Source organism: Paracoccus broussonetiae, assembly GCF_031854425.1.
Lineage (GTDB): Bacteria > Pseudomonadota > Alphaproteobacteria > Rhodobacterales > Rhodobacteraceae > Paracoccus > Paracoccus broussonetiae.
In genome coordinates, this window is sequence record NZ_JAVRQI010000001.1 from 1 (window position 1) to 56,906 (window position 56,906).

Consider the following 56,906-nt stretch of genomic DNA (forward strand, 5'->3'; position numbering starts at 1 on the left):
CCAGACCGCCCGCATATCTCTTCAGATATCTCGCAATGTCAAAAAGCAGGGGATAAAAAACAAACCGAACCGCGCCATTTCCTTCGTGGCGCCGTCAAGCCATCTCTTCCCGAATTGTCCCAGATCAAGCAACACTTCCGAGCCGCTCAATTCCGTCCCGAGCCAGCGTCGCCGTCTCGGTGAAGGCGTATCTAGGGACTCCCAATCACCCTTGCAAGAAGAAAATCACCACAATGGAGAAGAAAATCATCAAACGTCTGATTTTCCGTCATTTTGCTGTCACGGGATACGGAGACAGATCTTGGCCCTGCGCGCGCCCTGCCCCACCCCCTCATGGAATCAAGGTGGCGCTCCGGCCCATGCCGCAGCCGGTCCGGTCAGAAATCGCGAGGAATCGCCGCCATAACCCTGACCGCACCGGTTGCAGAGAATCGCGACGCCTCCTTCGCGATCCGGAAATGAAAAACGCGGCCCCGAGGGACCGCGTTTTCCATAATTCGCAAAGTGCCGATCAGCGCTTCGAGAACTGGAACGAGCGACGGGCTTTCGCCTTGCCGTATTTCTTCCGTTCGACGACGCGCGAGTCGCGGGTCAGGAAGCCGGCAGCTTTCAGCGCGGCGCGCAGCGACGGCTCGTGCAACTGAAGGGCTTTCGAGATGCCGTGCTTGACCGCACCGGCCTGACCCGACAGACCACCACCGGCAACGGTGGCATAGACGTCGTACTGGCCGACAACGCCCGCGACCTCGAAGGGCTGGCGCAGGATCATCTGCAGCACCGGACGTGCGAAGTAAGCCGCGATGTCCTTGCCGTTGACGACAACCTTGCCCGAACCCGGTTTCACCCACACGCGGGCGACAGCGTCTTTACGCTTGCCGGTGGCATAGGCACGACCCAGCGCATCGCGCTGAGCTTCACGGACGGGGGCTTCGGCAACCGCCACGGTGGCGACCGATTTCAGGTCGTCGAGGGTCTTGATGTCTTCGGCCATGATCATGCGCTCCGGGTATTCTTGGCGTTCATGGACTTGACGTCCAGAACTTCGGGCTGCTGAGCCTCATGCGGGTGCTCGGCGCCGGCATAGACGCGCAGGTTGGTCATCTGCTGCTTGCCCAGCTTGTTGCGCGAGATCATGCGCTCAACAGCCTTGATCACGACGCGCTCGGGGTGGGCGCCTTCCAGGACCTGACGCGCGGTGCGGTGCTTGATGCCGCCCGGGTGGCCGGTGTGCCAGTAGTATTTCTTGGCATCGCGCTTGTCGCCGGTCATCTGCACCTTGTCGGCGTTGATGATGATGACGTTGTCGCCCATGTCCATGTGGGGGGTGAAGGTCGGCTTGTGCTTGCCACGCAGGCGCATGGCAACGATCGTTGCAAGACGGCCCAGAACGACGCCCTCGGCGTCGATCAGGATCCACTTCTTCTCGATCTCCGCCGGTTTCGCGGTATAGGTTTTCATGGTCGTCCCTTTGGGGGTGTAATTCGAGATGCGGGTGTATCGGCGAAACCGCGATCTGAATCAAGGGCGTTGAGCGCAATTTATTCGATTTAAATCAATGCGTTGCGAAATAGGTATTTATATACCGCAACACAAGCCCCGCTTTCACCGGCCTTTTGGCGGAATCGAGTAGGTCATTGAACATCGTGCCACCGGATCCGCGCCACCTTCCGACCGCACCAGGACTTCACCCACGGCAAGGGTTCGGCCCAGTTTCAGGATGCGGCATTCCGCCAGCAGGTCGCGCCCGGATGCAGGCTTGCGCATGAAGTCGATCGAGGCGTTGGTGGTCACGGCCAGCGCCACCTCTCCGATCCGGGCAAGGATGGCGAGATAGATGGTCACATCCGCAAGCGCGAAGATCGAGGGGCCGCTGACGGTGCCGCCGGGGCGGAGATGGGCGTCATCCACGACCAGGCGCGAGATCATCCTGTCCGCATCCGAGGCTTCGACCCTGATCTGCCCCGCCACCTGCGGGAAGGCACGCTCAAGGAAAGCGTTCAACTCTTCCGTGGTCATCGCCAATGTCATCGCACCCCCCGCCTGCCCGCGCAGGTTTGCCGCCCCCGCCCGGAAGGGCAAGGGCCAAGACGCGATCACCCGAGCATCGCGAGCCAGGGGAAGGTTTCCAGCAACCAGTAGGCAAAGACGGGAAAGGCGCCCGTCAGCAGGGCAAGCCCGACCACGACTAGAAGCACGCCCATGATACGCTCGATCAGGCGCAGATAGGGCTTCACGCGGTTCATCACCCCGATGGCCCGGTTGATGAAGATTGCCGACAGCAGGAAGGGAATGCCCAGACCCAGCGCATAGATGGCTAGAAGCGAGGCCCCCCTGCCCGCCTCGCCGCCCGTCGCGGCAAGGGACAGGATCATGCCAAGCTGCGGCCCGATGCAGGGCGTCCAGCCAAAGGCGAACGCGAGGCCAAGGATATAGGCCCCGAAGACGCTGCCGCCGCGATCTCCGGTCTCCAGCCGTGCTTCGCTGTCCAGGATGGGGATGCGGATGACATGCAGGAAGTGCAGGCCCAGAACGATGACCACCAGCCCCGCTCCGCGCGACAGCAGATCCTGCCATTGCAGGAACATGCGGCCAAAGGCGGATGCCGCCATCCCCATCAGAAGGAAGACGGTCGACAGGCCCAGGACGAAGAACAGCGCCGGGACAACCGCGCTGCGTTCGCCCGACTTCAGCCCGCCGACCCCCACCCCGGTCATGTAGGCCAGATAGGGCGGCACGATCGGCAGCACGCAAGGCGACAGAAAGGACAAGATCCCGGCCAGCAGCGCGACCATCGCGGCAGGCAGGAAGGCGGCATCTGCAAGTTCGATTCCCATCATGGCGGGCAGATTGCGCGATGAAAAAGGCGCGGGAAAGTCCCGCGCCCCTCAAACTTATGTCATGTCGTCAAAGACTCAGCCCAAAGACCACCAGCCGCGACGTTTGGGCCGGTTCTCGTCCCCGTTCCCGTTGGCGGGCACCGGTTCGGGCGCGGGCTCGCTTTTCGGCTGCGGGGCGGGTTCGACCGCGGTTTCCGCGACCGGTTCTGCATTCGGGGCAGGCTCGGCCTCGGGGGCCGGCTGCACGGTCGGTTCCGGAAGCTGCGCTTCCGCGGGGGCCGGCTCGGCCGAGGCCGGTTCGGCGGGCTGTGACGCGGCATCCGCGGCAGCTTCCGGGGATTCGACCGGCTCGGCCGCGGGAAGTTCAGCGACAGTCACGGCTTCGACCTGCTCGGCCTCAACCGCAACTTCGACGTCCTTGCGACGCGAACGGCGGCGCGAGGATTTCGGCTTTTCGGGCGCGGCCTCGGCAACGGGCTCGACGGCTGCGACCGCCTCGACGGGTGCGGGCACCTCTTCGGCGTCAGGGGCGGTGTCGCCTGCACCCTCGTCCCCTTCGGCCAGGTCGGCATCGTCCGCCTCGGCCAGATCACCAGCCTCGGCATTCGCACCTTCACCTTCGCCAGACTTGCCCCCGCGACGGCGACGACGGCGGCGACGGCGCGATTTGCTGCCGGCATCGCCATTGTCGCTGTCGGAAACGGCAACGTCGGCGACAGCCTCGGTTTCGGGCGCCTCGACCGCGACGTCGTCTTCCTCGATCTCGTCTTCGGCGAAGTCCTCGTCATCGATCTGCGCCATCAGGCTGGCATCGACCGAAACAACCGGCGACACCACTTCCGGCACGTTGCGGATGGCGGTCTTGAACTTCTCGATCGCGTAATCGGGCGAGATCAGGACCGGATCGGCCTCGACCCGCACCGACATGCCATAGCGCGTCTCGATCCCGGCGATATGTTCGCGTTTCGCATTCATCAGGAAGTTGGCGACCGCGACCGGCGCCTTGACCAGAACCTCGCGCGAGCGCTTGCGCGTGCCCTCTTCCTCGATCGCGCGCAGGATGGTCAGCGCAAGGCTGTCATCCGAACGGATCAGGCCGGTACCGTGGCAATGCGCGCAGGGCTGCGTGGTCGATTCCAGCATCCCCGGACGCAGGCGCTGGCGCGACATCTCCAGCAGGCCGAAGCCCGAGATGCGGCCGACCTGGATCCGCGCACGGTCGGTCTTCAGCTTGTCCTTGAAGCGCTTCTCGACGGCGGCGTTGTTCTTGCGCTCCTCCATGTCGATGAAGTCGATCACGATCAGGCCGGCAAGGTCGCGCAGGCGAAGCTGGCGGGCGATTTCCTCGGCCGCTTCCAGGTTCGTTTTCAGCGCGGTATCCTCGATCGAGCCTTCCTTGGTGGCCCGGCCCGAGTTGACGTCGATCGCGACCAGCGCCTCGGTCACGCCGATGACGATATAGCCGCCCGATTTCAGCTGGACGACCGGGTTGAACATGCCACCCAGATAGCTTTCGACTTGGAAACGCGCGAACAGCGGCATCTGGTCGGTATAGTGCTTCACGTTCTTGCCATGCGACGGCATGATCATCTTCATGAAGTCCTTGGCGGTGCGATAACCGCGGTCGCCTTCGACCAGAACTTCGTCGATCTCTTTCGAATAGATGTCGCGGATGGTCCGCTTGATGAGGTCGCCTTCCTCATAGACGGGCGCCGGGGCGATCGACTTGAAGGTCAGTTCGCGGATCTGCTCCCACAGGCGCATCAGGTATTCGTAATCGCGCCGGATCTCGGTCCGAGTGCGCTGGCTGCCCGCGGTGCGGATGATCAGGCCCGCGCCTTCCGGAACTTCCAGCTCGCTGGCGATTTCCTTCAGCTTCTTGCGGTCAGCGGCATTGGTGATCTTGCGGCTGATGCCGCCGCCGCGCGCCGTGTTCGGCATCAGCACGCAATAGCGGCCGGCCAGCGACAGATAGGTGGTCAGCGCCGCACCCTTGTTGCCGCGCTCTTCCTTGACGACCTGGACCAGCATGATCTGCCGGACCTTGATGACTTCCTGAATCTTGTAGCGGCGCGCGCGCGGCTTCTTCGGAACCTGGATCTCTTCGGCCACGTCCTCTTCGGCGACCGACTCGATGCCGTCTTCCTCGTGCTCGTCGTGCTGCTCGTGGTCGTCTGCGACATGTTCGGCGGCGCTTTCGGACGCACCGGATTCGGTCGTCTCGATCGGGCCTGCGCTGTCATCGCCCCCTTCTGCGGGGTCAACGATGGCCATGCCTGCGATGTCCTCGGACACGACGGCATCGCCCGCGTCGGCGGCGGCGGGCTTGGCACCCTTGCGACGGCGCGAGTTGCGTTTGGGCTTTTCGGCCTCTTCGTTCTCGGCAGCGGCAGCCTGCCGCTCTTCCTCGATCAGCGCCTTACGGTCGGCGGCGGGGATCTGGTAATAATCCGGGTGGATTTCGGCAAAGGCCAGGAAGCCGTGGCGGTTTCCACCGTAATCCACGAACGCGGCCTGAAGCGAGGGTTCGACCCGCGTTACCTTTGCCAGATAGATGTTGCCAGCAAGCTGCCGCTTGTTGACGGTCTCGAAGTCAAACTCCTCGACCTTGGTTCCATCGACCACGACAACCCGAGTTTCCTCGGCATGCGTGGCGTCGATCAGCATTTTCTTTGACATGTTTCCGACTTTCGGGCGGCCGGCTTGTACCGCGCAAGCGCGGTCCTGGCGGACGGCCGCACAATGAGAGATCGCGATACACCGTGCGAGCAGCAGCAATCGCGGCGCCCGGGACAAATCCCCGGCACCGTTCACGATCAAGCTGCGCTGCGCGATCCATCGCGTCTGTTTACCTTTCTTCGCCCCTTGCGCCGTCAAGGCGGTCGGGGCGGCGATCACGGATGCCCAGAGGCCCCTTGGGGCATGGGCGCGATTTTCCCGCGCGATTAGCCGACGGCGCAAAATGAGGCCGCAGGAGGCAGTCGCGCTGCGAAACTGTTGGGGACGAACAACCGAAGGTTGCGAAAGCGCCCCTTACCGCGAAGATAGCGGGGAAGGACGCGCCGTTACAATGGGTTTTTCACCTGAAACGGCGCGCATCCGCCCTGCTTACAGATAATCGCTGCGGCTCAGCCCGTATTTCGCCATCTTTTCGTTGAGCGTCCGGCGCGGCAGGCACAGTTCGTCCATGACCGCGGCGATGCTGCCCTTGTGGCGACGCATGGTGTTGTCGATCAGCATCTTCTCGAAGCTTTCGACGTATTCCTTCAGCGGCTTGCCTTCGGTCGTGGTGGCTTCCTGCGTATCTTCGCCATCGGCCATCAGCAGCGAGGCGATTGACCCCGAACCGCGGCGGTTCTGCAGGACCGCGCGCTCGGCCACGTTGATCAGCTGGCGAACATTGCCCGGCCAGGGCGCCTGCAGCAGCTGCGCGGCCTCCTGCGCGGTGACCTGCGGCGGCTCGCAGCCATATTCCTCGCTGAACTGTTCGGTCATGCGGGTGAACAGCGACAGGATGTCCTCACCGCGCGAACGCAGCGGCGGCAGGGTGATCTTCAGCGCGGTCAGGCGATAGAAAAGATCGGGCCTCAGCGAATCCTCGGCCCGGCGACCTTCGCCCCGTGCGTTGGAAATGGCGATGATGCGGGTTTCCGCGGGCACGCCCTGCTCGGCGATAAAGGCCAGAAGCCGCGCCTGCAGCGGATCGGACAGCGCCTCGATATCCTCAAGGCACAGCGTCCCGCCCCGGGCTTCCTCGACCGCGGGAAGACCGTTCTCGACCGGACCGAACAGCTTTGCCGCCAGCACCTCGTCATTATAGGCGGCGCAAGAGATCGGGACGAACTTCTTCGAGGCGCGCGGCCCGACGGCATGCAGCGCATGCGCGACCAGCGTCTTGCCGGTGCCGGTCTCGCCGTCGATCAGAACGTGGCCGTCAGCCTGCCCCAGATCAAGGATATCCTCGCGCAGGCGGTCCATGACCGGGCTTGCGCCGATAAGCTTGGACATGACCTGCTGACCCTCGCTCAGGTCGCGGCGCAGCGCGCGGTTGTCCAGCGTCATGCGGCGCGCCTGCGCGGCCTTCTTGACCAGCTCGGTCAGGCGTTCGGGGTTGAAGGGCTTCTCCATGAAGTCCATCGCACCGATGCGCATCGCCTCGACCGCCATGGGCACGTCGCCATGCCCGGTGATCATGATGACCGGCAGCCCGGAATCGATGCCCATCAGCCGCTTGAGGAAGGCCATCCCGTCGATGCCCGGCATCCGGATGTCCGAGATGATGATCCCGGGCCAGTCGGCCGCAATCACCTTCAGCGCGTCGTCGGCGCTGGGAAAGGTTTCAGCTTCGAAGCCGGAAAGTGCCAGCCATTGCCGGATCGACTCGCGCATATCCGGTTCATCGTCGACAACTGCAATCTTCATCGTGCGGCTCATGGGCGCATCACCTTTCTATTCATTCGGCGGCCATTTGCGACCGGCCCTTGTGGCCAGGTTCGTGCAATGGCAGCTCCAGTTCGAATACGGCCCCTCCACCTTCGGCGTTATGCGCCGTCAGGCGACCACCGAAGTCAGCCGCGATCCCAGAAGAGATCGCCAGCCCAAGGCCCGTCCCTTCGCCGGGCTTTTTGGTGGTAAAGAAGGGTTCGAAGAGTTTTTCCAGATCGGAAACGCCCGGACCGTTGTCGCGGACGGACAAGAATGCGTGAGACCCCGAACTGACGCTGATCGCAATCGTGGGGTCGCGGACGGCCTTGATGGCGTCGATCGCGTTGCGCAAAAGGTTGATGATCACCTGTTCAAGCCGGATGCGGTCGCACATCACCATGACCGGATAGCGCGGGATATGGCGCTGCAGTCGAATGGTGCGGTTGCGCAGTTGCGGCTCCATCATGACCAGTGCGCTGGACAGCGCCGCACGCAGATCGACCGGCTCGAACGCCTCGCCGCCCTTGCGGGCATAGGATTTCAGTTGCCGGGTGATCGCGCCCATCCGCTCGACAAGGTCATCGATGCGCTGGAAGCTGGACAGCGCCTCCTCGGCGCGGCCCCGTTGCAGCAGCACACGAGCCCCGGCCAGATAGGTCTTCATCGCTGCAAGCGGCTGGTTCAGCTCGTGACTGACGCCGGCCGACATCTCGCCAAGCGCGGCCAGCTTCGAGGATTGCTGCACCGTCTGCTCGGCCACGCGCAATTCCTTCTGCACCCGTTCGCGCTCGGCAATCTCGCGTGTCAGGCGCAGGTTCAGCGCCCGCAGATCCGCAGATTCACGCATATAGGCCGCGGATTCCACCCGCGCGCGCCGCGACAGCAGATAGAAGACGGCGGCCAGCAGAATGGCGAATGCCATGATGACCATGGCCAGGACCGCATTCACCCGTTCGCGCACCGAATCGTAGGTGGTAAAGGCGATCATCTTCCAGCCGCGGAAGGGGATCCGCGTCTCGGCCTGCATCACGGCCTTGCCCTGCACATAGGCATCGACGGGCGGAGAGGTCCAGTCGGCCGTGACCTGGAACGCGCGCGAGATTGCCGAGGGCGCCGAACGCACCGACAGCGCCTCGGGCAAGGTCAGCCCGCGCCAGCGCGGTTCGGTCGACAGGATGATCTGCCCCGAACTGTCCGTCACCGCGATCGCATCCGAAATTCCGGCCCAGGACCGCACAAGCCGCGTCAGGTCGGCCCCGACCACCACCACGCCCAAGGTCCGCCCCTCGGAGACCACGGCCCGGGAATAGGCGAATTCATAGGCCCCCTGCGGCGACGGGGAAACGGTAAAGACCGTGTCCTTCGAACGCAGGGATTCGACATAGAACGGCTCTTGTACGTAATTCGTGCCAAGCAGGTTCCGATCGGTCGACCCGACCGTCCGCCCCGAGGCGTCAAGCAGCCGGATCGAGGCCGCGCCGATCTCTTTCTGCGCCGAAATCAGCCGCGACGACGTGGTCGAGAAATCGTTCCCGGTGAGCGCCGAGATCAACGCCGGATCGCGCGCCAGAAGCAGCGGCACCACCGAGGTGCGCTGCAATTCCGACAGCAGGTTCCCGATATACAGCGCCGAACGCAACTCGGTCCGCACCCGCGTCGTTTCCGAGAAACGCGCCGTCAGCCAGCTGTTGGTGAACCAGATCGTCCCAACGGCAAGAACCATCAGCGCGGCGATGATGCCACGCAGACCCCACCGGCCGGACGCGCCTGTCCTGCCGGCCTCAGCCATTCCGGTTGAATCCCCGGGGGAAAGATCGTCGTCCTGCATGAACCTCCGGCCAACCCCGCTTGGGGGACAAGCCAATCTAATGCGCGAAACTCAGGCGCTCAAGTCACACCTTGGCCAGCTCTTGAACCAGCGCGGCAAAGAGCTTGGCACCATCGGTGCCGCCATGCGCCGGTTCGGCGGCGCGCTCGGGATGGGGCATCATGCCCAGAACCCGGCGATTCGAGGACAGCACCCCGGCGATATCCTCAACCGCGCCATTGATGCCGGGCGCATAGGTAAAGGCGACGCGATCCTCGGCCTTCAGGGCTGTTAGCCCCTCGGCGTCGATCTGGTAATTGCCATCATGATGGGCGACCGGAACCCGGATCACCTCGCCCGCGGCAAAGCCCGAGGTAAACGGGCTCGCAGCGGTGGCGACCTGCAGCGCAACCTCGCGGCAGACGAATTTCAGGCCGGAATTGCGCATCAGCGCGCCGGGCAACAGGCCCAGTTCCGTCAGAACCTGAAAACCGTTGCAAATCCCCAGCACATAGCCACCCTTCGCGCCATGCGCACGGATGGCATTGGCGATGGGCGAATGGGCCGCGATCGCGCCGCAGCGCAGGTAGTCACCGAATGAGAAACCACCCGGCACGGCGACCAGATCGGTGCCGGCCGGCAGCGCCTCGTCCTTGTGCCAGACCCGCGTCACATCGGCCCCCGCCTGCGCCAGCGCAACCGAAAGGTCGCGGTCGCAATTCGAACCGGGGAAAGTGATGACGGCAGCTTTCATGGCGGGCACTCCGGGTTTTGCTGCGCTTCCCTTACTGCAATGCGGCCGAACTGTTAAGCCGCCTTTGCGCAATCTCGCGCGCGCGTGTCCATTCACCGTTTTCCAAATACCCAAACCCGACGCCGCAACCCGCGGATCGGGTCGGGAAAAGAAAAAGGCCGGGGAAAACCCCGGCCTTAGCATCGCAGTGGCGGCGGATCAGCCCGCGAGCGCCTTGTTCAGGTACTCGTCGACCTTTTCCAGGTAGCCCATCGTGGTCAGCCATTTCTGGTCCGGACCGACCAGCAGCGCCAGGTCCTTGGTCATGTGGCCGTCCTCGACCGCCTGCACAGTGACTTTTTCCAGCGTCGTCGCGAAGTTCATCAGCGCTTCGTTGCTGTCCAGTTTCGCGCGGTGCTTCAAGCCGCCGGTCCAGGCAAAGATCGACGCGATCGAGTTGGTCGAGGTCTGGTTGCCCTTCTGGTGCTCGCGATAGTGGCGCGTCACGGTGCCGTGGGCGGCCTCGGCTTCGACGGTCTTCCCGTCGGGCGTCATCAGGACCGAGGTCATCAGCCCCAGCGAGCCGAAGCCCTGCGCGACGGTGTCCGACTGCACGTCGCCGTCATAGTTCTTGCAGGCCCAGACATAGCCGCCAGACCATTTCAGGTTCGAGGCCACCATGTCATCGATCAGGCGGTGTTCGTAATGAATGCCGGCCTTCTTGAACTGCTCTTCGAACTCTTCCTCATAAACCTTCTGGAACAGGTCCTTGAAGCGGCCGTCATAGGCTTTCAGGATGGTGTTCTTGGTCGACAGGTAAACCGGGAAGCCGCGCAGCAGGCCATAGTTCAGGGACGCGCGGGCGAAGTCGATGATCGACTCGTCGAGGTTGTACATCGCCATGGCAACGCCCGAGGACGGCGCCTGGAAGACTTCGTGCTCGATGGTCTCGCCATCTTCGCCGACGAACTTGATCGTCAGCTTGCCCTTGCCGGGGAAGCGGAAATCGGTCGCCTTGTACTGGTCGCCGAACGCGTGGCGGCCGACGATGACCGGCTTCGTCCAGTGCGGGACCAGACGCGGCACGTTCTTGCAGATGATCGGCTCGCGGAAGATCACGCCGCCAAGGATGTTGCGGATGGTGCCGTTCGGCGACTTCCACATCTTCTTCAGGCCGAATTCCTCGACGCGCTGCTCGTCGGGGGTGATGGTCGCGCATTTCACGCCGGCGCCATATTGCTTGATCGCGTTGGCGGCGTCGATGGTGATCTGGTCCTCGGTGCGGTCACGCTCCTCGATGCCCAGATCGTAATATTTCAGGTCGATGTCCAGATAGGGAAGGATCAGCTTCTGCTTGATGAAATCCCAGATGATCCGGGTCATCTCGTCGCCGTCGAGTTCGACGACAGGATTCTCTACCTTGATCTTCGACATGGGTGGTCCCTTTGGTTGGATTCGGCTGACCGCCCTATAGCGGCAAACCGGGGCAAAGGAAAGGCCGGTATACGTTTGCATACCAAAGCCCGGCGAAGTGCCGCGGCACCTTGGGCGGGCACCGCGGGCTGCCCGCTGCTAGCGGGTGAAATAGACGCGAGAGCTTTCGCTGAGCCAGTCCCAGATGGCGGGCGCGCCGCGCTGGATGCGCAGGCCCACGCGCTCGACCAGCTGGTCATAGGTGACATCGTATTCGATCCAGCTTCCCCCGCCCGAGCGGATATTCTGCATCACCGGCTGCGCACGGTCGAGCGACTTGGCAAAGACCGCGTCCGGGGTCTCGTTTGCCTCGAACTCGCTCCACAGCGCGCGCAATTCGCGTCCCTGTTCCACGGGCAACATCCCGAACAGGCGGTCGGCCGCGGCCTCTTCCGCCGCCATCTGCGCAGCGCCGTGATGGGCGGCGCCGTTCTGCGAATGCAGCGGCACGTCGCCGGTATCGATCTCGACCAGATCATGCAGGATCAGCATGCGGATGACGCGGCCGATATCCACATCCGCCCCGGCCAGAGGCGCCATGACCAGCGCATAAAGCGCCAGGTGCCAGCTGTGTTCGGCGCTGTTTTCACGGCGCGAGGCGTCGCAAAGCGTGCTGGCCCGATAGACGGATTTCAGACGGTCGGCCTCGGCCAGGAAAACCAGCGTCCCGGCCAGTTCGCCAGACACGGGTCGACGTTCGCGGATGGCGCGCGCAGCCTCCATTACCTCGGGCCATTCCTGCCACAGGCGTGCCGCGCGCCCCGCAGTCATGTTACCTTCGACGATCTCCAGATGATCCGACAAAGGCTTGGGCGCGGAAAGGACCTGGAACAACGGCTGGACGTGGTCCATGCGCTTGGCAAGACGCGCATCGGCGGTCTCGCCCGCCTCGAACTCGCGCCAAAGCCCCAGCAGCGCCGCGCCGTCGGGCAGAAGGCCGAACAGCCGTTCGGCGGCGGCCAGCTCGGCGGCCTCGACCGCCAGCGTGTCGTGCTGCAGGTGGATCGGGTGGTCGCCGCAGTCGATCTCGACCAGGTCATGCAGCAGGATCATCGCGATGGCGCGGTCGCTGCCGCCGAAAAGCAGCGCGTAAAGGGCGACATGCCAGCTGTGCTCGGCGCTGTTCTCGGGACGGGACAGGTCCATCAGCACATTCGCGCGATCGACGGATTTCAACCGGTCGGCTTCGTTCAGGAAACTGAAACGGGCGGTCAGATCGCTCATGCGCGGCTCCTTTGCGTTTCGCCCCGCTCCTATCGCGAAGCGCGGGCAGATGCCAGAAGCAATGGACCGGAAAGTCGGACAGCCGCGCACCCCGGACCCGCCGGGGCGCGCGTATCCGTCAGCGCGTGGTTTCCGTCAGGCGACGGCGGACATAGGTCTGCACCTTGTCGATCATCGGCTTCATGTGGACCTCGTCATCGCGGAAGAAGTGATCCGCGCCCTCGATCTCTTCATGGGTGATGGTGATGCCCTTCTGCTCGCGCAGCTTGCCCACCAGCGTATTGGTGTCCTTGGGCGGGGCCACGCGGTCGGCGGTCCCGTTGATGATCAGCCCCGAAGACGGGCACGGCGCAAGGAAGCTGAAGTCATACATGTTCGCCGGGGGTGCTACCGAGATGAAGCCGGTGATCTCGGGGCGCCGCATCAGCAGCTGCATTCCGATCCAGGCGCCGAAGCTGAAGCCCGCGACCCAGCAATGCTTGCTGTTGGGGTTCATCGCCTGCAGGTAATCCAGCGCCGAGGCGGCATCGGAAAGCTCGCCGATGCCTTGGTCGAATTCGCCCTGGCTGCGACCGACGCCGCGGAAGTTGAACCGCATGACGGTAAAGCCCATGCGATGGAACGCGTAATGCAGGTTGTAGACGACCCGGTTGTTCATCGTCCCGCCATATTGCGGATGCGGGTGCAGGATGATGGCGATGGGGGCGTCGGGGGCGGCTTGCGCGTGATAGCGCCCCTCAAGACGACCTTCGGGACCGGGGAAAATCAGTTCGGGCATGGGCTTCCTTTGAAACTCGGGTTTCTTGACCCTGTGGCGGCGCGGCTCTAGATCGTCAATCTGGGAAGCGCGCCCGGCATAGGCAAGACGCAATCAAAAGTCGGCAAAGCGGATTAGCCCAAGAGATCCCATTGCGTCAATGCAATGGCTATGGAGGTCAAGATGAAGCTGTCCACCAAAGGGCGCTATGCCATGGTCGCCCTGACCGATCTGGCGATCGCCAAGGGAGATGACCTGACGTCGCTGGCGGAGATCTCGAAACGCCAGGACATCTCGCTGCCCTATCTCGAGCAGCTGTTTGTCCGGCTGCGGCGCGCCGGGCTTGTCGAATCCGTGCGCGGTCCCGGTGGCGGCTATCGTCTGGCCAAGACACCCGAGACGATCCGCGTCGCCGACATCCTTGAAGCCGTGGACGAAACCGTCAGCGCCATGCATGTCGGCGCGGGCGCATCGGGCGGGATTTCTGGGTCGCGCGCACAGACGCTCTCGAACCGGCTGTGGGAAAGCCTGTCGGCCCATGTCTATGTCTTCCTGCACAACCACACGCTTGCGGACGTGGCGAAAAACCAGCTTCTGCCCTGCCCGGCCCTGCCGAAGATCCTGTCCATCGTCGACGACTGACGCGGCGCAACCTGTGCGGGCGGCGTCACTCGGCGGGCAGGTCCTCGAACAGCGTGCCGATGGCCACCGTCTTTGCGGGGACGTTCAGGTTCGGGTCCGAAGCGATCATCACCGGGACTTTCGCATCGGGCAGGACGTAAAGCACGCCCTTGTCGTCGATGCCGACGCGTGACTTGTGATAAAGCCCGATCGAGGGCACCAGCGCCACTCCCTCGAACCCCTTGGGCACCGTGAACTCCATGGTGACGCTGCCCTTTTTGCCTTCGGGCGCGTAATCGGGGATGCTGGCATAGATCCCTGTCGCCTGCCCCGACGGTTTCAGCAACTCACCCCAAAGCGTGTAGTGATACCCTTCGACGAGATTTTCATAGTCGACGGTCGCACGGATGATGCCGCCCTGTCCCGGAAGGGACTGGTCTCCGTCGGCGGCGTCCGCCGCGGCCACGGTCACGCGCTGGACCGCATGGACCTGGATGACGGTCGCCTCGCCCTTGGTATCGCGGATCTCGGCAAGCGATCTGGCACCGGCCATCGACGTGGCATCAACCTCGCCTTCGTACAGCGTCAGGTAGACGGCATAGTCGATATTGAACCGGGTTCGGTTCGGCGGGACCGGGAACTGAAAGCTGGTGCTGCCCTCGGCCGCCTCGGGCGTCAGCCCGGCGAAAGTGGGCTCTCCCACCGTCTCGCCCTTCGCGACGTCGAAAAGCTGCGCGGCCAGCGTGTAGCGCTGACCAGGCGTGAGCCCCTTGTAGATCACGTCATCCCGCGCGATCCCTCCGGTGCGCAGGAAGAAGCGGTTGTCGTCGGAATCCTCGACCACCTTGCTGCCAAGAACGATCCCCTCCTGCGCATTGACTGCCTGCAGGGGCACGCCCGCGATCACAACCGCGACGGTGAGCACGATAAGCACATTATGTCTGCGATCTGTCATACCCAAATCGCTAACGCCGGCGGCCTTTCCGATCAAGCATCGTGCAGCGCACTGGCGCCCCGCCGCCGGGAATACGCGGGCTGCCACAAATAACGGCAGTTCCGGCGGCCTGATTTCCGTGGAAGTCGCGCGACATCAGCGTCATCGCCACGTCACCGTTCCTTGCGAAATCCGCGGGGGAAGCCTAAATGAGCGCTTCTTCGATCCGCGCTTGCGAAGGGATACGCATCATGTCCGGTCTTCAGACCCCCTATTACCTGATCGACCTTGCCAAGCTGCGGGTCAACATGGAGCGTGTCCAGTATCTGCGTGAGCATTCGGGCGCGAAATGCCTGCTGGCGCTGAAATGCTTCGCCACCTGGTCGGCCTTTGATTTCATGCGACCGTTCATGGACGGGACCACCTCCTCCAGCCTGTTCGAACTGCGGCTGGGGCACGAGGAATTCGGCAAGGAAACCCACGCCTATTCCGTGGCCTGGGCCGATGGCGAGATCGACGAGGCGTTGGGCTACGCCGACAAGATCATCTTCAACAGCCTAGGCCAGCTTGACCGTTTCGGGGGCAAGGCCAAGGACCGCGGGATCAAGATGGGCCTGCGCCTGAACCCGCGCTTCTCGACCAGCGGCTTCGACCTTGCCGATCCGGCACGTCCCTTCTCGCGTCTTGGCGAATGGGATCTGCCGCGGCTGGAAAGCGCGCTGGACCGCATTTCCGGTGTGATGATTCACTATAATTGCGAGAATGGCGATTTCGACCTGTTCGACGCGCAGCTTTCCCGGATCGAGGCCGAGTTCGGCGGCTTCCTAGAGAAGCTCGACTGGGTCAGCCTTGGCGGCGGCATCCACTTCACCGGCGACGGCTATCCGCTGGACCGGCTGGCCGCGAGGCTAAAGGCGTTCCAGGCGAAATTCGGCGTCCAGCTGTTCCTGGAACCGGGCGAGGCCAGCATCACCCGCTCCTCCTCGCTTGAGGTCACGGTGCTGGACCTGATCCATAACGGCAAGGATGTCGCCATCGTCGACAGCTCGATCGAGGCCCATATGCTGGACCTGCTGATCTATCGTGAAACCGCGAAGCTGCCGCAGGAAGGCGAGCATCCCTATCAGGTGGCGGGCAAGACCTGCCTTGCCGGCGACATATTCGGCGAGGGCCGCTTTGCCGCGCCGCTGAAGGTCGGCGACCGCATCAGCATCGCGGATGCCGCGGGTTACACCATGGTCAAGAAGAACTGGTTCAACGGCGTGGCCATGCCCTCGATCGCGATCCGCGACGAAGACGGAACGATCCGCGAAGTCCGCCGGTTCACCTACGACGACTACAAATCCAGCCTGTCCTGAAAACAAGCCAGAGAGCCCCCGACGATATATTCCCTGCCAAGAAAAGGAGATCGAATTGGCCAAAAACGTGCTCATCATCGGCGCCGGCGGCGTCGCCCAGGTGGTCGCGCACAAGATGGCGCAGAATGCCAAGGAATTTGGAAGTCTGCACATCGCAAGCCGCACTGTCGCAAAGGCAGAGCAGATCATCACGAGCATTCGTGAAAAGGGCCATACGGTCGAATTTTCCACCCATCCGCTCGACGCGATGGACAGCAACGCCGTGGCCGCGCTGATCCGCAAGATCGACGCGAATATCGTCATCAACGTCGGCTCTTCCTTCGTGAACATGACTGTCCTGCAGGGCTGCATCGACACGGGCGCCGCCTATCTGGACACTGCCATCCACGAAGACCCGGCCAAGATCTGCGAGACACCGCCCTGGTACGGCAACTATGAATGGAAACGCCGTGAAGCCTGCGAAAAGGCCGGCGTCACCGCGATCCTGGGCGTCGGCTTCGATCCGGGCGTCGTCAACGCCTATGCCCGACTGGCCGAGGACGAATATTTCGACAAGGTCGACTCGATCGACATCGTCGACATCAACGCGGGCAGCCACGGCCGCTGGTTCGCCACGAACTTCGACCCCGAGATCAATTTCCGCGAATTCACCGGCACCGTATATGCCTGGCAGGGCGGCAAATGGACCGAGAACAAGATGTTCGAGGTCGGGCGCGAATGGGATCTTCCGGTCGTCGGCAAGCAGACCGCGTATCTGTCCGGCCATGACGAGGTGCACAGCCTGTCCGCGCGCTACAAGGACGCGGATGTCCGCTTCTGGATGGGCTTTGGCGCGCATTACATCAACGTCTTCACCGTCCTTCAGAACCTGGGCCTTCTCAGCGAAAAGCCGGTCAAGACCGCCGAGGGGCTGGAGGTCGTGCCGCTGAAGGTGGTCAAGGCGGTGCTGCCCGACCCCGCCAGCCTTGCCCCCGATTATCAGGGCAAGACCTGCATCGGCGATCTGGTCAAGGGCTCGCAGGACGGCAAGCCGGGCGAGGTCTTCATCTACAACGTGGCCGACCACAAACAGGCCTATGAGGAAGTCGGCAGCCAGGGCATCAGCTATACCGCGGGCGTCCCCCCGGTCGCGGCAGCGATCCTGGTCGCGCGCGGCACCTGGGACGTCAAGAAGATGGTCAATGTCGAGGATCTGCCCGCCCGCCCCTTCCTGGAGCTTCTGGGCGACCTGGGCCTGCCCACCCGCGTCATCGACGCGACTGGCGATCACCCGCTGTAACAGGCGCCGATCTCCACCCATGCCTTTGCCCCGCGGACAGGAACCTGCCCGCGGGGTTCGCGTTTCTTCCCGGCGCAGCGGACCGCCAAAAAGGGGAGCAACCGTGACACCGCCCGACCCATCGACCCATATGTTCCCCAGCCTGCCCCGCGATGCTGGCAAGGGTACGGCGCTTCCCAAGGTCGCGAACTGGGCCATCATCGGGATCTTCCTGATCCTCATGTTCTGGTTCGTGGCGCAGGCCCGCGACTTCCTGATGCCCGTCACGCTGGCCTTGTTGCTGTTCTTCGTCTTCGTCCCCTTCCGCCGGGTGATGGAGCGCTGGCGCATCGGACCGACCGTTACCGCCGCGATTGTCTCTCTGGGATTGGTGGTGTCGATCCTGGGGATCGGAATGATGATCTCGGGCCCGGTCAGCCGGCTGATCGACAACGCCCCCCAGATCGGCACGCGGCTAGAACAGAGGTTCACCGAGATCCGCCGCAACTTCGCCGGGCTTGAGCGCGCGGCGCGCAAGCTGGACGAACTGACCGGCGGCAAGAAGGCGACCGACGAACAGGACACGCCACCCGGCTCTGCCCCACGCCCCGCCGAAATCGTCGGCCCGGACGTGATGGGCACCGTCACCGGACGCGTGACCAGCGTGCCCACCCCCGGCACCCCGCAGCCGCCCGACCAGCATATCGAGGTGCAGGTGAACGCCCCGACCGAGTCCACCGCCCTTGGCAGCGTGATGGACCTGGGACCGGCAGTGATCGGACAGATCATCCTGACGCTGTTTCTGCTGTTCTTCATGCTCGCGTCCGGAGATCTGCTGTATCTGAAGATCGTGCAAAGCTTCGACCGGATGCGGGACAAGCGCGCGGCCTATCTGGCGCTGCGCGAGATCGAGGACAGGCTGGGCGCCTATCTTGGCGCAATCACGCTGATCAATGCCTGCCTGGGTATCGCGATCGGGCTTGCCATGTGGGCCTGGGGGATGCCTTCGCCGGTGCTGTTCGGGCTGGTCGGGTTCCTGCTGAACTTCATCCCCTATCTTGGTCCGGTCTTCGGCATCATCATCGCCGCGCTGGTCGGGGTCTTTGTCTTCGACGACCTGTTCACGCCCCTGATGGTGGCGTTGACCTATCTGGCGCTGACCTCGTTCGAGGGTCAGCTCATCACCCCCTATTTCGTCTCGCGCAAATTGCAGCTGAACACGGTCGTCGTGTTCCTGACCGTGGCGCTGTGGGCGTGGCTGTGGTCGGTGCTTGGCATGATCGTCGCGGTGCCCCTTCTGGTGGTGATGCGGGTGCTGGCCGACCATGTTCCGGGGCTGGAGAAGTTCGGGAATTTCCTGGCCGGCGAGGATCCCCCCGCGCTTGAGGATGAAGATGAGGAGGAGGCCCGCGAACTGGTCGAAACCGGCGGCGATACCGAGGACATGACCGAAGCCGCCAGGGCAACGCGCCACCTGTCACCCTGATGTCACCGGACCGTTGGACGGGCGATGCGGCAATGGCATGATGGCGACATGAACCATCGTCGATTCGCGTCACATGCCAGACTTTGCTGACCCCCCCGCCGCCGGCGCACGACCGGCCCCGCCACGGCCACGGCTGCAGATCGGCTTCGTGCTGTTGCCGCGCTTCACGCTGTCGGCTTTCGCGAATTTCATGGATGTGCTGCGCCTGGCCGCGGATGACGGCGACGGCTCACGCCCGATCCATTGCCGCTGGGCGGTGTTGTCGCCCGACATGGCCCCGATCCAGTCCTCATGCGGTGTCAGGATCGAACCGGACGAGCGATTGGGCGATCCGGCCCGCTTCGACTATATCGTGGTGGTCGGCGGATTGATCGAAAGTGGGGGCGGCCTGCCCCCCGGCCTTGCCCCTTTCCTGCAGCGCGCCGCCGCCCAGCGGATCGGCATCGCCGGGCTTTGCACCGGGGTCTTCGCTCTGGCGCGCCTTGGCCTGATGGATGGCTATCGTTGCTGCGTCAGCTGGTTCCATCACCAGGATTTCCTTGCCGAATTCGAACGGATGCGCCCGGTTTCGGACCAGATCTTCGTCGTCGACCGCGACCGCCTCAGCTGTTCGGGCGGGGTCAGTGCGGCGCATCTTGCGGCCTTTCTGGTCGACCGCCACCTGGGCCGCGCCGCCGCGCGCAAAAGCCTGTCGATCATGATGATCGACGAGCCGATGGCCGGAGACCGCCCCCAGCCCGGTCTGCCGTTGGAGCTGAATGCCCGCGATCCGCTGGTGCGCCGCGCCCTGCTGGCGATGCAGCAGAACCTGCATGCGCCGTTGCCCATCGCCCGCATCGCCCGCGATCTGGGCGTCGGTCGTCGCAAGCTTGAGCGGCATTTCAATGCCGACCTGGGCATCCCGCCCGCCGATGCCTCGGTCAGGATACGGCTGGCGCAGGCGCGGATGCTGCTGGCCCGAAGCGACCGGACAGTGACCCGCATCGCCGAGGAAACCGGCTTCTGCGACGCCTCGCACCTGATTCGCGTGTTCCGGGAAACCGAGGGCACGACCCCCGACCTGTGGCGTCAGGACCGTGCCCAATCCAGCCCGGACCACCAGCCCGACGAAGGCGCGGTTGCCTGATCCCCTGCGCGGGAAAAACGGGGCCGGAGCGAGGCGGAAGGTCCATGGTGACCCCGACAGGACTTGAACCTGTAACCTGCCCCTTAGGAGGGGGCTGCTCTATCCAGTTGAGCCACGGGGCCGCCGCTGTCCTTTTGCCCTGTGCGCCCGGAATTGGCAAGGTTGCCGCGCGGTTGCAAAAGCGATAACGGTAACATCATTGCGTCCCGGAACAGTCATGAACACGAAACGACCCCGCCGCCCCCTGACCCTGCGCGACGTGTCCGAAGCGTCGGGCGTCTCGGAAATGACTGTCAGCCGCGTCTTGCGCAACCGGGGCGATGTCTCGGCCGCGACGCGGGAGAAGGTTCTGACCGCCGCGCGAACTCTGGGATATGTCCCCAACAAGATCGCGGGCGGCCTGGCCAGCCAGCGCGTCAACCTGGTCGCGGTGATCATTCCCTCGCTGTCGAACATGGTCTTCCCCGACGTCCTGGGCGGCATCTCGGCAGAGTTGGAGGATACGGGGCTGCAACCGGTGGTCGGCGTCACCAATTACAGCCCCCCCCGTGAAGACGCGGTGCTCTATGACATGCTGTCCTGGCGGCCCTCGGGCGTGATCCTGGCCGGGCTGGAACACAGCGCCGTGGCCCGCGCCATGTTGGACAATGCCGGCCTGCCCGTGGTCGAGATCATGGATATCGACGGCGACGCCATCGATACCGCGGTCGGCATCTCACATCGCCGCGCCGGGGCCGAGATGGCCGCAGAGATCCTGCGCGCGGGTTATCGCCGCATCGGCTTCATCGGCACGCATATGCCCGAGGATCACCGCGCGCGCAAAAGACTGGCCGGGTTCGAGGAACGGCTGGCCCAAGACAATGTCTCGCTTTCCGCGCGTGAGTTTTACCAGGGCGGCTCGTCGTTGCAAAAGGGGCGCGAGCTGACCGAACGCATCCTCGCACGAGAACCCGAGCTGGATTTCCTGTACTACTCCAATGACATGATCGGCGCGGGCGGGCTGCTGTGGTGCCTTGAAAAGGGATATGACATCCCCGGCAAACTGGGCCTTGCGGGCTTCAACGGGGTCGACCTGCTGGACGGGCTTCCGCTGCGGCTGGCCACAACCGACGCGCGCCGCATCGATATCGGGCGTCGCGCCGCGCGCATCGTCGCCGGAAAAGAGACTGCGCCCGAAAACGGCGTCGTCGCGCTGACCCCGACCTTCAAGCCCGGCGATACGATCCGCAACGCCTGAACCGCAATGAAAACGGGCGCGCCGATGGCACGCCCGTCATGGTCCGGCACGGCAGGGGCGCTGCCGCTCAGTTGAAATCGGGATAGAAGATTCCGCCGGGCGACAGGGTGAAGATCTCGCACCCGTCGGCCGTCACGCCGATCGAATGTTCGAATTGCGCCGACAGCGACTTGTCGCGGGTCACGGCGGTCCAGTCATCGGCCAGGACCTTGGTTTCGGGACGACCAAGGTTCACCATCGGCTCGATGGTGAAGAACATCCCCTCTTCCAGGACGGGGCCTTTGCCCGGACGGCCGAAATGCAGGACGTTCGGCGGCGCATGGAAGACGCGGCCAAGGCCGTGACCGCAGAAATCACGCACGACCGACATGCGGTTCCCCTCGACATAGGACTGGATCGCCCAGCCGATGTCGCCGAACGTCGCGCCGGGGCGCACGGCTTCGATCCCCTTCATCAGGCTGTCATGCGTCACCTGGATCAGGCGGCGCGCCTTGACGCTGGGCTTGCCCGCCACATACATGCGCGAGCTGTCGCCGTACCAGCCGTCAAGGATGACGGTGACGTCGATGTTCAGGATATCGCCATCCGCCAGGATCTTGTCGCCGGGGATGCCGTGGCAGACGACATGGTTCACGCTGATGCAGCTTGCATGCTGGTATCCGCGATAGCCGATGGTGGCGCTGACCGCGCCCGTCTCCTCGACCCGGTTGCGAATGAAATCGTCCAGCGCGGCCGTGGTCCTGCCGGGTTCCACCAGCGGGCCGACCTCGTCCAGGATCAGTGCCGCAAGCCGACCGGCCGCGCGCATGCCCTCGAAATCCTGAGGCTCATGGATACGGATACCCTCACGGGTCTGGCGTGCGTCGTTCATCGGATCCTCATGCATGTTGATCCACAGATAGTCCCCTGCGCCCACTTGTTCCAGCCCCGCGGCCAGACCTATACAGTCTTTCTAGAAAATGAACGCCGCGAGGAGCGTCCCATGCAATCCGACAATCCCACCGCCGCCATCCTCGTGATCGGGGACGAGATCCTTTCGGGGCGCACGCGCGAAGGCAACGCCCACCACCTTGCCGGAGTGTTGTCCGCGACCGGCTTCGACCTGCGCGAGATCCGGGTCGTTGCCGATGACAATGACCAGATCGTCGCCGCGATCCGGGCCTTCGACAAAAGCCTGGGTGGGGCCTATGACCTTGTTTTCACCTCGGGCGGCATCGGTCCGACCCATGACGACATCACCGCGGATTCCGTCGCCGAAGCTCATGGCACCACGGTCGAGGTCAACCCACAGGCCCGCGCGATCCTGCAGGCGCGCTGCGACCGGATGGGAACCGAACTGACCCCGAACCGGCTGCGCATGGCGCGGGTGCCGGTGGGCGCGGTGCTGATCGACAACGCGGTTTCGGGTGCGCCGGGCTTTTCGATCGGCAATACCCATGTCATGGCCGGCGTCCCCGAGGTGTTTCGCGGCATGGTCGCATGGCTGGTGCCGCGCCTGTCCGGCGGCCGGCCGGTGCAGTCGGACACGGTCGAGGTGCGGCGCGGCGAAAGCGACGTGGCCGAAGAGTTGAAGGCCGTGGCCGAAGAATTCCCCGACCTTTCGCTTGGCTCCTATCCTTTCCAGGATGCGACCGGATGGGGCACCAGCCTGGTCGTGCGCGGCCTTGACGTGGCCCGCGTCGCCGAGGCCATGGCCACCCTGCGCCAAAGGCTGGACCTGTGACACCGGATCCGCAGCTGTCGCTGGCCTTCGAGACGACCTGGCCCGCCGCCGAGATCGTCGATACCGGGGCGATCCGCAGTGGCCGCGGCCTGGGTGCGGGCGGGCGCGTCAGTTCCAGCATCGCGCGGTCGCCTGACTGGACCGAGGCCGATCTGAGCGCGGCCGAGGCCCTGCATCGCGACTGGCAGCAGCGCCCGATGTTCCGCCTGCCCGACAGCGACCGGCGGCTGGGCGAGGCGCTGGCCGCGCGCGGCTATCGCGCCGAGTCGCCGACGGCGATCATGACCGCCGATTGCGCCGCGCTGGTGGCCGAGATCCCGGCGCTGACCATTTTCCCGATCTGGCCGCCACTGGCGATCCAGCGCGAACTTTGGGCCGCCGGGAATATCGGCCCTGCCCGCCAGGCCGTCATGGAGCGCGTGGCCGACCCCAAGATATCCATCCTTGCACGGCTGGACGACCGCGCGGCGGGCTCTGCCTTCGTCGCGGTCGAGGGGCCGGTGGCGATGGTCCACGCAATCGAGGTCGCGCCGCAGTTCCGTCGCCGGGGCGTGGGCGCATTCCTGGTCCGCGCGGCGGCGGAATGGGCCGCGCGACAGGGCGCCCCGCGCCTGGGGCTGGCGGTCAGCCGCAGCAATGCCGGCGCCCGCGCGCTTTACGACCGCATGGGGTTCAGCGAGATCGCTGGCTACAGCTATTGGGCGCGGGACTAGGGATCAGACGCCGGCGGCAAGCCGGCGCATCTCGCGCTTCAGCAGGTCCAGCTCGCTGCGCATCAGGTTGATCTCGGCACTCAGATCTTCGTCGATCGGCTCGCCCGCAACGATGCTGAAGCTGGCAAGATGCCGCGCGGCAGGTTGCAGGGCCTCGCCCGGCTCGCCCCCATCCTCCATCAGCAGGAAGGTCTGGACGCCGTCGGACAGGCGCTGCGCCGGGATCGCGGCGGCGACGCGCCAGGTGCCATCCTCTTGTGCGGTCACGCGGGCTTCGGCGACGCGGCTGCCCAGATGAACCAGCACCAGCCGGCCGGGCGGCGCGGACCGGGTCAGGATGCCCTGCCAGATGCCGCTTTTCAGGCCCAGCGTTTCGAAATCGTCCATCATGTCCCTCATCAGAAATCGGCCCGCGGATGGCGGGACAGGATCAGCTCGCGGATTTCGACCGCGCTCATGCCGGGGCTTTCGAAGATCAGGTCCAGCCAGATCTTTTCAAGCCGCTTCTCGTTCATCTCGGTATAGGCAAGGTCAAACTCGATGACCTGCTGGCTTTGCAGCCCGGCCTGCATCTCGTGCAGCGAATGCAGCAGCTCGTCGGTATTCGGGCCGTGGCCGATGTTCAGGCGGGCATAGACATTCAACGGGCGCTCAAGCACCAGCGACGCTTCAAGCCGCACGATATGGTTGCGCGTCAGCCCGTCCAGCGCCTCGGTCGGCAGATCGATCGAGATCGACAGGAAGCTGCCGGTAAAGCCGAAGACCTCAAGCCGCAGACCATAGGGCGACAGGTCCGTCGCGCGCGGATTGCGGATCTGTTCAAGGATCAGGGCCTGCGCCTCGCAATCGTGCCAGACGCCCGCGCGGTCGCCCAGCCGCGTCCCCGAGGGTGCGGCCGCGATCCCACGCGGGGTGATCTGGCCTGCCAGAAAACCCGGACGCCAGCGCCAGTCGGTACCGCCCGGCAAATGCAGCGCGGCCAGCGCCACCCGCGACACGGCCGACTTGCGGTCCCCCCGCATCAGGAAGCGGTTCAGGCTGGCGCGCAGGGCCAGTGCCTCGTCCGTCAGCCGCTTGATCCGGCCGGGTCCCATGAATTCGACGCTTTCGGCCATCTCGGCCCATTGACCGAATGCCCGCTCACGCGTTTTCCGTTCCAGCCACTTGCGCGCGCGCAACGCCATGCTTCCGCCTCGTAATTACTGATCCATATAAATATGCGTCTCGGCCTCGGCGCCCGGATGCGTGACCGCACCGTAGCGTGCCTTGCCGACAAGCTTCGAATATTTCCAAAGTGCCCCCGAAGCGTAATCGGTCGCGCGCGGGCCGGGCCAGCTCTTCCGGCGCGCCGCCAGTTCCTCATCGGAAAGGGCCACGGAAATCTCGCCCCTTGGGGCGTCGATGGTGACGATGTCGCCATCGCGCAAAAGCGCGATCGGGCCACCATGCGCCGCCTCGGGGCCGACATGGCCGACGCAGAACCCCCGCGTCGCGCCCGAGAAGCGGCCATCGGTAATCAGGGCTACCTTCTTGCCCATCCCCTGCCCCGACAGCGCCGCCGTGGTCGCCAGCATCTCGCGCATGCCGGGGCCGCCTGCCGGTCCCTCGTTGCGGATGACGATGACCTCGCCTTCGTGGTACTCGCGGCGGGTGACGGCGGCAAAGGCGTCCTCCTCGCATTCGAAGACGCGGGCGGGGCCGGTAAAGACCTGGGTCTCGGGCGGCATTCCGGCGACCTTCACGATGGCGCCGTCAGGGGCCAGGTTGCCCTTGAGCCCAACCACGCCGCCCGTTGCAGACAGGGGAGAGGTGACGGCGTGGATGACCTTGCCGTCGATCTCTCGGTCGACCAGGTCCAGTTCCTCACCAATGGTCCGGCCCGAAGCGGTGATGCAATCCTCGTGGATCAGGCAGGCGCGGCGCAATTCGCGCATGACGACGGGGACGCCGCCCGCGTCGTACAGATCCTTGGCGACGTAATCCCCGCCCGGTCGCAGGTTCACGAAATAGGGCGTCTCGCGGAAGATGTCGCAAACGTCGAACAGATCGAAAGATATCCCCGCCTCATGCGCGATGGCGGGAAGGTGCAGCCCGGCATTGGTCGACCCGCCGGTGCAGGCGACGACGCGGGCCGCATTCTCCAGCGACTTGCGCGTCACCACGTCGCGGGCGCGGATATTGCTTGCGATCAGCTCCATCACCGCCTCGCCCGAGGCAAGGCCGAACTGGTCGCGGGATTCATAGGGTGCGGGCGCGCCAGAGCTGTTCATCAGCGCAAGCCCGATCGCCTCGGACACGCAGGCCATGGTATTCGCAGTATACTGCCCGCCACAGGCCCCGGCCGAGGGACAGGCCACGCGTTCCAGGATGTCCAGCTCGGCATCGGACATCCGCCCGGCGGCGTGCTGGCCCACGGCCTCGAACACGTCCTGAACAACGACGTCGCGGCCGTTCAGGCGACCCGGCAGGATCGAGCCGCCATAGATGAACACCGAAGGCACGTTCAGCCGCACCATGGCCATCATCATGCCGGGCAGCGACTTGTCGCAGCCCGCCAGCCCGACCAGCGCGTCATAGCAATGCCCGCGCATGGTCAGTTCGACCGTGTCGGCAATGGCATCGCGCGAGGCAAGGGACGAACGCATCCCTTCGTGCCCCATGGCGATGCCGTCGGTCACGGTGATGGTCGTGAATTCGCGCGGACAGCCGCCCGCCTTCTTGACCCCCTGCTTGACCGATTGCGCCTGTCGCGCCAGCGCGATGTTGCAGGGCGCAGCCTCGTTCCAGCAGGTGGCGACGCCGACCCAAGGCGAATGGATCTCTTCCTCGGAAATGCCCATCGCATAGAAATACGACCGGTGCGGTGCCCGCGAGGGACCTTCGGTCACATGCCGGCTGGGAAGTCGCGATTTGTCGAAGCGAGAGTTTTTCACGGCTCTTTCCTCTGCCTGTCGCAAGGGATAGGCGCAGCATCCCCGCTGGGCAAGGGCTGTCGCCCCCGCAACTGCCCGCTCGGCAGGGTCACGCGCGTCATCGGCATTCAGCCGCCCGCAAGGTTGAGGCGCGCGGCCATGATCAGATCGTTCAGCGTGACGCCCCCTGCGGAATGGGTGGTCAGGGTGACGCTGGCATGGCCCCAGCCAAAGGCAATGTCGGGATGGTGGTTGGCGCATTCCGCCTGCCACGCCGCCAGCATGGCGATCTGGGCCGGGCCCTTGAAGGACTTGAAGCGCCATTCCCGCCGGATGGACTTGCCGTCCGGTGCCAGTTCCCAGCCAGGCAAGCTGGCCAGGTGGCGCCGAATCTCGTCCTCGGGCAGTGCGGGGGCGCCGTCCACGATCTTTTCTTGGGCAAGGCCGGTCATCGCTTCCTCCTCACAGGATCGGCGCGGCAAGCGCCAGCAGGTTGTTGCGCAACCGCCGCCACAGCGACCAGCTGCGGATTTCGCCGATGGTGATCGACTCGGACCGGGCGATGTAGCTGTCCTGACGTTCTTCCAGCTGGTCGATCAGATCGCGGTCCAGAAACAGCATGTTCATCTCATAGTTCAGTTCGAAACTGCGGCGGTCCATGTTCGCGCTGCCGATCATCGCCATGCGACCGTCGGCAAGAATGATCTTGGAATGCAGCAGGCCCGGCCGATACAGCATCAGTTTCACCCCGGCCGAGACGAGCCCATAGTAAAATCCTTCTGAGGTCGCCTGCACGACAAGGGAATCGTTGCGCAACGGCAGGATCATGGTCACGTCCACCCCACGCCGCGCGGCCGTCCGGATCGCGGAATCCAGCGAACTGTCGGGAACGTAATAGGGCGTCGTGATGACCAGCCGGTGACGCGCGGCATGGATCATCGTCGCCATGCAGTCCGAAAGCGACCCCTGCCGGTCGTCGGGGCCGGTCGCCACCACCTGAGCGATGTCTCCGCCCGCGATCGCCGGGGGCGCGGTCTTCAGCATCTCGCCCAGATCCTCGCCGGAATAGCTCATCCAGTCCTGCAGGAAGACCGCCTGCATCTGGCGCACGACCGGCCCCTCGATTTGCAGCAGGATGTCCGTCCAGGGCGCGAAGCGGGGCTTGATCGCAAAGGCGCGATCGGCGCAGTTCCGGCTTCCGGTGAAGCCCACCACCTGGTCGATCACCACGATCTTGCGGTGATTGCGCAGGTCCATGCGGCGGACGAGGCTGCCGATGATCGGCAGGCCCAGCGGCAGGGCGACCGCGCATTCCGCCCCCGCCGCGGCCATGCCACGCCAGCTGTCCGAAGCGCTGAACGCGCGCGAGCCGAAGGCGTCGATGATTGCGCGCACCTTGACCCCGCGCCGCGCCGCGCGCATCGCCGCCTGGGCCACCAGCCGTCCCGAGGGGTCGTCCAGCCAGATATAGAACAGCAGGTGGACATGATCCTGCGCCGCGTCGATCGCAGCGACCAGATCCTGGATGGCGGAGTCGTCCTCGGCCAGCAGGGTGGCGCGGTTGCCCGCCATCGCGCCGAACCCGGTCGTCGCCCGATTCGCGGCGATCAGCGGCGCGGCAAAATCCGGGGGCTCGCGGACCAACTCGCGACTCGGGCTCCACAGGCCGGACAGGCGACTGCGGATGTTCCCCACATGCTCGACATCGGCGCCATGCATCCGGATCTCGCCGAACAGGACATAGGCCAGGATGCCGACCAGCGGCACCAGCTCGATCACCAGGATCCAGGACAGTCTGACCGTGGGTTCCAACCGCGGACGCAGCAGCACGCGGACGGATACCGCCAGCGCAATCGCATAGTGAATGAACACAAACATCTCGGCCCACATGGTCGCCATGAAAGCCCGCCGCGGTTAGAATTGCAATTCCGGCGCCATTTGCCTAAGTGGACGGCTGAACGCAGCGCAAGGGGCCTTCTCGGATGAACTGGATCACCAACTATGTGCGTCCGCGCATCAATTCGCTGTTCTCGCGCCGGGAAGTGCCCGAGAATCTGTGGACGAAATGCCCGGAATGCGGAAACATGCTGTTTCACCGGGAACTGGCGGACAATCTGAACGTCTGCACCCATTGCGACCACCATCTGGTGATCACCCCGCGCGACCGCTTTGCCGCGCTGTTCGACGGCGGTGTCTTCGTCGAGGTGAAGGTGCCCGAACCCGTGGCCGACCCGCTGCAATTCCGCGACCAGAAGAAATATCCCGACCGGATGAAGGCCGCGCAGAAGTCCACCGGCGAAAAAGAGGCCATGCTGGTCGCCGAGGGCGAGATGGGCCGCACTCCCGTGGTGATGGCCGCGCAGGATTTCTCGTTCATGGCCGGCTCGATGGGCATGTATGTCGGCAACGCGATCATCGCCGCCGCCGAACGTGCCGTGAAGCTGAAACGCCCGCTGGTGCTGTTCTCGGCCGCGGGCGGGGCAAGGATGCAGGAAGGTATCCTGTCCTTGATGCAGATGCCGCGCACCACCGTCGCGGTCCAGATGCTGAAAGAGGCGAAACTTCCCTATATCGTCGTTCTGACCCATCCGACGACCGGCGGCGTCACCGCGTCCTATGCCATGCTGGGCGACATCCAGATCGCCGAGCCAAATGCCCTGATCTGCTTCGCCGGTCCCCGCGTGATCGAGCAGACCATCCGTGAAAAGCTGCCCGAAGGGTTCCAGCGCGCCGAATACCTGCTGGAGCACGGGATGCTGGACCGCGTGACCCACCGCAAGAAGATGCGCGACGAGCTGATCTCGATCCTGCGCATGGTGATGCGCCAGCCCGCGCCGGTTGCGGGCGACCTGCCCGCACCGGGCAGCATCGCCGCCCTGCATTCCGAACACGACGTCAAACCCGCTTGATCCGGGGCAGATCAGATGACCACCTCCGACGCCATCCTTGCCAGGCTGATGCAGCTTCACCCCAAGGTCATCGACCTGTCACTTGACCGGATGGAGCGGATCCTGGCCGCGCTGGGAAACCCCGAGCGCCGCATTCCCCCGGTGATCCACGTCGCCGGCACCAACGGCAAGGGTTCGACCCAGGCGATGATCCGCGCCGGGCTTGAGGCGGCGGGCAAGCGCGTCCACGCCTATACCTCGCCGCATCTGGCCCAGTTCCATGAACGCATCCGGCTGGCCGGATCCCTGATCTCGGAAGACCTGCTCGCCGCCACGCTTGAGGAATGCGAGGCAGCGAATGCTGGGCAGCCGATCACCTTCTTCGAGATCACGACCGCTGCGGCCTTCCTGGCTTTCTCGCGCGTTCCGGCCGATTACACGCTGCTTGAAGTCGGGCTTGGCGGGCGGCTGGACGCGACGAATGTCGTCGACGATCCGCTTCTTTGCGTCATCACCCCGGTCAGCATCGACCACACCCAGTTCCTGGGCGAGACCCTGCCCGAAATCGCGGGCGAAAAGGCCGGGATCATCAAGCGCGGCGTGCCCTGCATCGTCGGCCCGCAGGACGGCCCCGCACGCGAGGTCATCGAGGCGCGGGCCGAGGCGCTTTCCGCCCCGCTGCGCATCGCGCGGCAGGACTGGGACAGCTATTCAGAACATGGCCGGCTGGTCTATTTCGATCATTCCGGGCTTCTGGATCTGCCGCTTCCGAACCTGCCCGGCCCGCATCAGATCGTGAATGCCGGGGCCGCCATTGCCGCCCTGCGCGAGCTGGGCTTCGGCGAGCCCGAGGCAACCGCCGCCGTCACCCGCGTGGAATGGCCGGCCCGGATGCAGCGCCTGACGCGCGGACCGCTGGTCGATGCCGCCCAGGATTGCGAATTGTGGCTGGACGGTGGCCATAACCCTGCCGGTGGCGAAGCGCTGTCCGCGACGCTGGCCGCGATGCCGGGCCGCCCGACGCATCTGGTCTGCGGAATGCTGAACACCAAGGATGTCGAAGGCTATATGCGCCCGCTGGCCCCGCAGGTGCGCAGCCTGATCGCGGTCCCGATCCCCGGCGCCGATGCGACGCTTCCGGCCGAGGCGACCGAGCAGGCCGCCGCGAATTCCGGCATTGCCGCGACCACCGCGCCGGACGTGCTGGATGCCGTGGCCCGCATCGCGCGCGAGGAACCCGGCGCGCGCATCCTGATCTGCGGCTCGCTTTACCTTGCGGGCGACGTGCTGCGCGAGAACGGCTAGGCTAGGCCCGACCCCAATCGGCGTCCCGCATCTCGCGCAGGCGGCTTGCGGTGCGCTCGAACTCAAAGGCCCCCTCACCCTCGGCGTAAAGTCGTTCGGGATCGTCGGCGCCGCTGGCGATCAGACGGACCTTGGCTTCGTAAAGCGCGTCGATCAGCGTGACGAAGCGCTTGGCCTCGTTATAGTTCGACTGGCTGAGGCGCGGGATGGAATCCAGCAGCAAAAGATCAACCGCCTCGGCAACGGCCAGATAATCCGCCGGGCCAAGCGGCTTTGCGCACAGATCCCAGAAGCTGGCCCGCGCGATGCGCCCGACATGCTGGGGCAGCTCGACCTTGCGGCCCTTGATCTCAAGGACCAGCGGCTCGGGCGTGACGCCTCCGGTCTCCTCGCGCCAGATCCGGTCCATCTGCGCCCGGGCGATCGAATCGGCGGGCGCGAACCAGACCTGCCCACCTTCGTCCCGGTTCTGGCGGTAATCGGTCACGCTGGACAGTTCGATGATCTGCATCCGTTCCTTCAGCAGTGCGATGAAGGGCAGGAAAAGCTGGCGGTTCAACCCGTTCTTGTACAGATCCTCGGGCACCCGGTTCGAGGTGGTGACGACCGTCACCCCTTCTTCCATCAGGATCTGGAACAGCCGACCCACGATCATCGCATCGGCAATGTCGGTGATCTGCATCTCGTCGAAGCAAAGCAGGCGGACCTTGTCCGCGATCGACTTGGCGACGGGGCGGACGGCATCCTGCTGGCCGGTCTTGCGCACGCCTTCCAGCGCGGCCTGAACCTCCTGCATGAATTCGTGGAAGTGGACGCGGCGCTTCTGCGACAGGGGCGCCGCCTCCATCACCAGATCCATCAGCATGGACTTGCCGCGCCCGACACCGCCCCACAGGTAGATCCCCTTGACCGCGGCGGTCGCGGCAGCGCCGGACCCGCCGCCCATCAGTCGCGACAACCAGCCGCCCTTGGGCTGGGCCGGTGCCGGAGTCGCCGCGCCAAGGTCGCGCACCAACCGGTCCAGCGCGGGCAGGACGCCGCGTTGCGCCGGATCGGGTTCAAGCTGGCCGGCGGTGACGCGGGCCTCGTAGAGTTCGGATACAGTCGCCATGGCCGCCCCCTGCCAAAGATCGGGGCCGCGCGCAAGTGCCCGCGCGCCCCGACCGGGTTCGCGATTTCAAGGATGTTGCTGCCTAGGCGATGGCCCGGTTGCGCGTCTCGGTCCGGATCAGAAGCGTGGCAAAGGCCGCCACCACCAGCAGCGCCGCGAAGACCGCGATGGCAGTGCCAAAGCCGCGCGCCACCACGACACCCAGCAGGGACGGCGCCAGCAGCCCGCCCACCCGCGCCACGGCGCTGGCTGCACCCATGCCGGTGCCGCGCAGACCGGTCGGGTACAGTTCGGGCGTAAAGGCGTAAAGCGCGCCCCAGGCCCCCAGCAGCGCAAAGCTCATCAGCAGAAGCGAGATGGCGACCAGCCACGGCCCCGAGGCCAGCGTGAACATCAGGCAACCCGCGGCGCTGAGCAGCAGGAAGATCTGCAACGTCAGCTTGCGCCCCCAGGCCTCGACCCCGTGGGCGGCCAGCGCATAGCCGGGAACCTGCGCCAGCGCCAGCAGGACAAGGAAGCCATAGCCGCGCACGAAGCCGAAGCCGCCTTTGACCAGTTCGGCCGGCAGCCAGACGAAGACCCCGTAATAGGACAGCGACACCAGGAACCAGGTGGCGAAGACCGCGATGCTTTGGTTGCGTAGCTCTGGCCCGAACAGGCCCTGTCTTGCGGCCGGAACTTCGGGCGCGACCAGCCGGACCTGCGCGGGCAAGGCGCGCGCGCCATTCGCGGTCAGAACGCGGTCGACGACCTTGCGGGCCGCTGCCTCATCCCCCTGCCGCAGCAGGAACATCGGCGATTCCGGCACCCAAAGCCGCAGCCCGATGCCGATCAGGGCAGGCAGCGCCGCGACTGCAAAGATCCAGCGCCAAGTCTCGACCGCCCCGGCCAAACTGGCAATCCAGGCCGTCAGGGCGACAATGATCGTGCCGATGGCCCAGAACCCCTCCAGCCAGACCAGCCAGCGCCCGCGGTTCCGGGGCGGAAGGAATTCGGCCATCATGGCGTAATCGACGGGCAGCGTGCCCCCGACAGCCATCCCGGTCAGGAAGCGCAGGACGAGAAGCGTCATGAAATCCGGGGCAAAGACCGAGGCGAGGCCAAAGATCGCGTCGCAGGTCACCGTCAGAAGCAGGACCTTGCGCCGCCCGATCCGGTCCGCGATGCGCCCGAACAACGTCGCGCCCGCGAACATCCCCAGGAAGAAAAGCGTCCCGGTCTGCAGGGCCTGCGGCACCGTCAGGCCAAAACTTGCCGCGATCGAGGCCGCGGTGAAGCCGATGGCGATGACCTGCATCGCATCGGCCGCCCAGACCAGCCCGAAAATCCCCAGCAATCGCTTTTGAAAGCGGCCAGCCCCGCCCTGCGCCAAAGCCTCGTCGATGGTCATCTGCATGTCCGGGTCTTTCCGTCGGTCGAAATTGGGCGCCATTTGCACATAGAGGCTTCGATAAATCCAGCCGGAAGCTCACCATTCCGTGCGCGGATGCCGGCCCGCGCGACCCAAGGCTTGCCCCCGGCCCGCAAAGACGCGATTTTCAGGCACATGAACGCGCGAAGCCAGGCCCAGATCCAGGAGCGGAGGACGCAGCCCCTGCGGCTGTGCCTGCTTGTGCTGGCGCTTCTGCTGCTGGCTTTGCTGCCCGGCCCGCGCGCGCCGGACCACCCCGGCGGACCCGGCCATCCCTATGGCGATGAAACCGTCGTCGCACTGAACGGGCAGGTTCTGGCCGCAAGACCGGATCACGTCGTCCCGCGACCGCTGCCACTGACGGGGCTGATCCCAACGGCCCCACCCGCTCCGCTGCGACGCATCGCCGCGACCGCAAACCCGCAAATCATCACGACTCTGCTGGCAGATGCCTGCACCGTCACTCCCCGTGCCCGCGCGCCTCCGAGCCGTTTCCCGATCGCCTGAAACTCGACCGCCTCTTCCTGCCGGAAGAAGGCGGCGACCCCGATTGCGTATTTCAAGGAAACGGACATGAGCCTTCAGACTCTGGACACGGACAACACGCGCCGCCCGCTGGGCGAGGCCGCGCCCCATGTGATGACCCCCACGGCAGCGGCTAAACCCGCCAGCCCCTTCGAGACCGCCCCGCCCGAGGCCCCGCCCCGACGCAGCACGCCGCCACGCTCGGCCGGGTCGGTGGCGCTGCATTGGTCGCTGATGATTGGCGGCTTCGTCGCGCTGGTGCTGGCGGGGCAATGGCTGCTGTGACCCGCGGCCGCCAGGCGTGAAACAGAACGGGACAGGGCCGCCCCAACATCGCTGCTGGGCGGCCCATCCCTGAATCTGGTTGCCATCTGGTGATGTCAGGGACGCGCAGCCAAGTGCGCGCCCCTGAACCGGATCATTGCCCTGCGGCGGGCTTTTCGGCCTCCATCTTGGCCTTGGCGCGGGCGTCCACACTGGCCTCGATCTGGTCGATGGTGAAGGATGCCGGGGTCTGGCTGGGCGGAAAGTCGACGAACGTCTCCAGGAACTTGCCCGCATGCATGGTCAGCTGCGCCATCAGGAAGTCGTTCTTGGTCCGCCAGTCATCATATTGGTCCGACACGATATCGGCGCGCTCATAGGGGTCCATGCGAAGGTTGAAAAGTTTCGGAATGCGGTAGCAGTCGAAATTCTCATACCAGACCTTGAACCCTCCGGGCGCCGGCATTTCGCAGAACACAGCCTTCCAGTCGCCATAGCGATAGGCGACCAGCTTGCTGTCGTCGTTGAAATAGGCGAACTCGTTCCGCGCACTCTTGTCGGTCTGCCCGGTCAGCAGCGGCAGCTGGTTATAGCCGTCGAGATGGACCTTGAAGGTCTTGTCCTCGATCTGCTTGCCAGCCAGCAGCTCATCCTTGATCTTGTCGTCGCCCGCCGCCGCGACCAGCGTCGGGAACCAGTCGAGACCCGAGAACATCGCGGTCGTGACCTCGCCCGGTTTGATCTTGCCCGGCCAGCGCACCATCGCGGGCACCCGGAAGGCCCCTTCCCAGTTGCTGTCCTTTTCCGAACGGAAAGGCGTCGTCGCGGCATCGGGCCAGGTGAACTGGTTCGGCCCGTTGTCGGTGGTGTAGATGACGATGGTGTTGTCGGTGATGCCCATGTCGTCCAGCGCCTTCAGCAGCTTTCCGACATCGCCGTCATGTTCGATCATGCCGTCGGCATAGTCGTTGCCGGGCATCCCGCTTTGGCCCTGCATCTCGGGGCGAATATGGGTGAACAGGTGCATCCGCGTCGTGTTCATCCAGGTGAAGAACGGCTTTCCTGCGTCATGCTGGCGCTTCATGAAGTCGATGGCGGCGGCCGTCGTCTCGTCGTCGATCGTCTCCATCCGCTTCTTGGTCAGCGGACCGGTATCTTCGATCTGTCCGTCGGCAGTGGCCCTCAGCACCCCGCGGGGCGAGTTCGCCGCGACGAATTCCTTGTCATCGGCGGGCCACAGGGCGCGCTCGGGCTCCTCCTCGGCATTCAGGTGATAAAGGTTGCCGAAGAATTCGTCGAAGCCGTGATTGGTCGGCAGGTATTCGTCGCGGTCGCCCAGGTGGTTCTTGCCGAACTGCCCGGTCGCATAGCCCATCGGCTTCAACACCTGGGCAATGGTGACGTCGCGATCCTGCAGGCCCACCGTGGCACCGGGCACGCCGACCTTGCTCAGGCCGGTCCGCTTGGGCGTTTGCCCGGTGATGAAGGACGACCGGCCCGCGGTGCAGCTGTTTTCCGCATAATAGTCGATGAAGCGCATGCCTTCGTCGGCGATGCGGTCGATGTTCGGGGTGCGGTATCCCACGATCCCGTCGGCATAGGCCGAGATATTGGTCTGGCCGATATCATCCCCGAAAATGACAAGGATGTTCGGCTTGGCCGCCGCATCCTGGGCATAAAGCGGGGTCGCCAGCGTCATGGATAGTCCAAGGAATAGTCCGAATTTACGCATTGGTAGTCTCCGTAGGCAAAGACTGGGCAACGAATCATTCAAGGGAGTGGGCAAAGGATAGCGCGCGACGCGCCCCTGTCTAATGCCGAGGGCCTTGGTCTTGCCCCCGGACGCGCAGGCGACGGCAGAAAAGTCACTGAAACGGATATGAAAAAGGGCCGCTCGCGATCTGACGCGACGACCCGTTATGCGATTTCCGGATTTTCCGGGAAGTGTCTGGAACCATAGCTCCCGGCCGTTTCCGGGCGGGAATTATGGTGCCGGTGAAGGGACTCGAACCCCCGACCCCATCATTACGAATGACGTGCTCTACCAGCTGAGCTACACCGGCACTTCCTTTGTGCCGCGCCGGATAGCAGGTTCCGGCGCGGGCGAAAAGGGGGGATCAGTACTTTTTCCCCATGACCCGCGGATCATCTTCCGGCGGCTCGACATCGGGGCGCACCGGCAGCACGTCCAGATCGCCCGCGACGGCGCGCGCGGTGCCCGTGGCGGGCCGGGACGCGGGGGGAATGATCGCAGCGGGCGGAACCTCCGGTTCGGGGTCCGTCACGGTCATCGCGGGTTCGGACTGACTGCTGACGGGCGTGACACGGCGGTAATCCGATTCGCGCGGCACCATGCCCGGCGCGACATCGGCCACCTCGGTCTTGACCACCGGTTCGGGCGGGACGGGGGCGGCAGAGCTGTCACGCGGCGCACTTTCCATCGGCTTGGCGGGCGCGTCGACCGCGTCCTTGCCGTTCTCGCGCGGCGTCGAGGGCGAACCCACCAGCAGCGGCAGCAGCTCGACGCTGTTGCGCACCAGCCCGGCCGAGGCGGACGCGCTGTCCGGCTCGCGCCAGGTCAGCGTGTCGAAGCCGCCGCAGCTGTCACAAACCGGGGCCCAGTCGGACATGACGTTGTGGCACTTGTCACAGACCCATTGCGGGCCGCGGCTGGACACCATCGCCTTGGCCAGAATGCCGCGCACGACGGAATCGTCCGCGCCCTCGCCCCGTTCGACCGCCGCCAGGATCGACAACGACCGCACGGTCGGGTGCTTCTGGGCAAGGTCGCCAAGCGCCCGACGGGCACCGGGGAAATCCTCGGCGGCAAGCAGCAGCTCGGCGCGGAGAAGGCGGGATTCCTCGTTGTCGGGGTTCTTCGAGATCAGATCCTCGAACCGGCGCAGGCGCGCGGCCGGAGTCTCGTCCGGGACGATCTCGGCATAGGTGGCCGCGATCGAGGGATGGGGCCGCACGCTCCAGGTCTTTTGCAGAACGCGCGTCGCGTTGCGGAAATCGTTCTGCGCGATATAGCTGCGCGCCGCGAGCACCGCCGCCGGGATCAGGTCCGGGCTGGCGCGGTTGGCGGAAATCGCGGCCTCGCGCGCGCTGATGGAATTGCCCTCGGCCAGAACCTCGGACGCCTCTTTCAGGGCAAGTACCGCATCGCGGCGGATATGGACGTCCTGAGGCAGCTGGCCCTGCTTGCGCTTGTCCTTCAGAACGCCGCGCGCGCCCTTCCAGTCGCCCTGCCGGGTCTGAAGCTGCAGCAGCGTGTCCTGCACCTCGGTATGCCTGGGTTTCAGCGCATAGGCCTTTTCGGCCAGTTTCAGCGCGGTGGCGGTATCGCCCTCGTCCAGCTTCTGGCGCATCAGCCCGCGGATGCCGACGAAGCGGGTCCGGTCATCGGATAGAAGTCGGCGATAGATCTCGCCTGCCTTGCGCGAATCGCCCGCGACTTCGGCAGCCTGGGCAGCCAGAAGATCGGTCAGATGCGGCTTTTTCAGGAATTTGGCCGCCTTGTGGGCCTTGTCCTGCGCCAACCGCCCCTCGCCCGAGGCGACGGCGAGCATCCCTTCGGACAGGGCCTCATAACCCTTGCGCTCGCGCGAGCGGGCGAAATAGCGGTTGATCGCGGTTTCGTCGCCCATCAGGAAGCGGACAAAGGCCAGCGCGAACCCGACCAGCTTGACCACAAGCCAGCCCAACAGGAACAGCAGGATCAGGCCGATCAGCGCCTGGACGGGGCCGAGCACATATTCCGTCCCGCCATAGACCATGCGCAGCCCGTGGCCGGTTTCGGCCAGCTGGACGGCACCCAGGGTCACGGCCAGAACGACCGCGAAGAAAATCAGGATTTTCAGAGCAGAAAGCAACATGGCGGGTCCCTTACCTGCTACCCGCGGCCAGTTCGGCCAGCGCGGCATTGGCTTCGACCCAGACGCGGGCGCGGCCGGTCCAGACCGACATCGCCTGCTGTCCCTCTTGCGGCAGGGCGCCGATCTGGGCGAGCGCCTCGTTGATGTCGCCCGCCTCGACGGCGGCATTGGCACGCGACAGGATCGCGTCGGGATCGTTGCCGTCGCGCGGCTCGATCGAGCGCGCACCGGTTTGGACGCGCAGGAAGTTCCCGATGGCCTGCATCGGCCCGGTCGCCCCTGCCCCCGCCTCAAGCGAGGCGCGCAGCCCGTCGCGGGCACTGACGGCAAAGCCCGAGCGCAGCTCGTCAAGGCTGGGCACGTCCCCGGTCAGCACGGCGGGCACCTGGATGCCGGCGGCGGACAGATCGGCAAGCGCCTGTTCGCGCGGGCCCTTGGTCTCGATCGCGGTCTGAAGCGCGGTCGCGGCGGTTGCGGCCTGCGCGCGGCGGTTCGCGTCGGCGGTGCTTTGCTGCAATTCCTCGGTCTGGCGGGCCAGGGTCTGGACCTGCTCGGCGGTGGCGGGGTCGACTACGGGCCGGGCGGCCAGTTCATCGATCCGTGCCTGCTGTTCGCTGACGCGGGCGGCCAGCGCATCCAGCGCCTCTTGTGAGACGCCGGGCGGCGCGACGGGAGTGACGGCAACCGGGGCCGCGGGGGCGGTTTCGCCACCGGAGGCGGCAGGTGCAGGCGCAGCCGGACGGTTCGCCAGTTCGGCCAGCGCAGTTTCCAGCGAGGCGATCCTGTCGGTCACCTGCGCAGGCAGTTCGGCCGGTTGCGGCGGCGCGGCATCGGCAAGGGCCTGCCGGGCGGCATCTGCCCCGGCCTGGGCCGAGCGGTCGGCCAGCGTTTCGACCTGGGCCTGGATCTCGCCACGGGCAGCGTCTGCACCGGCCTGACGCGCGGCCTCGATCTGGGCGGCGGGATCGACGACCTCACCCCCCGGGCGCAGCGACGGCGGAAGGTTCGGGATCGCCCAATAGGTCGCGGCGGCACCAAGCCCGGCCGCGACGATGCCGCCCAGGAACAGCGGGAAGAACCCGGCACGGCGGATCTCGACACGGGTTTCGACCCGCGGCTCGGGTTTCGTCTCGGGCTTCGTCTCGGAGAGGGGCTGGCTGCGCGGAAGTGTATCGCTGGTGGTGCCGAAGGGCGTCGGGGTCGCGGGCGTGGCGGCATCCGGCTTTTTGCCAGCCTCGTCGATCTTGGCCGCAGGTGCCGCCTTGACGGGATCGGTCACCGTGGCGGCCTTCACGGGCTCGGGGCGCTTCGTGGCGGGCTCAACCGCGCCGGGCTTGCCGACCAGGGACGATTCGACCTGAGGTTTCGGGTCGGTCTTGGCGGTTTCTGCCGTGGTATCCGTCACGACCGGACGGCTTTCCAGAACCGCACCCGAGACGGGTTTCTTCTTGCCCTTTCCGGGGGTCGCGGGCGTGTCGCTGGGCTTTTGTTCTGGCTCGTTCACTGTCATTCCCCGTTTACTTCGGCGCTTGGCCCGATGCAGGTCAAAGGCACCGCCATTTTTCCGTTCCCCGGCACGGCCCATCGGGCCATTCCGGGCAGTCTAGTCCCGGCCCGACGGCGCCTCAACCCGCCGTTGGTCGGAATATTCCGCCGCCAGCAAGGCTGCGACGGCACGCCGCACGCCGGGGGCGTCCGGGTCCGCCGCGACCGCCTCGCGGGCGACGGGCCCGGTCCAGGCGGCACGGGCGGCGGGACTGATCGCAGCCAGCCACAAGGGCGCCCCTGCCCCGGCGACCGCCGCCCCCAGTAGGGCGGCAGAGCGCGGCGAGAAGAGTGGCAGGATCACCGGCCCTGCGCCAGACAACAGTTCGCGCGCTTCGGCGGAAAGCGGCCGGGCCTGCTGGTCATAGACCTCGATCCCCGGGACCGGCAGGACGCGGGCGACGTGGCGGCCATGCAGGTGCAGCCAGCCCGCGCCCAGATCGCCCAGCAAGGGCATCATGCGCGCGGCGTCTCCGGGTCCCTCGGTCACATCGAAGCCCGCGCGGCGGGCGGCCTCAGCCGTGGCCGGGCCGACGCAGATCGCGGGCCGTCCCTGCCCTTCGCCCGCGGCGGGAACCGCATGGGCCGAGGTCAGGACAAGGCCGCGCGCGGCCCGGATCGCGGCGTCGTCATGGGCAAGCGGCACGATCTCGATGATCGGAGAGACAAGGACAGGCAGCCCAAGGGCGGCCATCTCCGCCGCGAAACGTCGCGACGACTGTTGCGGGCGGGTCAGCAAAACGGTCGGTGGCATGGCAATCGCGCCGGTCAGGTGCTAGTTGATCATGCCTAGGCGCTTGGGCGAGCGGGAACAAGGATAAGCATGTCACTGACCTTTCTGGGCATCGAGAGCAGTTGCGATGACACGGCCGCCGCCGTGGTGCGCGAGGATGGGACAATCCTTGCCTCGGTCGTCGCTGGCCAGACGGCGTTGCATGCCGATTTCGGGGGCGTCGTTCCCGAAATCGCGGCCCGCGCCCATGCCGAGAAACTGGACGGCTGCGTCGAGGAAGCGCTGGCCCGATCGGGATTGGGGCTTGGCGACCTTGACGGGATCGCCGTGACCGCTGGGCCGGGGCTGATCGGCGGCGTCCTGTCGGGGGTCATGCTGGCCAAGGGCCTGTCGGCGGGAACCGGGTTGCCGCTGGTCGGGGTCAACCACCTTGCGGGCCACGCGCTGACCCCGCGCCTGACGGACAAGATCTCCTATCCCTATCTGATGCTGCTGGTCTCGGGCGGGCATTGCCTGTTCCTGTCGGTCAGCGGCCCCGAGGAATTCACCCGGCTTGGCGGCACCATCGACGATGCGCCGGGCGAGGCATTCGACAAGGTCGCGAAGCTTCTGGGCCTGCCCCAGCCCGGCGGCCCCGAGGTCGAGCGCGCCGCGCTGGCTGGCGATCCCCGCCGCTTTGCCTTTCCCCGCCCGCTGCTGGACCGGCCGGGCTGCGATCTCAGCTTTTCGGGGCTGAAGACCGCCGTGCTGCGCCAACGCGACACGCTGGTCGCGGCGCAGGGGGGGCTGCATGAACAGGACCGCGCCGATATCTGCGCCGGCTTTCAGGCGGCGGTCGCGGACGTGCTGGCCGAAAAGACCCGCCGCGCACTTGAAGCATCACCCGCCCCGGTTCTTGCCGTCGCCGGTGGCGTGGCCGCGAACAGCGTCCTGCGCGCCGCGCTGCAGGACGTCGCGGCGCGCGCGGGCGTCACCTTCGTCGCGCCGCCGCTGCGGCTTTGCACGGACAATGCCGCGATGATCGCATGGGCCGGGATCGAGGCCTTCAGGAACGGTCATCGCGACGGCATGGACCTGGCCGCGCGCCCGCGCTGGCCGCTGGACCAGAAGGCCGCGCCGATGCTGGGCGCGGGCAAGCGCGGGGCCAAGGCATGACCGTCAGCATCATCGGCGCGGGCGCCTTTGGCACGGCGCTGGCCGTCACCTTGTCGGCCAAGGCTCCGGTCTCGCTTTGGGCGCGCGGAATGGACTGGGCCCCAACGCGCGAGAATCCACGCCTGCCGGGCGTCCGCCTGCCGGATGACATCACCCTGACCGGCGATCTGGACGTCGCGCTTGCGGAAACCGTCCTGCTGGCCCTGCCCGCGCAGGTGCTGGGCGGGTTCCTGGCCGAACATGCCGCGCGGCTGGATGGCCGCAATCTGGTCAGCTGCGCCAAGGGCATCGATCTTGGCACGCTGACCGGACCTTCGGCGCTGATCGCGGCCGCCTGTCCCGCCGCCACCCGCGCCGTCCTGACCGGCCCGAGCTTCGCGGCCGACATCGCGCGCGGCCTGCCCACCGCGCTGACGCTGGCCTGCGATGACGCCCTGGCCGCCGAAAGCCTGCAGCGCCAGTTGTCGACTCCCAGCCTGCGGCTTTACCGGACCAGCGACGTGACCGGTGCCGAACTGGGCGGTGCGCTGAAGAACGTCATCGCCATCGCGGCGGGCGCAGCCATCGGCGCGGGATACGGCGACAGCGCACGCGCCAGCATCATCACCCGCGGCTTCGCCGAGATGGTCCGCCTTGCGACCGCGCTTGGCGCGCGCCCGGAAACCCTGTCCGGCCTGTCGGGGCTGGGCGATCTGGTGCTGACCTGCACCTCGGAACAATCGCGCAATTTCCGCTATGGCCTCGCCTTGGGCGCGGGCCGCGACTTTGCCCCCGGCACCACGGTCGAGGGCGCGGCGACCGCCCGCGCCGTCGCCGCATTGGCCCCCCGGCTGGGGGTAGAGCTTCCCGTCTCCGGGCTGGTCGCGGGCCTTGCCGAGGGCCGCGTCGCCATGGAACATGCGCTCGACATCTTGCTGAACCGTCCCCTGAAGGAGGAATGATGCCCCTTTTCGCCGTGATCTGCCGTGACAAGCCCGGCCACCTGCAAACGCGCATGGACACGCGCGAAAGCCACCTGGCCTATGCGCGCGAGCACAATGGCTGGCTGCTGGCAGGCCCCTTTGTCGAGAACGGCTCGCCCGTAGGCTCGCTTCTGATTGTCGAAGCCGACGATCTGGACGCGGCCAAGGCCTGGGCGGCGCAGGATCCCTATAACCTTGCCGGGCTTTTCGCCTCGGTCGAGGTGACGGAATGGAAACGGGTGCTGGGCTGATGGCGTATTGGCTGTTCAAGTCCGAACCGGATGTCTTCAGCCTGGACGACCTGATCGCCAAGGGCGACAAGGGCGAACAGTGGGACGGCGTGCGCAACTATCAGGCGCGCAACAACATGCGCGCCATGAAGATCGGCGAACGCGGTTTCTTCTATCACTCGAACATCGGCAAGGAGGTCGTCGGCATCTGCGAGGTGGTGGCGCTGGCCCATCCCGACTCGACCGCCGAGGATCCCAAGTGGGAATGCGTGGACATCAAGGCCGTCGCCCGCGTGAAGCGTCCCATCTCGCTTGACGAAGCCAAGGCCGAGCCGCGGCTGGCCGAGATGGTCCTGGTCAACAATTCGCGCCTTTCCGTGCAGCCGGTCTCGGATGCCGAATGGAAGGTGATCCTGGAACTTGCGGGCGGAACCGACCCGGTTTGACCTGACAGACGCCGGCCGGGGCATCGCAACCCGGCCGAGGAGGAAGAATGGCACGCGGCCCCCAAATCATCGCCGACCGCCCGACCACGAAGCGCATGGGCGCGCTTCGCGCGCTGTGGCCCTTTGTGCGCCCCTATCGCTGGCTCATGGCGGCGGCGCTGGTCGCGCTGGCCGTCACCGCCGGGATCAGCCTGGTGCTGCCGCTGGCGGTGCGCCGGGTCGTGGACGGCTTCGACGCGGGCGCGCGCCTGCTGGACCAGTATTTCGGGGCGGCGCTGGCGATCGTGGCGCTGCTCGCGCTGGGGACGGGGCTGCGCTATTATCTGGTGACGCGTCTGGGCGAACGGGTCGTGGCCGATATCCGCGAGGCCGTGTTCGACCGCGTCATCGGCCTTAGCCCCGCATTCTATGAACGCGTGCTGACCGGCGAGATCATCAGCCGCATCACGACCGATACGACGCTGATCCAGTCGGTGATCGGCTCTTCCGTGTCGATCGCGCTGCGCAACCTGCTGATCCTTGCGGGCGGGATGGTCATGCTGGCCTGGACCTCGGTCAAGCTGTCGGGGCTGGTCCTGCTGCTGGTGCCGCTGGTCGTGGTCCCGATCGTCGTGCTGGGTCGCCGCCTGCGGGTCATGTCGCGCGAAAACCAGGACCTGATCGCCAAAAGCTCGGGCGCGGCCTCTGAAAGCCTTCTGGCCGCGCAGACCGTCCAGGCCTTCACCCAGGAAGGGCCGACCCGCCTGCGCTTCCGCGAAGTCACGGAAAGTTCGCTTGATTCAGCGCTGCGCCGGATCCGCACGCGCACGCTGATGACGGTGATCGTGATCTTCCTGATCTTTTCGGGCGTGCTGGGCGTCTTGTGGATCGGCGCGCGCGACGTGCGCAACGACGTGATGACGGCGGGCGAACTGGTGCAGTTCGTGATCTATGCGGTGCTGGTCGCCGGGGCCACTGGCGCGCTGTCTGAAATCTGGGGCGAATTGCAACGCGCCGCCGGCGCGGCCGAACGCCTGACCGAGCTGCTGACCGCCGAAGACCCGCTGACCGATCCCACCGATCCGGTCCCCCTGCCCCGCCCGGCGCAAGGCGCGATCCGCTTCAGCGATGTCAGCTTCCACTACCCCTCGCGCCCCGGCGTCTCGGCGCTGGAGGGCGTGACGCTGGACATCCATCCGGGCGAGACGGTGGCGCTGGTTGGTCCCTCTGGGGCGGGCAAGACGACTATCGTCCAGCTTCTGCTGCGGTTCTGGGACCCGGCTTCGGGCACGGTCAGCATCGACGGAATCGACCTTGCCACCATGACGCGCGCCGATTTCCGCCGCGATATCGCGCTGGTCCCGCAGGATCCGGTCATCTTTGCCACCACGGCCCGCGAAAACATCCGTTTCGGTCGCCCCTCGGCCACGGATGCCGAGGTCGAGGTCGCAGCCCGCGCAGCCCATGCCCATGATTTCCTGTCGGCCCTGCCCGAAGGCTATGAGAGCTATGTCGGAGAGCGCGGGGTGATGCTGTCTGGCGGGCAAAGGCAACGCATCGCCATCGCCCGCGCCATCCTGCGCGACGCGCCGATCCTGCTTCTGGACGAGGCGACGAGCGCGCTTGACGCGGAATCGGAACGTGTGGTGCAGCAGGCGGTGGACGAACTGGCGCGCAGCCGGACCACGATCATCGTCGCCCACCGGCTGGCGACCGTGAAGAAGGCCGACCGGATCGTCGTACTGGATCACGGCCGGATCGTCGCGCAGGGCCGCCATGACGAGCTGGTGGCACAGGGCGGACTTTACGCCCGGCTCGCACGACTGCAATTCACCGACGGGCAGGCCTTGGCGGAAACCGACGACCGCCCCGTCTAGCGCGGCGCGGCATAGACGGCGGACCAGAACACGGTCCGCCCGTCCGCACCGACCGCGCTGCCGATGCCGAAATCCTGCAATTGCGGGATCAGGATATTGTCGACATGCCCGCGCGACCCAGCCCAGACCGACAGCACCCCGGTCAGGTCATAGGGACCGGCGGCGATGTTCTCGGCCGCGATGCGGGGCGCATAGCCCTGCGCCTTGGCCCGCTGCATCGGACCGGAACTGTGGCTGCCGCTGTGGGTCATCGTCCCGCGGCGGGCCATGTCGCAGGCCTGCGCGGCGGCGGCGCGCGCCAGCCTTGGGTCAGAGCGCAGCGCGGGCAAGCCATGCGCGCGGCGCGTGGCATTGGTGCGGGCGGCAGCGGCAGCATTCTGCTCCGATGAGGTCGCCCGACACTCGGCCCTGCCCGGCGCACTGGCCTGCACGTCGGGATAACCCGGCGCATGATAGCTGATTGTCCCGGCGGTCTGGGTGCAGGCAAGCGGCAGGAACAGCACCATCGTCAGCGCCACCCGCCCTTGATACCCCGGCATTCGCATCCACCCACCCCTTGCAGCCCCGTCGGCAGGGAAACCGTCCGTCCCCGACCCCGGTTCCCCGCCGAGACGGCAGGTCCAAGGAACCGTCGGGGGAGATTGGCGTTTTCGTGCTGCATCAACGCGGAAAGGGTGGACTATGGCTATCTGGGATTTCGTGAAGGACGCTGGCAAGTCGATCTTCGGCTCCGAGGCGCAGGCGGCCGAAGCGCCCAAGACCGCCCCCGCGGCGGCCCCGGCTGCTGCGGCGCAAGACAGCGATACCGACCGCAAGGTCGCTGCGCTGAAGAAGGAACTGGCCGATCTGGGGCTGACGGCCAAGGATGTCCATTTGACCCTGCGCGGCGGCGATACGGTCATCATCAAGGGCCAGGCCCGCGACCAGGAAACGCTGGAGAAGCTGATCGTCGCACTTGGCAACATCAAGGGCATCGCCCATGTCGAACTGGCCGAGGCGCCCGTCGCCGCGGGCGGGGCGGCGGCCAAGCCCCCGGTCTTTCACACCGTCAAGAAGGGCGAGACCCTGTCCCAGATCGCGGCCCAATACCTTGGCAAGGCCGGCCGCTATCCCGAGATCTTCGAGGCGAACAAGCCCATGCTGACCGATCCGGACAAGATCTATCCCGGACAGACGCTTCGGATTCCGCAGGGTTAACCCGTCACTGACGCTGCGTTGCGGTTCATCCGGGCGGGGCTCGACCCTTGCCCGGATTATGCTTTATGGCCCATTGTCTTGCTTCTACGGGAGGCGCCCGACGGAAGGCTGGAGGAACAGACATGGCCAATTTCGCAACTGCCGCAGACCGCAATGCGGTCGAGGCCGAAATGCCGTATGAGCAAAGGGATCTGCCGAACTCGGTCTATCAGATGCTCAGCCGGACCCGTGAGCTTTATCCCGACCGACCCGCGATCAGCTTCCAGCTTCTGTCCGACCCCAAGTCCAAGTCCCGCACCCTGACCTGGAACGACCTGCACGGCCGCGTGACCGAGACCGCGAATTTGTTCCGCTCGTTGGGAATCGGGCCGAACGATGTCGTGGCCTATCTGCTGCCGAACGCGGTCGAGACCCCGGTGATCCTGCTTGCCGCGGCAACGGCGGGTATCGTGAACCCGATCAATCCGCTGCTGGATGCCGAACAGATCGCCGGCATCCTGCGCGAGACCGGGGCCAAGGTGCTGGTGACGCTGAAGCCCTTTCCGAAATCGGATGTGGCCCAGAAGGCCGCCGATGCCGTTGCGCTGGCCCCGAACGTCAAGACCGTGCTGCAGGTCGATCTTCGCAGCTATCTGGGTGGCTTGAAGCGCCTGGCGATCCCGTTCCTGCGGCCCAAGCTGAACATCACGAACAGCGCGAAATACCTGGACTTCGAGGCCGCGACCAGCGCGCAACGCCATAATCGCCTGAATTTCGAGGAACCCGAGGGCGACCGCGTCTCGGCCTATTTCCATACGGGCGGCACCACCGGCACACCCAAGGTCGCGCAGCACAAGCAGTCAGGGATGATCTATAACGGCTGGCTCGGCTCGACGCTTCTGTTCAACGAACAGGATGTGCTGATGTGCCCCCTGCCGATGTTCCACGTCTTTGCCGCCTATCCGGTGCTGATGTCCTGCGTCGCATCGGGCGCGCAACTGGTGATGCCAACCCCGGCCGGTTATCGCGGCGAAGGTGTCTTCGCGAATTTCTGGAAGCTGATCGAGCGGTGGGAGGCGACGTTCCTGATCACCGTCCCGACCGCGATCTCGGCACTGATGAACCGGCCGGTCGACGCGGATGTCTCGTCTCTGAAGACCGCGATTTCGGGATCGGCCCCCCTGCCGATCGAGCTTTACAACCGCTTCAAGGCCGCAACCGGAGTCGAGATTTCGGAAGGCTACGGCCTGACCGAGGCGACCTGCCTGGTGTCCTGCAACCCGATCAACGGGATGAAGAAGGTGGGGTCGGTCGGACTGCCCTTGCCCTATACCCATGTCCGCATCCTTCGGCGCACGCCCGAGGGCTATCACGAATGCGCCACGGACGAGATCGGCGAGATCTGCATCGCCAGCCCCGGCGTCTTTGAAGGTTCGACATATACCGAGCCGGACAAGAACCACGAACTGTTCGCCGAAAACCGTTTCCTGCGCACGGGCGATCTGGGGCGGCTGGACAGCGACGGGTACCTGTGGATCACCGGGCGGGCCAAGGATCTGATCATCCGTGGCGGCCACAACATCGATCCCGCGATGATCGAGGACGCGCTGCTGTCCCATCCCAAGGTCGCCTTTGTCGGCGCCATCGGACAACCCGACAGCTTTGCCGGGGAATTGCCCTGCGCCTATGTCGAACTGGTGCCGGGTGCGGTGGTCAGCATCGACGAGCTGACCCGGCACGCGCGCGACCATATCCACGAGCGCGCGGCGATCCCGAAGCATATCGAGATCATGACCGAGCTTCCCAAGACCGCCGTCGGCAAGATCTTCAAGCCGGACCTGCGCAAACTGGCGATCCAGCGCGTGCTGACCGCCGCACTGGCCAAGGCGGGCATTCCCGTCGAGGTTGCCGAGGTCGTCGAGGACAAGAAGCGCGGTCTGGTTGCCAAACTGGTCCGCAAGTCACAGGTCGAGGACGCGGTCGTCGCCGAATGCTTGGGCCAGTTCACCCTGCCTTGGGATCTGGCCTGATATTGCACAACCATAGGTTGCAACGCCGACCTGCCCGATGCTAGCCTTCCGGAACAGAGTTTCGGGAGGATATCGGTGCGGATCAGGTTCGAGGCGCAGGACGACAGGGGCGACGCGGTTCTGGAAGAGGAACTGGCCGAAGCCCCGACCCAAAATCGCGCCCCGCAATGGCTGGTCGACTTCCGCCAAAGCTCTGGCAGGGGGTTCTATCAGTCGCTGGGCGACCATGCGATTGTCCTGGCCGAGCGCGGCAGCGATCATCTGGTCGTCAGCTTCGACAATCTTTCCTCGGCCCGCGATCAGGCGATGGACCGCGACCCCTGGGGCTATGGTTTCGTCGCTCGCAACGGCTGGTCGCAGCTTGGGGTGCTGGCCTTTCGTCCCAGCTGGTTCCGGGACGAGGCCCTGTTTGCCGAGATGCGCCGGCTGGCCGAAGCCGGTCTGTTCCGCCGTTTCAAGCGCGTCGTCCTGACCGGCACCTCGATGGGCGGATACGCGGCCTGCGCCTTCGCCTCGCTGGTGCCGGGCTGCGACGTGATCGCCTTTTCGCCGCAATCGACGCTCAGCAAGTCACTTGTGCCCTGGGAGCCGCGCTTTTCCAGCGGACGCAAGGCGGATTGGAGCGGTGATTTCGTGGATGCGGCAGAGGAATGCCGCGCCGCGCGTCGGGTCTGGCTGGTCTATGACCCGCTGTTCGAAGCCGACCGCCGCCATGTCGATCGCTTCCGGGGCGAAAATGTCGTTCCCCTGCCTGCGCGCTATGCCGGGCATAAATCCGCGATGTTCCTGCGCAAGGCGGGCATCCTGTCGACGGTGATGCGGCAGGCCGTCACGGACGAACTGACGCCGGCGCGCTTCTTTCATACTTTGCGTCAGGGGCGCGCGCTGCCCTGGTTCATCAACGGGTTGGCGAACCGCATCATCGAGAAGAAGCGCACCTCGCTGATCCCGCAGCTTCTGGCGGTGCTGGAGGGGCCGGGCAGCGACATGCTGGCGCGCAGCATCCGACAGCGTGCAGCACATGACGGCTTGCTACCCCTGCAACCCCGCAAGCGGGGTCAGGGTCAAGGCAAGGGCCAGAGCCCGCGTCAGGGTATCAAGGCTTTGCCGAAGCCAAAGGATCAGATCCGCCTGCCCCCGGCTGCTGCGGAGGCGGCACCCGCCCCCGCAGTCCCGAACGAGCCCGGAGAGCCGCCGATCTGGACAGCTTTCCGCCAGCAAGAAACCCTGGGCATTCCCGCCGATTTGCCTTGGCAGCCCGCCGCGCGCGGCGGGCTGTAACAAGTTCGGCGGCGGGTCAGCCGGCCTGCCGCACGTCCTGCGCTTGGTCGCTGACCGCATTGATCCGCTCGGCGATCTTGAAGTATCCGGTGCGGGTATAGTGGTCGCTGTCAACGAATTCGCCCGCCGGAACCACCGCGTCGATATCGACGAACTCGGCCCCGGCATGGATGATGCAGAATTCGCGGCAAAGCCGGTTGAACGCCTGCCGGTCCTCGGCCGTGCGCTGCGCCTGTTCCCCCGTCGTCGAGACACCGATCAGGAACATCCGCGCATCCGGCCGCTTCAGCGCATGAACCCGCGCAAAGGCCGCGCGCATCAGGTCCACCCTCTGCTCCAGCGTCAGCCGCAGATGCCGCATCGCGCGCAGCATCCGGATCGAATTCTGCGGATCGCGCGTCAGCGCGGCAAGGCGCTTTGGCGGCACGGTCACCAGATAGCGGTCGGGCTGGTTCTCGCCCTCATGGGTGAACAGGTTCTGCGTGCAGAAGGAAAAGAACATCGACAGGATGATGACATCCGACGCGGCGAAACCCGCATCCGCGTCAAGCAGATCACGCAGGCTGTGGCCAGCGACGTTCTGCATGACCCAGTTGCGGTCCAGCGTCCTGTCGCGGGGGTTCAGCAGGAAGCCCGCATCGTCATAGCGCACGATCACGCCCTGGTCGTCCTGCTTGTTCACGAACTCGATCCGGCGAGCGCCACAATAGAACGAGACCTGCTGCAGGTCGCAGCCCCCCACAAGGATCAGGCTGCGATCCGAACCCGCCTCGGGTGGCTGGCCGAATTCGGTCACGGAGCGGATCCAGTCGACTTGGGCCGGGGTGTCCAGACCGTTCGCGACCGGCGGCACGACCGTGAATTCCGGCTGGCCCAGATGGCGCCACACCCATTGCTCGACCCCCATGTTCAGAGTGCGGCAGGAAAAGGCGAAATGATGGACCGTGGTGCCGCTGAAGCGGACCCGCACACAGAAGAAACCGACGATGCCGTAATCGCCATAGCGGTCGCGGACATGGACCAGACCGGCATGGACGCCGGGGACGCGCAGCAGTTCCTCCAGTTCGGCCCGTTGGGCGGCGTCATGGACGCGCTGCTTGGTGAAGTTCAGCTGGTTGGTGCGGTTGATCAGTTCGACGACCCGGTCCATGTGCCCGTCAAGGTCGGTGATGATCTTCAGCTCGATCCCGGACTGGCGCAGGAATTCCTCGTTGGAGAGGCCGCCGGTCTGCTGGTCCGCCTCGCGCGTTTCCATGATCCGGTACTGGTCCAGCCGGGTCAGCTTGTGGTCGTCCTTGCCCTGGCATTGCGGCAGGTCGAGCAAACCCGTCAGGTCCGGGGCCGATCCGTCGGTCGTCCCCTTGGCATCGACACAGGCAATGCCGGGGCAAAAGTACCGCACCTCTTCCAGGTTCAGGTGGTTGTCGTCCAGAAAGACCGTGTTCTCTGCCCGGAGTCCCATGCGCTCCAGCATGGACTTGATCGCCGCGCCCTTGGGCGTCCAGTCGATATGAGGAAAGACGAACAGATCCCAGACGCCCAGTTCCTGCAGCTTGTCGCGTGCCGTGGCGAAGTCGTTCTTCGAACAGATGGAACACATGATGCCGCGTTCGACCAGTTTGCGGATCATGGCCAGATGGGCCGCAACCGGCGTGATCCCGCCCTCGGACAGCGTGCCCTGCCAGAAAGTCTCGTCTAGATCCCAGATCACGAGCTTGGTGTCGTGTTTCAGGTCCGAATATCTGTCCGTATCCATGTCGCCTCCCCGTGGATATGCCATCGGCAAATGCTACCTATGGTTGTTTCACATGGAAAGCCGAATAACCGTGGGGAGAGTGGTCGCCGGTATGAAAAAAGGGGCAAGGCCCTGCGGCCCTGCCCCCGATGTCATCGCCTGCAAAGGCAGGGGATCAGCGGGTGAACTTCTTGTATTTCACGCGCTTGGGTTCGACCGAATCCGGGCCGAGGCGGCGGATCTTGTCTTTCTCGTAATCCTCGAAGTTGCCTTCGAAATATTCGACATGGGCATCGCCCTCGAAGGCAAGGATATGCGTGCACAGACGGTCGAGGAAGAAGCGGTCGTGCGAGATGATGATCGCGCAGCCGGCAAAGTTCTCGATCGCCGCTTCCAGCGCCTGCAGCGTTTCCACGTCCAGATCGTTGGTCGGTTCGTCGAGCAGCAACACGTTGCCGCCCGATTTCAGCAACTTGGCCATGTGGACGCGGTTGCGTTCACCACCCGAGAGCAGGCCGACTTTCTTCTGCTGGTCGCCGCCCTTGAAGTTGAACGAGCCGACATAGTTGCGGCTGGAGACCTGTGCATCGCCCAGTTCGATCATCTCGGCACCGCCCGAGATTTCTTCCCAGACGGTCTTGTTCGGGTCGAGGCTGTCGCGCGACTGATCGACGAAGGACAGCTTGACGGTATCGCCGATCGTCACGGTGCCTTCATCGGGCTGCTCCTGCCCGACCAGCATCTTGAACAGCGTCGATTTACCCGCGCCGTTCGGACCGATCACGCCGATGATGCCACCCGGCGGCAGGCTGAACGAGAGGTTCTCGATCAGTTGCTTGTCGCCCATGTGCTTTTTCAGGCCCTCGACCTCGATGACCTTGTTGCCAAGGCGCGGGCCGTGCGGAATGACGATCTGGGCGGTGCCGACCAATTCCTTGACCGATTCATCGGCCATCTTGTTATAGGCGGCGATACGGGCCTTGGATTTCGCCTGACGGGCTTTCGCACCGGCGCGGATCCATTCCAATTCCTTCTCCATGGCCTTTTGCTTGGACTTGTCCTCGCGTGCCTCTTGGGCGATGCGCTTGGCTTTTGCGTCCAGCCAGCTGGAATAGTTGCCTTCATGCGGGATGCCGCGGCCGCGTTCCAGTTCGAGGATCCAGGTCGTGATGTCGTCGAGGAAGTAGCGGTCGTGGGTCACGGTCAGGATCGTGCCCTTGTATTCGATCAGGTGCTTTTGCAGCCAGGCGATAGTCTCGGCGTCCAGGTGGTTGGTCGGTTCGTCGAGCAGCAGCATATCCGGCGCTTCCAGCAGCAGCTTGCACAGCGCGACGCGGCGACGTTCACCACCCGACAGGGTCTCGACATCGGCATCGTCCGGCGGGCAGCGCAGGGCCTCCATGGCGATATCGACCTGGTTGTCCAGATCCCACAGATTCTCGGCGTCGATCTCGTCCTGCAGACGCGCCATTTCATCGGCGGTCTCGTCCGAATAGTTCATCGCCAGTTCGTTATAGCGGTCGAGCTTCGCCTGCTTGGCGGCGACGCCTTCCATCACGTTGGCGCGCACATTCAGCGCAGGGTCCAGATAGGGTTCCTGCGACAGGTAGCCGACCTTGGCGCCCTTGGCGGCCCAGGCCTCACCCTGAAAATCCTTGTCCATGCCTGCCATGACCTTCAGCAGGGTGGACTTACCCGCACCGTTCACGCCCACGACGCCGATCTTGACGCCGGGCAGGAAGTTCAGGTGGATGTTCTCGAATACCTTCTTGCCGCCGGGATAGGTCTTGGACACCCCGTCCATGTGATAGACATACTGGTAGGAGGCCATGCTCTTTCCTCGTTCAAATGAATCCGCTTGGGTTTGGCCCGCTTTTTAGTGCAGACGCCGCGAAAGGGAAAGTGCTGGGCGCGCTAGCGGAACTGTGCCGTGAAGTCCTTGCCGAAGGCCTCGTCAAGGAAGGTGAATTGCGGCTCCAGCTTCTCGCGCAGGCGGGCGCGCGCCTGATCCGGAACCGATAGCCCCTGCGCCGAGGCAAAGACCTTGCGCCCCATGTCGTTATAGTCGTGGGGTGGCAGCCCCAGGAAAGACTCTACCCGGCGCAGGAAGGTCAGCGGATCGCGCGCGATCAGGCCAAAAGGCATGTAAAGCAGCCGGTCGGGTCCAAAATGCGCGTTCCAACGCGGGACATAGTTCAGGTAATCGCCGCGATCCATCAGCACGGGGTTTTCAACCTCGGCCAGCCATTCCTCGACCGAGGCGGGGGTGCGCTTGCCGCGGGTCAGGTTCATCTTCAGCTGCGAGATCGCGCGATCCACCGGATGGCGGATGATATAGATGAACTTCGCCTCCGGCAGGAATTTCGCAACAAACTCGACCCCCTCGGCGGGCAGGGTCGAATATTCCGGCGTCACGTCCATGATCCGCGCATCATCGGGCGCGGGCGAGAATACGGTCTTGTACCAGTGGTTGGTGAACATCGGCTCACGCGTGACACGGTTCAGGTATCGCTGGACTTCGGGCGGCACATCCTCGCCCTTGGCGGTCCAACGCTTCTGAATGCTCATCTTGGCGCGCTTGTAATGCCAGGGCAGCCATTTGCGATGCTCTTCCACATAGCGATGATTGAAGAACTGCACCTCCTTGAAGGGCGGAGTCCAGACATCGGGACGCTGCCCCAGCATCTGGGACAGCCAGGTCGTGCCGGCCTTCTGCGCGCCGATGCCCAGGAAATCCGGTTTGCGGGGTTTGCCGTTCGGGTTCCAGTTCATGCGTTTGGCCTTTGTCCTGCTTCTCGCGGGACAGTGTTAGGACAGCTGGACGCAGGGGGAAAGGTCGGACTGTCCGCTATTCTGTCACGAGCCGGTCTGTCACGAGCCGGGCGGGCAGCGGGGGCGCGAGGGATGAAGGCTTGAGCCCTCACTGCAGACAGTCCGAGATTTCCCCGCGTGAAGGCCGATCTGCACCGTTCGACGCTGAAGGAGTGGACCGGGCGTTCGACCATCTTGCCTGAATTGCTGAGCGATCACACCGCCAAGTCTGTGCGGGCGGAGCGAATTTTTGTCTGCTCGTGCAAGATTAAGGCCGCATATATCAAGCCCGAACTATCGTGGCAGCGTCGTGATTCCGTCCCCAGCCCGGGGCGGCATATTTCACAAGGCGCCACGGCGGCAATCTGTCAACCAATCGCGCCACCCACTCCTCCGAAGCAAACGAGAATCCGTACTCGCCTTCGCTTACCTTGATGCCGCGATCATTCTGATGCCTGATTGCTGCAGGCTTGTTGGGAATGAAATCGAAGCCTGTCAGCTGGAGGGTCCGTTTCATTGCGGCGAACCGTTCAGCGGCGATCATATGAGGATTGCGCGCCAATATCCTGTTCTCAATGTGTTCGATCGCTGTGGCTCCGTGGGTGGTGAAGATCACGATACCGCCGGCATTGGTGGCGCGCGCAAGAAAATCCAACAGGCTAACCCACCGATGCGCAGGCAAATGCGTGAATACGGAGCCAAGCCAGATCAGGTCGTAAGTTCTCGGCAATCTGATCTCGTCCAGGACCTCGCTCGATCTGGCCCAGTCGCCACCGAATGTTTCAGCACAGAAGCGCGCTGCTGGCTCCATGAGATCGCAGGCAGTGAGTTGCGCCTGCGGGAAACCGGCGGCAAGGGCCCTGTAGATTCGACCGTAGCCTGAGCCGAAGTCGAGGACAGTCGAAATACTCTCAGGCGAACGGCCTGCTGCAGCAAGGCCGTCGAGGACACAGGTCAAGCCCTGTCGAGCGGTCTGAAAGTAGCTGGCGAGATCGGCCGTGAGCATGTGGTCGTCAGGCGACATCGTCTCGTCGAATACGGCCAAAGGATCCTCCCTGATCAATCGACTCGTATGGCAGGGTAGCAGCGCCATTCGCACCTGGCAAAGCTGAAAGAAACGCTTTGCGCGCTGATTGGGGGAAGTGTCATGGACGGGGTCTGACGCGCGGAACGCAAGCCATGAGACTGCGGGCCGCGGCGACGAGCGGACATTATCATCAGCCATAGGCCGCCAGAATGCAGCGCCGCGCCGCAATCAGCCCGTCTTGGCATCTGCCGCAGATCCGCGATCCGTGGTTACGGACCCTTGTGCAGGTGAAGCAATCAGCGGCAATCTCCGCATTTCCCCTGCGACGCTGAACCCCTCAGCCCAGCCGGCCCCACAGATCGTATTCGCCCGCCTCGTCCACGGTCACACTGACGATGTCGCCGGGGGTCAGATCCTCGAATCCCTCGTCGATGAACAGGTTGCCGTCGATTTCGGGGGCATCGGCCTTGGTGCGGCAGGTCGCGCCTTCGGCATCGACGCTGTCGACGATCACGTCGATGCGGTGGCCAACCTTGGCGGCCAGCTTGGCCTCGGAAATGGCCTGCGCCTTTTCCATGAAGCGGTCCCAGCGGTCCTGCTTGACTTCGGCGGGCACATGGTCGGGCAGATCGTTGGCCCGCGCACCCTTGACGTTTTCGTATTGGAAGCAGCCGACGCGATCCAGTTGCGCCTCGTCCAGCCAATCGAGCAGCGTCTGGAACTCGGCCTCGGTCTCGCCGGGATAGCCGACGATGAAGCTCGAACGCAGGGTGATGTCCGGACAGGCCGCGCGCCATGCCACGATCTCGTCCAGCGTTCGCGCCGCCGCCGCGGGGCGCGCCATGCGCTTCAGCGTGTCCGGGTGGGCGTGCTGGAAGGGAATGTCCAGATAAGGCAGCACCAGCCCTTCGGCCATCAGCGGTATCAGGTCGCGCACATGCGGATAGGGATAGACGTAATGCAGGCGCACCCAGGCGCCGAGGCTGCCAAGATCGCGGGCAAGGTCGGTGATATGGGCGCGGTGCCCGCGTTCCGTCGCATATTTGCGATCGAGGCCATAGGCCGAGGTATCCTGCGAGATCACGAGCAATTCGCGCACGCCGGCCTCGACCAGCTTCTCGGCCTCGCGCATTACCGCGTGTGCGGGGCGGCTGACCAGCTTGCCGCGCATGTCGGGAATGATGCAGAACTTGCAGGCGTGGTTGCAGCCCTCGGAAATCTTGAGATAGCTGTAGTGGCGCGGGGTCAGGCTGACGCCCGAAGCCGGCAGCAGGTCGATAAACGGATCGGGGCTGGGCGGGACCGCGCCATGGACGGCATCCAGCACCTGTTCGTATTGCTGCGGACCCGTCACAGCCAGCACCGAGGGATGCGCGCCGGTGATGTATTCCGGCTCTGCCCCAAGGCAACCGGTCACGATGACCTTGCCGTTTTCGGCCAGCGCCTCGCCAATGGCCTGCAGGCTTTCCGCCTTAGCCGAATCGAGGAAACCGCAGGTGTTGACGATGACCGCGCCTGCACCCTTGTAGTCAGGGCTGATCGCGTAGCCTTCGGCGCGCAGGCGCGTCAGGATGCGTTCGCTGTCGACCAGCGCCTTGGGACAGCCAAGGCTGACCATGCCAATCGTGGGCTGCCCGTCCCTTCGCGTGGTGTCGAAGATCGGGCGGGGGGCTAGATCGGGGCGCAACAGGGGCGGGTTCTGGCTCATGATGGCGGCATATAGTGCGGCGCGGGCTGCTTGTTAAGCGGCAAGCGCCAGTTCGCGCACACACCGGAACGTCATTTCGCCTTGCGCGTTGGCTGAGGCATATCGCGTAAGGAAGAAGTTCAACATGTTGCTGTTCATGACCCGGATCCTCGCCTGCCTGACCCTTCTGCTGACCCTGCTGTCCCCGCTGACCGCCGAGGCGCAA

General features: G+C 65.2%; 52 protein-coding genes and 2 tRNA genes (1 of these 54 running past the window's edge). 22 read left to right on the forward strand and 32 right to left on the reverse strand.

What is annotated here, in order from left to right:
* A partial coding sequence (locus tag RM190_RS00005; protein ID WP_311757333.1) for a hypothetical protein occupies positions 1-183 on the forward strand: 183 nt, incomplete at its 5' end.
* A gap of 328 nt (positions 184-511) precedes the next feature.
* Here the strand turns inward: RM190_RS00005 and rpsI are convergent.
* The 11 genes from rpsI to RM190_RS00060 form a co-directional block, all read right to left on the reverse strand.
* Positions 512-991 carry a 30S ribosomal protein S9 gene (gene rpsI / locus RM190_RS00010; RefSeq protein ID WP_311757334.1) on the reverse strand — a complete coding sequence of 160 codons (480 nt, stop codon included), beginning with the start codon at positions 989-991 and terminating at the stop codon, positions 512-514.
* Positions 992-993: 2 nt separating this feature from the next.
* Positions 994-1,458, reverse strand: a complete 465-nt coding sequence (rplM, locus tag RM190_RS00015; protein ID WP_142663526.1) for a 50S ribosomal protein L13 — start codon at positions 1,456-1,458, stop codon at positions 994-996.
* Positions 1,459-1,602: 144 nt separating this feature from the next.
* The gene (locus RM190_RS00020; RefSeq protein ID WP_311757803.1) at positions 1,603-2,028 is read right to left on the reverse strand and encodes a PaaI family thioesterase; all 426 of its coding nucleotides are present in this window, start codon (positions 2,026-2,028) and stop codon (positions 1,603-1,605) included.
* A 65-nt stretch (positions 2,029-2,093) separates the two neighbouring features.
* The gene (locus RM190_RS00025; RefSeq protein ID WP_311757335.1) at positions 2,094-2,837 is read right to left on the reverse strand and encodes a cytochrome c biogenesis CcdA family protein; all 744 of its coding nucleotides are present in this window, start codon (positions 2,835-2,837) and stop codon (positions 2,094-2,096) included.
* A 75-nt stretch (positions 2,838-2,912) separates the two neighbouring features.
* Complete coding sequence (locus tag RM190_RS00030) at positions 2,913-5,516, reverse strand: Rne/Rng family ribonuclease (RefSeq protein WP_311757336.1); 2,604 nt, start codon at positions 5,514-5,516, stop codon at positions 2,913-2,915.
* Between the two features lie 429 nt (positions 5,517-5,945).
* A complete protein-coding gene (locus tag RM190_RS00035) occupies positions 5,946-7,271 on the reverse strand; it encodes a sigma-54-dependent transcriptional regulator (RefSeq protein WP_311757337.1) in 1,326 nt (441 codons plus the stop codon).
* A 19-nt stretch (positions 7,272-7,290) separates the two neighbouring features.
* On the reverse strand, positions 7,291-9,051 hold the full coding sequence (locus RM190_RS00040; protein ID WP_311757338.1) for a sensor histidine kinase: 1,761 nt from the start codon (positions 9,049-9,051) through the stop codon (positions 7,291-7,293).
* Between the two features lie 103 nt (positions 9,052-9,154).
* On the reverse strand, positions 9,155-9,823 hold the full coding sequence (gene purQ, locus RM190_RS00045) for a phosphoribosylformylglycinamidine synthase subunit PurQ (RefSeq protein ID WP_311757339.1): 669 nt from the start codon (positions 9,821-9,823) through the stop codon (positions 9,155-9,157).
* Between the two features lie 198 nt (positions 9,824-10,021).
* Entirely contained in the window at positions 10,022-11,236 is a 1,215-nt protein-coding gene (locus RM190_RS00050; protein WP_311757340.1) for an NADP-dependent isocitrate dehydrogenase, read from the reverse strand.
* 138 nt (positions 11,237-11,374) lie between these two features.
* Positions 11,375-12,499: an HD domain-containing protein gene (locus tag RM190_RS00055; protein WP_311757341.1), complete on the reverse strand. Its 1,125-nt coding sequence runs from the start codon at positions 12,497-12,499 to the stop codon at positions 11,375-11,377.
* A gap of 118 nt (positions 12,500-12,617) precedes the next feature.
* Positions 12,618-13,277 carry an alpha/beta hydrolase gene (locus tag RM190_RS00060; RefSeq protein WP_311757342.1) on the reverse strand — a complete coding sequence of 220 codons (660 nt, stop codon included), beginning with the start codon at positions 13,275-13,277 and terminating at the stop codon, positions 12,618-12,620.
* A 162-nt stretch (positions 13,278-13,439) separates the two neighbouring features.
* On the opposite strand from RM190_RS00060, the gene RM190_RS00065 reads away from it, so the two are divergent.
* Positions 13,440-13,898: a Fe-S cluster assembly transcriptional regulator IscR gene (locus RM190_RS00065; protein ID WP_311757343.1), complete on the forward strand. Its 459-nt coding sequence runs from the start codon at positions 13,440-13,442 to the stop codon at positions 13,896-13,898.
* A gap of 25 nt (positions 13,899-13,923) precedes the next feature.
* On the opposite strand, the gene RM190_RS00070 is transcribed toward RM190_RS00065, so the two are convergent.
* Positions 13,924-14,832 carry a VaFE repeat-containing surface-anchored protein gene (locus tag RM190_RS00070; protein WP_311757344.1) on the reverse strand — a complete coding sequence of 303 codons (909 nt, stop codon included), beginning with the start codon at positions 14,830-14,832 and terminating at the stop codon, positions 13,924-13,926.
* A gap of 230 nt (positions 14,833-15,062) precedes the next feature.
* On the opposite strand from RM190_RS00070, the gene nspC reads away from it, so the two are divergent.
* From nspC to RM190_RS00090, 4 genes are all read left to right on the forward strand, one after another.
* Positions 15,063-16,169, forward strand: a complete 1,107-nt coding sequence (gene nspC, locus RM190_RS00075) for a carboxynorspermidine decarboxylase (RefSeq protein WP_311757345.1) — start codon at positions 15,063-15,065, stop codon at positions 16,167-16,169.
* Between the two features lie 55 nt (positions 16,170-16,224).
* Complete coding sequence (locus RM190_RS00080; protein WP_311757346.1) at positions 16,225-17,448, forward strand: saccharopine dehydrogenase family protein; 1,224 nt, start codon at positions 16,225-16,227, stop codon at positions 17,446-17,448.
* 103 nt (positions 17,449-17,551) lie between these two features.
* Entirely contained in the window at positions 17,552-18,913 is a 1,362-nt protein-coding gene (locus tag RM190_RS00085) for an AI-2E family transporter (RefSeq protein ID WP_311757347.1), read from the forward strand.
* A 73-nt stretch (positions 18,914-18,986) separates the two neighbouring features.
* The gene (locus RM190_RS00090) at positions 18,987-20,039 is read left to right on the forward strand and encodes a GlxA family transcriptional regulator (RefSeq protein WP_311757348.1); all 1,053 of its coding nucleotides are present in this window, start codon (positions 18,987-18,989) and stop codon (positions 20,037-20,039) included.
* Positions 20,040-20,084: 45 nt separating this feature from the next.
* On the opposite strand, the gene RM190_RS00095 is transcribed toward RM190_RS00090, so the two are convergent.
* Positions 20,085-20,161: transfer RNA gene (locus RM190_RS00095), tRNA-Arg, on the reverse strand.
* Between the two features lie 95 nt (positions 20,162-20,256).
* On the opposite strand from RM190_RS00095, the gene RM190_RS00100 reads away from it, so the two are divergent.
* A complete protein-coding gene (locus RM190_RS00100; protein ID WP_311757349.1) occupies positions 20,257-21,276 on the forward strand; it encodes a LacI family DNA-binding transcriptional regulator in 1,020 nt (339 codons plus the stop codon).
* Positions 21,277-21,343: 67 nt separating this feature from the next.
* Here the strand turns inward: RM190_RS00100 and map are convergent, their stop codons facing one another.
* The gene (gene map, locus RM190_RS00105) at positions 21,344-22,147 is read right to left on the reverse strand and encodes a type I methionyl aminopeptidase (protein ID WP_311757350.1); all 804 of its coding nucleotides are present in this window, start codon (positions 22,145-22,147) and stop codon (positions 21,344-21,346) included.
* A gap of 111 nt (positions 22,148-22,258) precedes the next feature.
* On the opposite strand from map, the gene RM190_RS00110 reads away from it, so the two are divergent.
* Both RM190_RS00110 and RM190_RS00115 read left to right on the forward strand, forming a co-directional pair.
* Positions 22,259-22,999: a competence/damage-inducible protein A gene (locus RM190_RS00110; protein WP_311757351.1), complete on the forward strand. Its 741-nt coding sequence runs from the start codon at positions 22,259-22,261 to the stop codon at positions 22,997-22,999.
* A complete protein-coding gene (locus tag RM190_RS00115; protein WP_311757352.1) occupies positions 22,996-23,712 on the forward strand; it encodes a GNAT family N-acetyltransferase in 717 nt (238 codons plus the stop codon). Before RM190_RS00110 ends, RM190_RS00115 begins: the two co-directional genes overlap by 4 nt.
* A 3-nt stretch (positions 23,713-23,715) precedes the next feature.
* Here RM190_RS00115 and RM190_RS00120 read toward each other — a convergent pair whose 3' ends face one another.
* The 5 genes from RM190_RS00120 to cls all read right to left on the reverse strand — a co-directional run bounded on the left by RM190_RS00120 (position 23,716) and on the right by cls (position 28,523).
* Positions 23,716-24,099 carry a hypothetical protein gene (locus RM190_RS00120; protein WP_311757353.1) on the reverse strand — a complete coding sequence of 128 codons (384 nt, stop codon included), beginning with the start codon at positions 24,097-24,099 and terminating at the stop codon, positions 23,716-23,718.
* An 11-nt stretch (positions 24,100-24,110) separates the two neighbouring features.
* Positions 24,111-24,896, reverse strand: a complete 786-nt coding sequence (locus RM190_RS00125) for a DUF6478 family protein (protein WP_311757354.1) — start codon at positions 24,894-24,896, stop codon at positions 24,111-24,113.
* Between the two features lie 15 nt (positions 24,897-24,911).
* Complete coding sequence (gene ilvD / locus RM190_RS00130; protein WP_311757355.1) at positions 24,912-26,645, reverse strand: dihydroxy-acid dehydratase; 1,734 nt, start codon at positions 26,643-26,645, stop codon at positions 24,912-24,914.
* Between the two features lie 107 nt (positions 26,646-26,752).
* Positions 26,753-27,076, reverse strand: a complete 324-nt coding sequence (locus RM190_RS00135) for a 4a-hydroxytetrahydrobiopterin dehydratase (protein WP_311757356.1) — start codon at positions 27,074-27,076, stop codon at positions 26,753-26,755.
* 10 nt (positions 27,077-27,086) lie between these two features.
* Entirely contained in the window at positions 27,087-28,523 is a 1,437-nt protein-coding gene (gene cls / locus RM190_RS00140; protein ID WP_311757357.1) for a cardiolipin synthase, read from the reverse strand.
* Positions 28,524-28,606: 83 nt separating this feature from the next.
* On the opposite strand from cls, the gene accD reads away from it, so the two are divergent.
* Positions 28,607-29,533 (forward strand): acetyl-CoA carboxylase, carboxyltransferase subunit beta, encoded by a 927-nt coding sequence (gene accD, locus RM190_RS00145; protein ID WP_311757358.1) that lies wholly within the window; start codon positions 28,607-28,609, stop codon positions 29,531-29,533.
* A 15-nt stretch (positions 29,534-29,548) separates the two neighbouring features.
* Positions 29,549-30,817, forward strand: coding sequence for a bifunctional folylpolyglutamate synthase/dihydrofolate synthase (locus RM190_RS00150; protein ID WP_311757359.1), 1,269 nt, complete (start codon positions 29,549-29,551; stop codon positions 30,815-30,817).
* A 1-nt stretch (position 30,818) separates the two neighbouring features.
* Here RM190_RS00150 and zapE read toward each other — a convergent pair whose 3' ends face one another.
* Positions 30,819-31,928 carry a cell division protein ZapE gene (gene zapE / locus RM190_RS00155; protein WP_311757360.1) on the reverse strand — a complete coding sequence of 370 codons (1,110 nt, stop codon included), beginning with the start codon at positions 31,926-31,928 and terminating at the stop codon, positions 30,819-30,821.
* Between the two features lie 82 nt (positions 31,929-32,010).
* Positions 32,011-33,324, reverse strand: coding sequence for an MFS transporter (locus RM190_RS00160; RefSeq protein ID WP_311757361.1), 1,314 nt, complete (start codon positions 33,322-33,324; stop codon positions 32,011-32,013).
* A 150-nt stretch (positions 33,325-33,474) separates the two neighbouring features.
* Here RM190_RS00160 and RM190_RS00165 point away from each other — a divergent pair, with 150 nt between their 5' ends.
* Both RM190_RS00165 and RM190_RS00170 read left to right on the forward strand, forming a co-directional pair.
* Complete coding sequence (locus tag RM190_RS00165; RefSeq protein WP_311757362.1) at positions 33,475-33,846, forward strand: hypothetical protein; 372 nt, start codon at positions 33,475-33,477, stop codon at positions 33,844-33,846.
* Positions 33,847-33,912: 66 nt separating this feature from the next.
* Positions 33,913-34,149, forward strand: coding sequence for a hypothetical protein (locus RM190_RS00170; RefSeq protein WP_311757363.1), 237 nt, complete (start codon positions 33,913-33,915; stop codon positions 34,147-34,149).
* Positions 34,150-34,282: 133 nt separating this feature from the next.
* Here the strand turns inward: RM190_RS00170 and RM190_RS00175 are convergent, their stop codons facing one another.
* The 5 genes from RM190_RS00175 to RM190_RS00195 all read right to left on the reverse strand — a co-directional run bounded on the left by RM190_RS00175 (position 34,283) and on the right by RM190_RS00195 (position 40,305).
* On the reverse strand, positions 34,283-35,860 hold the full coding sequence (locus RM190_RS00175) for an arylsulfatase (RefSeq protein ID WP_311757364.1): 1,578 nt from the start codon (positions 35,858-35,860) through the stop codon (positions 34,283-34,285).
* 255 nt (positions 35,861-36,115) lie between these two features.
* Positions 36,116-36,191 (reverse strand) — tRNA-Thr (locus RM190_RS00180).
* A gap of 54 nt (positions 36,192-36,245) precedes the next feature.
* Positions 36,246-38,006, reverse strand: coding sequence for a heme biosynthesis protein HemY (locus tag RM190_RS00185; protein ID WP_311757365.1), 1,761 nt, complete (start codon positions 38,004-38,006; stop codon positions 36,246-36,248).
* 10 nt (positions 38,007-38,016) lie between these two features.
* Entirely contained in the window at positions 38,017-39,516 is a 1,500-nt protein-coding gene (locus RM190_RS00190; protein ID WP_311757366.1) for a hypothetical protein, read from the reverse strand.
* A gap of 93 nt (positions 39,517-39,609) precedes the next feature.
* Positions 39,610-40,305 (reverse strand): uroporphyrinogen-III synthase, encoded by a 696-nt coding sequence (locus tag RM190_RS00195; protein ID WP_311757367.1) that lies wholly within the window; start codon positions 40,303-40,305, stop codon positions 39,610-39,612.
* A gap of 63 nt (positions 40,306-40,368) precedes the next feature.
* On the opposite strand from RM190_RS00195, the gene tsaD reads away from it, so the two are divergent.
* From tsaD to RM190_RS00220, 5 genes are read left to right on the forward strand one after another with little or no spacing between them, the layout of a single operon-like run.
* Positions 40,369-41,439 (forward strand): tRNA (adenosine(37)-N6)-threonylcarbamoyltransferase complex transferase subunit TsaD, encoded by a 1,071-nt coding sequence (gene tsaD, locus RM190_RS00200; RefSeq protein ID WP_311757804.1) that lies wholly within the window; start codon positions 40,369-40,371, stop codon positions 41,437-41,439.
* Positions 41,436-42,380, forward strand: coding sequence for an NAD(P)H-dependent glycerol-3-phosphate dehydrogenase (locus tag RM190_RS00205; RefSeq protein WP_311757368.1), 945 nt, complete (start codon positions 41,436-41,438; stop codon positions 42,378-42,380). Before tsaD ends, RM190_RS00205 begins: the two co-directional genes overlap by 4 nt.
* Complete coding sequence (locus RM190_RS00210) at positions 42,377-42,652, forward strand: YciI family protein (protein WP_311757369.1); 276 nt, start codon at positions 42,377-42,379, stop codon at positions 42,650-42,652. The genes RM190_RS00205 and RM190_RS00210 overlap by 4 nt, the downstream gene beginning before the upstream one ends.
* The gene (locus RM190_RS00215; RefSeq protein WP_311757805.1) at positions 42,652-43,077 is read left to right on the forward strand and encodes an EVE domain-containing protein; all 426 of its coding nucleotides are present in this window, start codon (positions 42,652-42,654) and stop codon (positions 43,075-43,077) included. The genes RM190_RS00210 and RM190_RS00215 overlap by 1 nt, the downstream gene beginning before the upstream one ends.
* A 47-nt stretch (positions 43,078-43,124) precedes the next feature.
* The gene (locus tag RM190_RS00220; RefSeq protein ID WP_311757370.1) at positions 43,125-44,933 is read left to right on the forward strand and encodes an ABC transporter transmembrane domain-containing protein; all 1,809 of its coding nucleotides are present in this window, start codon (positions 43,125-43,127) and stop codon (positions 44,931-44,933) included.
* On the opposite strand, the gene RM190_RS00225 is transcribed toward RM190_RS00220, so the two are convergent.
* Complete coding sequence (locus tag RM190_RS00225) at positions 44,930-45,478, reverse strand: CAP domain-containing protein (RefSeq protein ID WP_311757371.1); 549 nt, start codon at positions 45,476-45,478, stop codon at positions 44,930-44,932. The two genes, RM190_RS00220 and RM190_RS00225, sit on opposite strands and share 4 nt — an antisense overlap.
* 136 nt (positions 45,479-45,614) lie before the next feature.
* On the opposite strand from RM190_RS00225, the gene lysM reads away from it, so the two are divergent.
* The 3 genes from lysM (at position 45,615) to RM190_RS00240 (ending at position 49,420) form a co-directional block, all read left to right on the forward strand.
* Positions 45,615-46,130: a peptidoglycan-binding protein LysM gene (lysM, locus tag RM190_RS00230; protein ID WP_311757372.1), complete on the forward strand. Its 516-nt coding sequence runs from the start codon at positions 45,615-45,617 to the stop codon at positions 46,128-46,130.
* 122 nt (positions 46,131-46,252) lie between these two features.
* A complete protein-coding gene (locus RM190_RS00235; protein ID WP_311757373.1) occupies positions 46,253-48,139 on the forward strand; it encodes an acyl-CoA synthetase in 1,887 nt (628 codons plus the stop codon).
* A gap of 75 nt (positions 48,140-48,214) precedes the next feature.
* Positions 48,215-49,420, forward strand: coding sequence for a hypothetical protein (locus tag RM190_RS00240; protein WP_311757374.1), 1,206 nt, complete (start codon positions 48,215-48,217; stop codon positions 49,418-49,420).
* 16 nt (positions 49,421-49,436) lie between these two features.
* Here RM190_RS00240 and RM190_RS00245 read toward each other — a convergent pair whose 3' ends face one another.
* From RM190_RS00245 to rimO, 5 genes are all read right to left on the reverse strand, one after another.
* Positions 49,437-51,176 carry a hypothetical protein gene (locus RM190_RS00245; protein ID WP_311757375.1) on the reverse strand — a complete coding sequence of 580 codons (1,740 nt, stop codon included), beginning with the start codon at positions 51,174-51,176 and terminating at the stop codon, positions 49,437-49,439.
* A 154-nt stretch (positions 51,177-51,330) separates the two neighbouring features.
* A complete protein-coding gene (ettA, locus tag RM190_RS00250; protein ID WP_311757376.1) occupies positions 51,331-52,986 on the reverse strand; it encodes an energy-dependent translational throttle protein EttA in 1,656 nt (551 codons plus the stop codon).
* Between the two features lie 83 nt (positions 52,987-53,069).
* Complete coding sequence (locus RM190_RS00255; protein WP_311757377.1) at positions 53,070-53,927, reverse strand: sulfotransferase family protein; 858 nt, start codon at positions 53,925-53,927, stop codon at positions 53,070-53,072.
* Positions 53,928-54,249: 322 nt separating this feature from the next.
* On the reverse strand, positions 54,250-55,011 hold the full coding sequence (locus tag RM190_RS00260; RefSeq protein ID WP_311757378.1) for a class I SAM-dependent methyltransferase: 762 nt from the start codon (positions 55,009-55,011) through the stop codon (positions 54,250-54,252).
* A 319-nt stretch (positions 55,012-55,330) separates the two neighbouring features.
* The gene (rimO, locus tag RM190_RS00265) at positions 55,331-56,701 is read right to left on the reverse strand and encodes a 30S ribosomal protein S12 methylthiotransferase RimO (RefSeq protein ID WP_311757379.1); all 1,371 of its coding nucleotides are present in this window, start codon (positions 56,699-56,701) and stop codon (positions 55,331-55,333) included.
* 124 nt (positions 56,702-56,825) lie between these two features.
* Between rimO and RM190_RS00270 the strand changes: the two genes are divergently transcribed.
* Positions 56,826-56,906, forward strand: partial view of a hypothetical protein gene (locus RM190_RS00270; protein ID WP_311757380.1) — the 5' end (the start) only. 378 nt of this gene lie beyond the right edge of the window; the window shows 81 of its 459 coding nt (coding positions 1-81); its start codon is at positions 56,826-56,828; the stop codon falls past the right edge of the window.

Excerpts from the sequence above, each read along its gene's own strand:
- rpsI (WP_311757334.1), bottom strand. The coding sequence starts at position 991 with ATGGCCGAAGACATCAAGACCCTCGACGACCTGAAATCGGTCGCCACC.
- rplM (WP_142663526.1), bottom strand. The coding sequence starts at position 1,458 with ATGAAAACCTATACCGCGAAACCGGCGGAGATCGAGAAGAAGTGGATC.
- RM190_RS00020 (WP_311757803.1), bottom strand. The coding sequence starts at position 2,028 with ATGACATTGGCGATGACCACGGAAGAGTTGAACGCTTTCCTTGAGCGT.
- RM190_RS00025 (WP_311757335.1), bottom strand. The coding sequence starts at position 2,837 with ATGATGGGAATCGAACTTGCAGATGCCGCCTTCCTGCCTGCCGCGATG.
- RM190_RS00030 (WP_311757336.1), bottom strand. The coding sequence starts at position 5,516 with ATGTCAAAGAAAATGCTGATCGACGCCACGCATGCCGAGGAAACTCGG.
- RM190_RS00035 (WP_311757337.1), bottom strand. The coding sequence starts at position 7,271 with ATGAGCCGCACGATGAAGATTGCAGTTGTCGACGATGAACCGGATATG.
- RM190_RS00040 (WP_311757338.1), bottom strand. The coding sequence starts at position 9,051 with ATGGCTGAGGCCGGCAGGACAGGCGCGTCCGGCCGGTGGGGTCTGCGT.
- purQ (WP_311757339.1), bottom strand. The coding sequence starts at position 9,823 with ATGAAAGCTGCCGTCATCACTTTCCCCGGTTCGAATTGCGACCGCGAC.
- RM190_RS00050 (WP_311757340.1), bottom strand. The coding sequence starts at position 11,236 with ATGTCGAAGATCAAGGTAGAGAATCCTGTCGTCGAACTCGACGGCGAC.
- RM190_RS00055 (WP_311757341.1), bottom strand. The coding sequence starts at position 12,499 with ATGAGCGATCTGACCGCCCGTTTCAGTTTCCTGAACGAAGCCGACCGG.
- RM190_RS00060 (WP_311757342.1), bottom strand. The coding sequence starts at position 13,277 with ATGCCCGAACTGATTTTCCCCGGTCCCGAAGGTCGTCTTGAGGGGCGC.
- RM190_RS00065 (WP_311757343.1), top strand. The coding sequence starts at position 13,440 with ATGAAGCTGTCCACCAAAGGGCGCTATGCCATGGTCGCCCTGACCGAT.
- RM190_RS00070 (WP_311757344.1), bottom strand. The coding sequence starts at position 14,832 with ATGACAGATCGCAGACATAATGTGCTTATCGTGCTCACCGTCGCGGTT.
- nspC (WP_311757345.1), top strand. The coding sequence starts at position 15,063 with ATGTCCGGTCTTCAGACCCCCTATTACCTGATCGACCTTGCCAAGCTG.
- RM190_RS00090 (WP_311757348.1), top strand. The coding sequence starts at position 18,987 with ATGCCAGACTTTGCTGACCCCCCCGCCGCCGGCGCACGACCGGCCCCG.
- RM190_RS00100 (WP_311757349.1), top strand. The coding sequence starts at position 20,257 with ATGAACACGAAACGACCCCGCCGCCCCCTGACCCTGCGCGACGTGTCC.
- map (WP_311757350.1), bottom strand. The coding sequence starts at position 22,147 with ATGAACGACGCACGCCAGACCCGTGAGGGTATCCGTATCCATGAGCCT.
- RM190_RS00110 (WP_311757351.1), top strand. The coding sequence starts at position 22,259 with ATGCAATCCGACAATCCCACCGCCGCCATCCTCGTGATCGGGGACGAG.
- RM190_RS00120 (WP_311757353.1), bottom strand. The coding sequence starts at position 24,099 with ATGGACGATTTCGAAACGCTGGGCCTGAAAAGCGGCATCTGGCAGGGC.
- RM190_RS00125 (WP_311757354.1), bottom strand. The coding sequence starts at position 24,896 with ATGGCGTTGCGCGCGCGCAAGTGGCTGGAACGGAAAACGCGTGAGCGG.
- RM190_RS00135 (WP_311757356.1), bottom strand. The coding sequence starts at position 27,076 with ATGACCGGCCTTGCCCAAGAAAAGATCGTGGACGGCGCCCCCGCACTG.
- cls (WP_311757357.1), bottom strand. The coding sequence starts at position 28,523 with ATGGCGACCATGTGGGCCGAGATGTTTGTGTTCATTCACTATGCGATT.
- accD (WP_311757358.1), top strand. The coding sequence starts at position 28,607 with ATGAACTGGATCACCAACTATGTGCGTCCGCGCATCAATTCGCTGTTC.
- RM190_RS00150 (WP_311757359.1), top strand. The coding sequence starts at position 29,549 with ATGACCACCTCCGACGCCATCCTTGCCAGGCTGATGCAGCTTCACCCC.
- zapE (WP_311757360.1), bottom strand. The coding sequence starts at position 31,928 with ATGGCGACTGTATCCGAACTCTACGAGGCCCGCGTCACCGCCGGCCAG.
- RM190_RS00160 (WP_311757361.1), bottom strand. The coding sequence starts at position 33,324 with ATGCAGATGACCATCGACGAGGCTTTGGCGCAGGGCGGGGCTGGCCGC.
- RM190_RS00165 (WP_311757362.1), top strand. The coding sequence starts at position 33,475 with ATGAACGCGCGAAGCCAGGCCCAGATCCAGGAGCGGAGGACGCAGCCC.
- RM190_RS00170 (WP_311757363.1), top strand. The coding sequence starts at position 33,913 with ATGAGCCTTCAGACTCTGGACACGGACAACACGCGCCGCCCGCTGGGC.
- RM190_RS00175 (WP_311757364.1), bottom strand. The coding sequence starts at position 35,860 with ATGCGTAAATTCGGACTATTCCTTGGACTATCCATGACGCTGGCGACC.
- RM190_RS00185 (WP_311757365.1), bottom strand. The coding sequence starts at position 38,006 with ATGTTGCTTTCTGCTCTGAAAATCCTGATTTTCTTCGCGGTCGTTCTG.
- RM190_RS00190 (WP_311757366.1), bottom strand. The coding sequence starts at position 39,516 with ATGACAGTGAACGAGCCAGAACAAAAGCCCAGCGACACGCCCGCGACC.
- RM190_RS00195 (WP_311757367.1), bottom strand. The coding sequence starts at position 40,305 with ATGCCACCGACCGTTTTGCTGACCCGCCCGCAACAGTCGTCGCGACGT.
- RM190_RS00205 (WP_311757368.1), top strand. The coding sequence starts at position 41,436 with ATGACCGTCAGCATCATCGGCGCGGGCGCCTTTGGCACGGCGCTGGCC.
- RM190_RS00210 (WP_311757369.1), top strand. The coding sequence starts at position 42,377 with ATGATGCCCCTTTTCGCCGTGATCTGCCGTGACAAGCCCGGCCACCTG.
- RM190_RS00215 (WP_311757805.1), top strand. The coding sequence starts at position 42,652 with ATGGCGTATTGGCTGTTCAAGTCCGAACCGGATGTCTTCAGCCTGGAC.
- RM190_RS00220 (WP_311757370.1), top strand. The coding sequence starts at position 43,125 with ATGGCACGCGGCCCCCAAATCATCGCCGACCGCCCGACCACGAAGCGC.
- RM190_RS00225 (WP_311757371.1), bottom strand. The coding sequence starts at position 45,478 with ATGCGAATGCCGGGGTATCAAGGGCGGGTGGCGCTGACGATGGTGCTG.
- lysM (WP_311757372.1), top strand. The coding sequence starts at position 45,615 with ATGGCTATCTGGGATTTCGTGAAGGACGCTGGCAAGTCGATCTTCGGC.
- RM190_RS00235 (WP_311757373.1), top strand. The coding sequence starts at position 46,253 with ATGGCCAATTTCGCAACTGCCGCAGACCGCAATGCGGTCGAGGCCGAA.
- RM190_RS00245 (WP_311757375.1), bottom strand. The coding sequence starts at position 51,176 with ATGGATACGGACAGATATTCGGACCTGAAACACGACACCAAGCTCGTG.
- ettA (WP_311757376.1), bottom strand. The coding sequence starts at position 52,986 with ATGGCCTCCTACCAGTATGTCTATCACATGGACGGGGTGTCCAAGACC.
- RM190_RS00255 (WP_311757377.1), bottom strand. The coding sequence starts at position 53,927 with ATGAACTGGAACCCGAACGGCAAACCCCGCAAACCGGATTTCCTGGGC.
- rimO (WP_311757379.1), bottom strand. The coding sequence starts at position 56,701 with ATGAGCCAGAACCCGCCCCTGTTGCGCCCCGATCTAGCCCCCCGCCCG.